The organism is Streptococcus sp. 27098_8_148, assembly GCF_041432105.1.
Taxonomy (GTDB): Bacteria; Bacillota; Bacilli; order Lactobacillales; family Streptococcaceae; genus Streptococcus; species Streptococcus parasanguinis_AE.
Map to the genome: position 1 here is coordinate 1 of NZ_JAPVYY010000013.1, position 47,225 is coordinate 47,225.

Here is a 47,225-nt window from a genome sequence, read left to right on the forward strand (position 1 = left end):
CCAAAAATAATTGAGAGGCTAGGACTTTTGTCCTAGCCTCTTTACTCTTGTTTCTTAATAAAGATCTAAATAGTTGTCTACTTCCCATTGGGATACGAAGGTCGCATAGCTTGCCCATTCGATTCGTTTGGCTTCAAGGAAGCTGGTGTAAATGTGTTCACCCAAGGCAGCTTTCACCACTTCGTCTTCTGTCAAGGCTTTCAAAGCATTGTGAAGGGTAGAAGGTAAATCTGTGATTCCAGCTGCTCTACGTTCTTCCGGTGTCATCACATAGATATTTTCTTCGATCGGAGCAGGTGCTTCGATTTTATTTTCAATTCCGTGAAGGCCGACTTCAAGCAAGACTGCCAAGGCTACATAAGGATTGGCCATTGGATCTACGGAACGCAATTCCAAACGAGTTCCCATACCACGTGATGCTGGCACACGTACCAATGGGGAACGGTTGCGTCCTGCCCAAGCGATATAAACAGGTGCTTCATATCCAGGAACCAAACGTTTATAAGAGTTGACGGTTGGGTTGGTCACGGCTGTAAAGTTGTAGGCATGCTTGATCAAACCACCCAAGAAGTGATAAGCAGTTTCTGACAATTGCATTCCACGTGGATCTTCTGGATCAAAGAAGGCATTGTTGCCATCTTGGTCAAAGAGAGACATATTACAGTGCATACCTGATCCGGCAATTCCAAATTTAGGTTTAGCCATAAAGGTTGCGTACAAACCGTGTTTACGAGCGATGGTCTTCACAACGAGTTTAAAGATTTGGATCTTATCACAAGCGCGAAGAACTTCGTCATACTTAAAGTCGATTTCATGCTGACCAACGGCTACTTCATGGTGGCTGGCTTCTACTTCAAAGCCCATCTTGGTCAAGACATTTACGATTTCACGACGAGTGTTATCTGCAAGGTCTGTTGGAGCCAAGTCAAAATAGCCACCTTTGTCGTTTACTTCAAGAGTTGGATCTCCATTTTCGTCCAACTTGAAGAGGAAGAATTCTGGTTCTGGACCAAGGTTAAAGGATTTGAATCCAAGTTCTTCCATATGACGAAGGGCCCGTTTCAAGTTGCCACGTGGGTCTCCTGCAAATGGTTCTCCTTCTGTCGTATAGACGTCACAGATCAAGCCAGCTACGCTACCATTTTCATCTCCCCAAGGGAAGACTGTCCATGTATCCAAATCTGGGTAAAGATACATATCTGACTCGTTGATACGGACAAATCCTTCGATAGAAGAACCATCAAACATGGCTTTGTTTGAAAGAACCTTGTCCAGTTGCTCATCGGTAGCTGGAATTTCGACGTTCTTCATGGTTCCCAAAATATCAGAGAACATCAAGCGAATAAAAGTAACATTTTTTTCTTTTACTTCACGGCGAATATCTGCAGCAGTAATTGACATTTTTGTCTCCTTAAAATAGATTACAAGCTTATGAAATGATCAACGAAATTGACCATATGGCGATGGGGAAGATGTGAAGCGACTTTGCTGAAGAATGTCACGATGAAGAGCCTTACGAATGGCTTCTTGGCTGACCACCTTGGTTTGCTCTTGCTCTTTTTCCGCATATCTCTTCTTGATATCCGCAATATTCAAACCATCTGAAATATAATCTTTGATCTCAAGCAGACGGTCCATATTGTCCAATGAATACATGCGGCGATTGCCTTCTGTTCGATCAGGAGAAATTAACCCTTGATCTTCATAATAACGAATCTGACGAGCTGTCAAGTCGGTCAACTTCATAACACTTCCAATCGGAAAGACTGCCAGCGAGCGTCGTAATTCCTTTTCCTTCATACCATTCCTCTTTCTATTCTATTATATCGAAAAAAAAATCTATGTCAAGATTAAATGTTATATAATCTTACATAGCTTTTTTGTGTTTCTTGAGAAAATCGCGAATGCGATCTACGTCCGAATTGACCAAAATCGCAACGAAAACGCCAATAAAGGTCTCAAATATTCGGGCAAAAACATATAAGAAGGTTTCTCCGTTAGGAATTGAGAGGGTAATGATCAGCATTGCCGAAACTCCTCCAATAATTCCTGCTTTGTTATTCATAGCGACATTTGTCATAATGGTTAACATGGTCGCTATGGGTACAAAAATAAGAGTCACCCAATACGCCCCATGAAAGAGCGTTTTTAAAAGGAAGAACAATACAGCATAAAAACCTCCGATACTGTTGCCCATGACACGCGAAGCCCCGAAGTGGACACTCTTATCAAAGTCTTCCCTCAAACTAAAAACAGCTGTCAAAGTTCCGATCTGAAGGCCTCGCCAGCCAAATATTCCAAAAATAAGTAGTACAATAAAAACGGCAATCCCTGTTTTAAAGGTTCTCATCCCCAAACGGAATTTGGACCAATCAAATTTGTGTCGTTTAAAGTAATCCATGGTCACCTATCTTTCTATTTCTATTATTCTACCATATTTTCAGAAAGGAGAGAACAGATATCAGTAGAAAGAAAAAAGAGAGTGGGACAGAAATCGGTAATTCGTTAGAATTCGATTTCGTCGTCCCACCTCCGCACAGTTGAGTAGGGATATAAAAGCTAATGAAATCAGCATAGTAGAGCCCACTCAACCACTGCGTCTTGCTAGACAATCCAAAAATAATTGAGAGGCTAGGACTTTTGTCCCAGCCTCTTTCATTTTATTTAGTTTATTTGTCTGTAAGAGCAGCCAATCCTGGAAGTTCTTTACCTTCAAGGAGTTCCATAGAAGCACCACCACCAGTAGAGATCCATGAGAATTTGTCTGCACGGCCAAGGTTGATCGCAGCAGCAGCTGAGTCACCACCACCGATGATTGATTTAACGCCTGGTTGTTTCACGATAGCGTCCATCACACCGATTGTACCAGCTTGGAAGTCAGGGTTTTCAAATACACCCATAGGTCCGTTCCATACAACTGTTTTCGCACCAGTCAATTCTTGGTCGAATTTAGCGATTGATTTAGGACCGATATCAAGACCAAGGAATCCTGGATCTACTGCTTCACCTTCAGTGTCTTTCACTTCAGTGTAGTCAGCAAATGCGTTCGCTTCTTTTGAGTCAACTGGCAAGATCAATTTGCCGTTTGATTTTTCAAGAAGAGCTTTCGCCACATCCAATTTGTCTTCTTCTACAAGTGAGTTACCGATTTCGATACCTTGTGCTTTGTAGAATGTGTAAGTCATCCCACCACCGATAAGAACTTTATCAGCTTTTTCAAGCAAGTTTTCGATAACACCGATCTTGTCTGAAACTTTTGAACCACCAAGGATGGCTACGAATGGACGTTCTGGAGCTTCAACTGCTTCTTTAATGTAAGCAATTTCGTTTTCAAGAAGGAATCCAGCAACAGCTTTTTCAACGTTTGCTGAGATACCAACGTTAGATGCGTGTGCACGGTGAGCTGTACCAAATGCATCGTTTACGAAGATACCATCTCCAAGTGATGCCCAGTATTTACCAAGTTCAGGATCGTTTTTAGATTCTTTCTTGCCGTCAACATCTTCGAAACGAGTGTTTTCAACCAAGAGAACTTGTCCATCTTCAAGAGCGTTAACAGCTGCTTCCAATTCAGCACCACGTGTAACACCTGGGATAAATTGAACTTCTTGACCCAATTTTGCAGCCAAGTCAGCAGCTACAGGAGCAAGTGATTTACCTTCTTTATCTGCTTCTTCTTTAACACGTCCAAGGTGAGAGAAGAGGATTGCACGTCCACCTTGTTCAAGGATGTACTTGATAGTTGGAAGAGCTGCAGTGATACGGTTATCATTAGTGATCACGCCATCTTTTACAGGAACGTTGAAGTCAACACGAACGAGAACTTTTTTCCCTTTCAAGTCAACGTCTTTAACAGTCAATTTTGCCATTAGATATGACTCCTTCTTTTTTTAATACATGATAATTATATCACAAAAGCTGTAAAAGAGGTAGAAAAATCCAATGCTTTTCCCCTCTAATTCACAGGATCCGAACGACACTTCTAGATACAAGATCAAACCTCTCTGGTTTTCACCAGAGAGGTTTTTTTTGAGAGTGACTTTTTAAGTGAACAAAAGAATCTTGTAAAAGAATTACTCTTCTTTCTTCTTACCAGCCAAGAGGAAGCCTCCTAAGGCTGCTAGGAGAACAGCTTCAGCTGCAAAGGAAGCTTCTAGGCTTGCCGTATTTGGTAAGTGTTCCGATTGACCTTCTTTGCTGGCATCTTTTGTTTCTTGCTGAACCGTTGGCTGTAAGTTCACTCCTTGGTGGGCACTTAACAACTGATGGATCTCTTGATCGACCATATCCTTGTGTTCTTCCTCCTGATGATCCGCTTGAGTAGAAGTCGTTGGGGCCAACTGATCCACTTGAGAAGGCTCTGTGGGCTTCAATGGATTAGCTGGATCCGGAGTCACTGGGGCAGCTGGTTGAACAGGCTGATCTGGTTTAGCCGGTTCTTCTGGTTGGATCGGTTGGTCTGGTCCTTCCGTTTTGGCTGGCTTATAGACAATCGCATAGTGGGTAAAGTGAGGAGCTGTAAAGATGACCACATCTCCGACTCTCTCAAAGGCCAAGGATTGAGGAGCTTGACCTTCTGGGAAGAAGAGAACTTGCTCCACTTCTTTATCCTTATCCACAGGGATTTTCACAAGGGATGGATGGTGCGTATCGATGTCTTGACCGCTTGCATCCACGCCTTCAATATCAAAGACGATTCCTTCTCGGCCCTTCAGCTCTTCTTTTTCTGTCTGATTGGCTTCAACTTTTGCGACTTTTAGTCCTTTGACAACGGTTGGCTCTAAGTTGGAGAATTGAACTTCGACTCCAGTCGCAGGGTCTACAAAGACCGCTGGCTTATCTTCTTTCAGGAGCGCAATCAAGGTCTCTAGACCTGTCTTAGCTGTTTCAAGCGCTTCAGGAGTGAGCTCTGAAGAAGCTAGGAGCTCTTTATTTTTCTCCAGGAGTGCCTGCAAAGCCTCTCCAGAAGGGTGATTTGGCTTGCTTGTTAATAGAGCAGTCGCTTCTGTTGTCAGAGCAGAGAGAGCTTCTTTTTCTTTTGTTAGATTGGCTTGACCATCCAAGGCTTTCAAGAGAGCGGTCAATTGGTTCAACTGCTCATTGACTTGATCTTGTGTGCTGGTATCATGCTCTTTCAAGACTTTTTCAGAAGCAGCCATTCCAGCCAGCAAAGCTTCTTTGACTTCAGGAGTCGCAAAAGTAAAGTCTACTTTGGCTTTTGCAGCTTCAGCTTCAGCCAATTTTTGCTTAAGGTATTCATCGTTGAGAGCTGGTTTTGGATTCACGAGGACATCAAAGCTTGTGCTAGCTCCTTTGTAATGGATAGTGATGGTTTGACGGCCTTCCTTGCTCGCATCAAATCCAGTTATTTCAACACCTTCATCGGTCAAGGCGTGCGTTTCGGTCGTTTCATCTTCAAAGACGACTGTAAAGCGTCCGCCTTCTTTCTCCAATGCTTCTCCGACGATATATTCCACTTTTGGTTTGTCGGTCAATTCTAGACCAGCAACTGCTTTTTCACCTGCTTCCTCTGCACTGACCACAAAAACAGTGAGAGTCTTATCCAATTTCTGACCAAGGTAAGAAACTTCTAGGTGTTGTTCTCCAAGCTTGCTACTGTCAAATCCATGAATCTCTACACCTGAGTTGGTGAGGTTGACCAGTTGATCTGCTTGGCCATCTTTATAATGAACGCGGAGAGTCGCCCCTTTCAAGGAAAGGGCATCGCCTTCCCGGTAGACCTTCTTGGTCAATCCATCTTCAAATTGAAGTCCCGCAATTTCTTTATCATTCTTTGGAACTTCGATCGCCAAAACATTACTGATATCTTTACCAGGTTCTTGCGCACGATAGTAGAGAAGAGATGGGGTTGATTCAAAAGCGAGCGGTTTAAAGATCAGATTTCCAGCTTGATCGGCTGTCATGGTCGCAATTGGACTGGTCGCTTCTTTATCGGCATAAAGAGTCAGAGTAGTATTAGCCGGAACATCTTTGAAACCGACTTGGACAAAATGATTGCCCAGGTTTTGCGCTGCAGCATGTTTCATCGGGATGTTGACCGTTTCAGTATCTAGACTTTCATACATCTTCCAGTTGTAAATCCGGATGGCTTGCCATGGGGTGCCGTTATCAGCTGTAATGACATGGAGACGCCAGTCTTGAGCCTTGATCGGATGATCAAGTGTAATGTCAGACACATGGGCTTTATTGCCACGAACTTCCTTGGCCAATTTCCACTCACCGGCTTCGTCCTTGTAGTAAAGGTCGAAGTCACGGGTATTCATCTTGCCATCATCGACAGATTCCCCACCAGCACCGGCATGGTCCATGACCCAACGAACAATGGTCCGAGGTTGTGTCAAGCGGATATCGACAGTTCCACTCAATTGAGCAGAAGACCATTTATCTGAAAGACTGGTAATGGTCCCATTTAACATACCTTCAATGCCTTCACTACCATCCGCATCTGGGAAGCTCGAACCGATCACTTTGGCTCCGATAACCACGTTTGGCGCTAGGGCTTTTGGTAGACTGGTATCTGACACGGTCATGCCCCAATCAAAGGCTACAGTTCCCGCATCTGAACGTTGACCATTCTTTCCAACTGCCACAACCTTGAGTTCCTGAGTGGTTCCTTCAGTACTTGCTGAACGGCTAACTTTTGGTAGATAGACGGTTGTCGCAGAAGACCCTGTTAAGAGACGCCAGTTGTCGCCATCTTTTTCATAGACTTCATAATAATCCGCATCTGCTACCCCTTTAAAATTGAGGACTGCTTCTGCTTCTTGCGCATTTTGTAGGCGTTTTGCTCGAACGGATACTTCTGCTGGAGTCGCTGGTTTCTCTTGGTTTGAAGTAATCGACAATTGGCCGAGATTAAATTTGTAGTCTTTAACATCCGTATCATGGTCAAAGAACATCTTCACAGCATAAATGGTCTTGCCAGCCAAACTTCCCAAATCAAAGGTTTGAGTAGACCAATCCGCACTCGGTGTCAATTCTTTCCATTCGTATTCAGAGTAGTCTTCTTTGGTGGCAACAGCTACCCAGGCAGCTGCTCCGATCCCACCTTTATGACTGACGCTCAATTTTGTCGTTTCTGTCACAGGAATCTTGGTCGAATAGAGCATGACATTTTGACTGCTATTGGCTTTTAAATCTCCTTCAAAGGCTAGAGAATTTCCTCCATTGTAGGCTTGATCAAAATCATAACGACCTTTCAATGGCGCACTATCCTCACTATGCTCTACCCACCAACGCCATGTTGGAAGGTAGCCAGAAACAGAACGGTAGTTCCACTCCCCTTCTTTAGAAATCTTGCCATCCACAAACCAGTGTTTTCCGTGTCCAGTATTGAAGGAAGTATTGAAATCTTCACTTGTAATAGGAGTTTTGTCCACTACTAGATTGGACATACCGTACCAAGATTGGTCTGCTGGTTTTCCTTTAGTCGGATCTCCTTGGAAACCTGTCCAGAATAGATCTTCATGGGTATGGTAACCTTCACCAGTCTTTCCTAGACCTGTAATCGTATCTGGCGCATAAAGACCAAGGGATAGACGCAACTTGCCATGTTCATCTAAAATGGCATTCCAGTCTACATTAGTCTTATAAGAGCCACCTTTTTGGAGCTCGAGTCCAGCTAGAACATCGTAAGGATTCCGATGAATCCATTTGGCTGTGCTGATGGAATAATCAACTTCTGATTTGCCCCAGTTAAAGTTGGCAAAGAAGGTATCAACTGGATTTTCCCCATTTTCTGGCTGCATGAAATTGTAGTTGTATTCTCCCAGCGCATTCTCATGGTAACGGCCATATTCATAGGTCATAGCATCATACCAGGAATACTTAATCGGATAGTTCAGACTCTTCGCATATTCCTTGGTATAAAGAAGAAAATCTCTCAATTTTGGACCCAATGGTTCTACAAAATTTCCGGTTGTTTCTTGGTTGATAAAGTAACCATCAAAGCCATAGTACTTGGCAAGTTCGACTAATTTACGCGCGATCGGGAAAGTTTTAGAGCCTTCACTATCTTCTTTCAAGGTTTCTGCAAAATGTTCTTGATCCTTGATACTGCTAGACCAGTTATAAAAGAGTGTTCCATAAATAGGAACCCCATTTCGGTGGGCAGCATCGATCACATCTGCTGATGGAACCAGTCCTTCCCAAAAGACCATGGAATCCAAATATTGCCAGTAATCAAAAGCATAGGCCTTAAACTCTTCCCCGCCGACAGACGCATGATCCTTGGCTTTGGAGTTCATGTTTGACAGCGCTTGGATCTTCGCTTCAGGGTTGGCTTGTTCATTAATTTGTTTCCCTTGAAAGCGGCTCGCAAGTGGAACGCTTGCTCTGTTCATATCGTCATCCACTCGTTTTCCTGGTTCCCACTTCAAGAGATCGTCCCAGGTATCGAACTTAACTTCTTTGGGTCTTAATTGTTTTTCTTCATTGGTTGGTAAATCGGCCACTTTTTCTGCAGCAGCTTTCGGTTTTTCAGTCTCTGAAACAGCTGGAGTATCTGTAGTTGTCGAGCTAGCTTCTGTACTTGTAGGACTAGCCTCCGGAGCGACCGCTTCTGCGACTGGTTTTTCCGTTTCTGCAGCAGGCAAGACCGCATCTGCAGTATAGACGCCAGCTTCTCTCACTAGATGATTGACATCTTCTGTCGCTACTGAAGATGTTTCTAAGGGTTGTTCACTAGTAGAAACTGTCTCATCTGCAGAGACAGCTCCTGTTCCTAAAAATGCTAACCCAATCAATGCGGAGCAAACTCCCACACTGAATTTTCGTATACTAAATCGTTCTTTCTTTTCAAATAGATGACCTTTCATCTTGACCTCCTTGTATGGTTTTTTTCTTTTTCTTGAGCGATTTCCATTGGCTCCTTTCTCTACGAACTGTAATCGCTTTCATTTTATTGTATTAGAAATCTCCAATCAAGAATAGGATACCCTAATCTATTTAGCACTGTCAATCTATTTTGCCAATTCCTATAATATGATGAGAAAGCCCTAAAAAAAGTACAAAAAAAGAGGAGGTTTCCCTCCTCTCATCATACGCATGAATTATTTAGCAATTTTTGCGAAGTATTCAAGAGTACGAACAAGTTGTGCAGTGTAAGACATTTCGTTGTCATACCATGAAACAACTTTAACCAATTGTTTACCGTCAACGTCAATAACTTTAGTTTGAGTTGCGTCAAACAATGATCCGTAAGACATACCTACAACGTCTGAAGAAACGATTGGATCTTCAGTGTAACCGTATGATTCGTTTGAAGCTGCTTTCATAGCTGCGTTCACTTCATCAACAGTAACGTTCTTGTCAAGAACAACTACCAATTCAGTAACTGATCCAGTTGGAACAGGAACACGTTGTGCAGCTCCGTCCAATTTACCGTTCAATTCAGGGATAACCAAACCGATTGCTTTAGCAGCACCAGTTGAGTTAGGAACGATGTTAGCAGCACCAGCGCGTGCACGACGAAGGTCACCTTTACGGTGTGGACCGTCAAGGATCATTTGGTCACCAGTGTAAGCGTGGATAGTAGTCATCAATCCTTCAACAACACCGAAGTTATCTTGAAGAGCTTTAGCCATTGGAGCCAAGCAGTTTGTAGTACATGAAGCACCTGAGATAACTGTTTCAGTACCATCAAGAATATCGTGGTTAGTGTTAAATACGACTGTTTTAACATCTGATCCACCAGGAGCAGTGATAACAACTTTCTTAGCACCACCAGCATGCAAGTGTTTTTCAGCAGCTGCTTTAGTAGCAAAGAAACCAGTTGCTTCAAGAACGATTTCTACACCGTCGTTAGCCCAGTCGATTTGTTCTGGATCACGTTCAGCGGAAACTTTAACGAATTTACCGTTAACTTCGAATCCACCTTCTTTAACTTCCACAGTACCGTCGAAACGACCTTGAGTTGTATCGTATTTCAACAAGTGTGCAAGCATAACTGGATCTGTAAGGTCGTTGATGCGTGTAACTTCAACACCTTCTACGTTTTGGATACGACGGAAAGCAAGACGTCCGATACGACCGAAACCGTTAATACCAACTTTAACTACCATTCGTGATTTCCTCCTTATGAAAATCAAAAAAATTTTTTGTGAAAAGAGTAACTTGACACAGCGCCAAACATCTTTTAACAGTCTCTATTATATACTTTATTGCATTAAAAAGCAACTATTTCCCAACGAAAAGCAAGATTTATCATAGATCACCACCTCTTTTATTAAAGTTTTTCACAAAGTCTTGATCGATAGGAAAAGCGCTATTTTACTTGTACTCACTTTTGGAACAAAGAAAAACTCTTCCCAAAGTGGGAAGAGTTTTTAAGCTTTGGTAAATTAAGCTTCACCTTTAGCTTTTTTAATGATTTCTTCTTGTACTGATTTTGGTACATCTTCGTAGTGGTCAAATACCATCATGAAGGTACCACGTCCTTGAGTTGCAGAACGAAGGACAGTAGCGTAACCGAACATTTCAGCAAGTGGCACATAAGCACGAACGATTTGGCTTGCACCGTGTGCTTCCATACCATCTACACGTCCACGACGAGCAGTTACGTGACCCATAACATCCCCAAGATTTTCTTCAGGAACTGTGATGGTTACAAGCATCATTGGTTCAAGGATAGCTGGTTGTGCAGTCTTAGCAGCTTCTTTAAGTGCAAGAGATGCAGCGATCTTGAAGGCAGTTTCAGATGAGTCGACATCGTGGTATGAACCATCGTAAAGCTTAGCTTTCACGTCAACCATTGGGTAACCAGCAAGAACACCGTTCGCCATAGATTCTTGAAGTCCTTTTTCTACTGCAGGGATGAATTCACGTGGAACCACACCACCGACGATCGCATTTTCGAACTCGAATCCTTTACCTTCTTCGTTTGGAGTAAATTCGATCCAAACATCACCAAACTGACCTTTACCACCAGATTGACGTTTGAAGAATCCACGTGCTTGTGTAGAAGCGCGGAATGTTTCACGGTAAGATACTTGAGGAGCACCAACGTTAGCTTCAACCTTGAATTCACGTTTCATACGGTCAACAAGGACATCCAAGTGCAACTCACCCATACCAGAGATAACTGTTTCACCAGTTTCAGGGTTTGTTTCAACGCGGAATGTTGGATCTTCTTCAGCCAATTTTTGAAGGGCGATACCCATCTTGTCTTGGTCAGCTTTAGATTTAGGCTCAACCATCAATTGGATAACTGGTTCTGGAACTTCGATTGATTCAAGGATGATTTTTGCTTTTTCATCTGTCAATGAGTCACCAGTTGTAGTATCTTTCAAACCAACGGCAGCAGCGATATCTCCAGAGTAAACTGTTTCGATTTCTTTACGAGTGTTGGCGTGCATTTGAAGGATACGTCCGATACGTTCACGTTTACCTTTAGAAGTGTTCAATACGTATGAACCTGAATTCAAGACACCTGAGTAAACACGGAAGAATGTCAAACGACCTACGAATGGGTCAGTCATGATCTTGAAGGCAAGAGCTGCAAATGGCTCTTCATCAGATGCTGGACGTTCTTCTTCTTCGTCTGTATCTGGGTTTACACCCTTGATTGCAGGGATATCAAGTGGGCTTGGAAGGTAGTCAAGGACTGCATCCAACATCAATTGAACCCCTTTGTTCTTGAAGGCAGAACCACAAAGTACTGGGTAGAATTCAACGTTGATTGTAGCTTTACGGATACCAGCTTTCAATTCTTCGTTAGTAATTTCTTCCCCTTCAAGGTATTTCATCATCAAGTCTTCATCAGTTTCAGCAACTGCTTCAACCAATTTTTCACGGTATTCTTGAGCTTGTTCAAGGTATTCAGCTGGAATATCTTCTTCAAGGATATCTGTACCAAGGTCGTTCGTATAGATTTCAGCTTTCATCTTGATCAAGTCAATGATTCCGCGGAAGTCATCTTCAGCACCGATTGGCAATTGAATTGGGTGAGCGTTTGCTTGAAGACGGTCATGAAGTGTGCTTACTGAGTAAAGGAAGTCAGCACCGATTTTATCCATCTTGTTAGCGAATACGATACGTGGAACTCCGTATTCAGTTGCTTGACGCCAAACTGTTTCAGTTTGAGGCTCAACACCTGATTGTGAGTCAAGAACGGTTACAGCACCGTCCAAAACGCGGAGTGAACGTTGAACTTCGATAGTGAAGTCCACGTGTCCTGGTGTGTCGATAATGTTTACACGAGTGTCTTTCCATTGAGCTGTTGTAGCGGCAGATGTGATGGTGATACCACGTTCTTGCTCTTGCTCCATCCAGTCCATTTGTGACGCACCTTCGTGAGTTTCACCGATTTTGTGAATCTTACCAGTGTAGTAAAGGATACGCTCAGTTGTAGTTGTTTTACCAGCATCGACGTGAGCCATGATACCGATATTACGAGTTTTTTCAAGTGAAAATTCGCGTGCCATGAGGTTTGTTTCTCCTATATTTTTTATTTCTATATTCTATTATAACATGATTTAATAAAAACGGATAGGCAGGACCTACCCGTTCTCAGTGTTTTCATGCTAAGTTTTGGTTCCAACTTGTAAGAAGAGTTGAATTGGGTTCAAGAGCTGACGAAGCTTAATTGAACTCGGGCTAAAAGCTCAAGTTAACTGATTTGAACCCGAGCGAGGCCCGGTGCAAAAAAGATAAACTGCTTTGTGTTCATCGAACACTGCATCAGTTTCCTATTTTTGCCTTGGGCCTTTGCCGCTCTTAGTATCATAATTGAACCCGGACTAAAAGCTCGGAAAATAGATAAGCTTTCCTAGAATCTTTGATTCTTCGTCAAGCTTCCTAATTTTCAGTCGCTTTTTTAACGCCCTTAGTATCTTATTCTTACCAGCGGAAGTGTGCGAATGCACGGTTAGCTTCAGCCATACGGTGTGTATCTTCACGTTTCTTAACAGCTGCACCAGTGTTGTTCGCTGCATCCAAGATTTCTTTTGCAAGACGATCAACCATTGTGTGTTCACCACGTTGACGAGCGATTGTTACCAACCAACGAAGTCCAAGTGTTGTACGACGTTCTGGACGAACTTCAACTGGGACTTGGTAGTTAGAACCACCGACACGGCGAGCACGTACTTCAAGTACAGGCATGATGTTTTCCATAGCTGTTTCGAATACTTCAAGAGCATCGTTTCCAGTAGCTTCTTTAATTTGTTCGAAAGCTCCGTAAACGATTGAAGCAGCTGTACCACGTTTACCATCAAGCATAACGCGGTTGATAAGACGAGTAACTAATTGTGAATTGTAAAGCGGATCTGGCAATACATCGCGTTTAGGCGCACGGTTTTTACGACTCATTTTTCTTTATCCCCTTTCCTTATGCTTTTGGTTTTTTAGTACCGTATTTAGAACGGCCTTGTTTACGATCGTTTACACCTGCAGTATCAAGTGCTCCACGGACGATATGGTAACGTACCCCTGGAAGGTCTTTTACACGTCCACCACGAAGAAGAACCACGCTGTGTTCTTGCAAGTTGTGTCCGATACCTGGGATATAAGCAGTTACTTCGATCAAGTTGCTCAAACGTACACGGGCAAATTTACGAAGGGCAGAGTTAGGTTTTTTAGGTGTCATTGTTCCAACACGAGTTGCAACACCACGTTTTTGTGGTGAAGAAACGTTTGTTTGAACTTTTTTATGACTGTTGTAACCAACGTTCAAAGCTGGTGATTTAGATTTTTCTACTTTTGATTTACGCGGTTTGCGAACCAATTGGTTAATTGTAGGCATCTACATTCTCCTGTGAAATTTTTTATTTTTGGTGATGGTACACTTGGTGACAGCTACCATCTGTGTGTACTTTTGCAACATTTGTCAGCACGTCCCTGTACACTCTTGAGAGACCAAAAGTAAAAAGTACCGTCTATTATTATAACATGACGGCACTTTGATTGCAAGATGTTTTTTTATTTTTTAAAGAAGTCGAAAAAGTTCATTATTGACCAGCTTCAGCAGGTTCTTCTGCCCCTGCATTTGCAGCCGGAGCATACTGTTGTTGCTGTTGTGGTTGAACTGTCGCATTGGCTCCAGCTACTCTGGCATTGGCATTAGCATTTGCGTTGGCATTAGCGTCTGTTTGAGTCTGCTGTGTTGCCGCTGTGTCGCTCTCATAGGTCAGTCCATAATAGTTAGCGATGTATTGGATACGGGCCTCAAGCGATTGCTTTTGAGTCGCATCTTTGACTTTCTTCACAGCAGCTTGGGCAGCGTTCACAGAATCTTGACTTGGCGTTGTTTCCATTTGAACGACTGCTTTTTCAGCAGCTTCTGTATTTTTCTTTTCTTCCTTCTTTTCTTTTTCTTCCTTTGTTTCCTTTTTCACTGGAAGGGAACCTGTTTTTTTAGCAGGTTGAATTTCTGTCGTTACCTGGGCAGCCGTATTCTTTTTAACGGTATACAAACCAGCTACCAAAATAAAGGATAGAGACAGAACTGTCACCAAGCGAATCCACAAAGGACTATTATCAAATCGATCTAAAATTCTTTTCACTTTTTGATCCTCCTTTGCTGCTCTTAATCAAAGATATTTCCAACTTCGACGCTCAATTTATTTTCTTTTACATCGATGTTGGTCACGCGCAATAAGGATTTGTGTTCAAAGAATTCCCGGTCAGTTGCAGCATTATCCGCAAAGACAGCTACTCCTGCTAATTCAGAATCGAATTCAGCCAAGAGACTGACCATTCCATTAATCGTTCCGCCACCTTTAAGGAAGTCATCGACAATCAAGACCCGGCTTCCTGCTTTTAGGCTCCGTTTTGAAAGGAACATTTTCTCAATGCGATCCCCACTTGAGCCTGAAACATAGTTGACACTAACGGTTGACCCTTCTGTGATTTTCAAATCACGACGGACAATGACGAATGGAACATTCAAGACATTAGCTACTGCATTGGCTAGTGGAACTCCCTTGGTCGCTACGGTCATGACAGCATCAATCTTCTTATCTCGGAAGGCTTTGGCAATGATGCGTCCGATCCGATTCAAAATCTTCGGATTGCTCAAAAGATCAGACAAGTAAATGTAGCCACCAGGAAGGATACGATCACTTTCAGACAGTTGCTTGCAAAGATCCTCAACGATTTCTTTGGATTCTTGATCTGAGATAGACGGTGTAAAGATCACGCCTCCACCAGCTCCTGTAATGGTCTCAATATTTCCGATTTCCATCTCTTCAAAAGCCCGCTTAATAATCACGATATCTTCTGAGATGGAAGACTTGGCAGACTCATACTTTTCCGCAAACGTATTGAGGCTAGTCAATTCATAGGGATGGTTGATCAAGTAATTAGAAATTACGACCATCCGTTCACTTCTTCTTAATTTCATTTTCTCACCATGTAGTTTTTTCTATCATTATACCATAAGAAGCGAAAAAAACGAACATTCTGATTTACAGAAGGCCGTTTTTTCCTGATTATTTTATTTTTGGCAGAATCATTCCCGTATTTATCTCTGTTTTTACTAGTCGAGATTCGGTTTATAGAAGGAACGATTTTCCATAGCGAAGATTTTATTGGTCATCTCGCCAGGACCAATTAAGCCAAGTGCTGTTGTCATCATCATCATTTCCGCATCCAAATTATCGATCATATGAATAATCTCTGCTTCCATGATTTTTGGACGAACGGGACTACCGTATTCGAGCAAGCCATGGTGACTCAAGATCACATGGCGAAGGACGATCACTTCTTCTTTTTGATCATCAATCTTCAAGTCTTGCAAGACCTTGGTGATTTCTTCATCGATCAGTGCAATGTGGCCGATGAGGTTGCCTCGAACAGTGTATTCTGTATTTTCAGGTCCCGTCAACTCGATCACTTTGGCCAAATCGTGTAACATAATCCCCGCAAAGAGCAAGCTCTTATTCAACTGAGGATAGATATCGCCGATACTATCTGCCAAGCGGACCATGGTCGCCGTATGATAAGCGAGACCTGCTTCAAAGGCATGGTGGTTGGTCTTAGCAGCTGGATAGCTATAAAACTCTTTCTCATATTTTCCATAGAGGGCACGGACAATCCGTTGCCAGACTGGATTTTCAATTTTGAAAATCATGTTTGACAAGTATTCATGTAATTCCTTAGGATCTACTGGTGGTTTTTCCTTGAAGTCCGCTGGATTGTTAGGCTCTCCTGCTTGTGGCAAACGCATGTTCAATTGATTGACTTGCGGAGTATTATTGTAAACTTCTCGACGTCCAGACATATGGACCACGCGCCCAGCCATAAAACTCTCTACATTGTGAGGTTGGGCATCCCATAATTTGCCTTCGATCGTACCGGTCTCATCCTGGAAGACAAAGGCGAGGTAGTTTTTCCCAGCCCGCGTTTGACGCACTTCTGCTGACTTGATCAAATAGAATCCTTCGAACAATTCATCTTTTTTCATTTGGTTAATTTTGACCATCATCTTCTCCATCTTCTATATATACATCTAGTCCCAGCAGGTCCTCATCGCTTTCGATTTGGCGGAGTGTCCGCTCGATGGCACTGGTCCGTCTGGTTAGCAAATCATCAATATTATTGGAAGCATTCTTTAAATGGCGCTGAGTCTTGGCCAGAATCCCTCCAAACTTATGGAATTCTGATTTGACCGATCCCAACACCTTGCTAATGTCATCTGCACTCTTTTGGATGTTGAGCGTTTTAAAGCCAACAGACAAGGAGTTCAAGAGGGCTGATAGCGTACTTGGACCAGCCACTAAAATTTGTTCGTCCCGACGCAAGCGATCGAAGAATTCTGGATTGCGAACCACTTCGGAATAGAGGCCTTCAGTTGGCAAAAAGAGAACTCCGAAATTCGTTGTCGCTGGTGGAAAGAGGTATTTTTGTTGGATATCCTTAGCAAAACGCTTGATACTAGCAAGAAGGGCCTTGCGGTAACGCTCGATCTCCTCTTTCTCTCCTGATTCATAAGCTTCTTCCAGACGATAGTAGTCTTCCAGTGGGAATTTAGAGTCAATCGGCAGATAGACTGGCTCCTCTCCTTGCCCAGGAAGCTTAATGGCATATTCCACGCGCTCACTGGATTGGGGAACGGTGACAAACTCCCGCTCATACTGGGCTGGGGTCAAGATATCTTCAATGATTTGACCCAGCTGCAATTCGCCCATAATCCCACGCGTCTTGGTATTGGAGAGAACTTTATTAAGAGTTCCGACATCCCGCGCCACTGTCTGCATTTCTCCCAACCCTTTGTTGACCGACTCCAATTGTTTTGAAACCGTCTCAAAGGAGGTCTGCAAGCGGTGCTGCAAGGTTTTCTCCAATTTTTCTTCTACCGTTTGGCGCATCTGTTCTAGCCGCACTTCATTGGACTCTTGGATCTGGCGCATACGCTCATCTGTTTTGTCCCGATTTTTAGTAAAGTGCTCGTTCATCTCAGCGCGCAGAGCCGTCGTCTGCTGGTGGATCTCCACTCGCATCTCGGTTAAGCGATCTGTCAGGGCGATCTCTAACTGCTGATTGGCAATCTGGCTGGCTTGTCTTTCTTTTTCAAAACGATAATCCAACTGGTCTGTCAAATGATCCTCATGGTCTTCCAGCATCTCTCGTAAAGCCGGTCTTGTGTCATTTGACCGTTGCAAGAAATAGATGAGGAGGCCCAGATTGAGCAGGCCAATCAGAAGCAGAATGATATTCATATTAACCTCTGTCTTTACTATAAACAATGACAAGATAGCCACGGTCGAGACTCACTTGAATCGGTTGATCTAAAAATTCATTGGAGCCATACATGGCCTTCAAAAAATAATTCTCCGGATGGAGCGGATACTTGGCCCCTGTGATCTCTACGCGACCTTGTCCTACAGGCATAAAACCAACATAGGACTTAGTAGGATCTGGCTGAATCTCGTGGCAGCCAACTGGTCTGTAAATCAGACGATTTTGACCATCGACTAATTGGATCTGCTCCATATAGGGAGCTAGGTCTGGATCGGTCGGCAAAAAGATATTGGACAAAAAGTGATCCAAGCGACCGCCAAAGGCACCATAAACGGTGACAGCAGCATCTGGATAGGCCTCAAAGGCTGCTTTCAAGGCCAATTCCAAATCCGTATCGTTCTTTTCAGGGACGGATTGAACAACTTGCTTGGCTTGGGTTTGGATCTTGCGCAAATCGGTCTCAGAGACGGAATCGAAATCCCCCACAGCTATATCTAAAGGCAGACCTTGTTCCAGTAGCTTCAAACAGCCACCATCAACGCCTACATAAGCGTCATGATCTTTTGGCAAGAGCGTGCTGTCACCTCCTGCCAGTATTGCGATCTTACCCATTTACAGCATCTCGGAGCGTTTGGACGCGCTCATTGACATCTCCATTAAAGACATAAGAGCCTGCTACAAAGACATTGGCCCCAGCTTCTTTGGCTTGGGAAATAGTTTGGCCATCAATTCCTCCATCGACTTCGATATCAAAGTCTAAGCCTTTTTCTTCACGAAGAGCGGCTAATTCGCGCACCTTGTCCATGGTTTCAGGCAAGAAGGCTTGACCACCGAATCCTGGATTAACGGTCATGACCAAGACTTGATCCACCAAGTTCAAGACATGTTTGATACTGTCTACAGGAGTCCCTGGGTTGATCACGACACTAGCCTTCACACCCGCTTGACGAATTTTTTGAAGAGCTCCGTGAATATGGGGAGTAGCTTCTACGTGGATGCTGATGATATCCGCACCTGCACGGGCAAATTCTTCGATATGGTGTTCGGGATTGGTGACCATCAAGTGGCAATCAAAGACCAACTTGCTATGTGGACGCATGCTCTCTACGACACCAGCTCCAAAGCTGATATTGGGCACAAAATGGCCATCCATGACATCGATATGGGCATAGTCAGCTCCTGCTGCTTCTAAGCGTTTCAATTCACTTTCAAAATTGGCATAATCGGCACTCAAAATTGAGGGGGCTAATTTCATTGTTTTCATCGTTGTAGTGTCTCCTATTTTGGCATTTTTTTCGAAACTTTTTTATAGGTTTCGCGACGGTTTTCAATCTCACTTAGAAATTGCAAGTAATCCTCATAACGGAAAAGCGCAATTTCCTCTCTTTCAACGGCTGGTTTCACCGCACAAGCTGGCTCATGCGTGTGGGTACAGGTACGAAATTTACAAGAGTGGCTCACATCGACGATCTCTGGGAAGGCTTGATTTAAGTCTTCACTGGTTGTCACTTCATAATCGAGGGATGAAAAACCAGGCGTATCTGCGATCTTTCCTCCATTTAAATGGTAAAAGCTGACAGCTCGGGTCGTGTGTCGACCGCGCCCCAGACTATCTGAAATCTCACCCGTTTCAAGCTCTAGATCCGGAGCGATTTTATTGAGCAAGGTCGATTTTCCTACACCGGTCTGCCCCATAAAGACCGTGGTTTGATTGGTCAAAAGGGGCAAGAGTTCCTCAATCGACAAGACAAAATCATAGCCAATAGCCTGGTAGATTCCTTGGTAGTAGTGGATGTCTTCCATATCTTCTAATAAGTCCAGTTTTGAAATATAGACAATGGGATGAATCCCCTTATGCTCCAAAAGAACCAGAAAACGGTCTAAAAGATTGGCATTGAAATCAGGTTCCTTAGCTGACATAATCACTACTGCCTGATCAATATTGACAATAGGAGGGCGCACGAGGCTATTTTTTCGAGGCGCAATGCTCAAAATGTAGCCTTCTGAATTCTCTTCAGCAGAGAACTCCACCTGATCCCCCACGTAAGGTGTCTGTCCTTTTTTTCTAAAATTTCCACGAGCCCGTGTCTGGTAAATGTGACCGTCTGACTCCACGTAGTAGAAGCCAGCCAAGGCCTTGACGATTGTTCCTTGCAAATCGCACTCCTTTGAGATTAATACTCCTATTATACCAAAAAATGAGAAATAAGGCTGGATTGCTCAATAAGAAAAATCTGGAACTAGTTTCAGTAAAATTTTTAGGGATAATAAAGATAGGGGTATTGTAACCGCTTCCTAATTTAGGTATAATAAATGTGAAAAACATTCATAAATAAGTTGCTTGTGGGAAGCTCGAAACAAGAAGGCAGAAAGGAAGTGACATCAAGAAGCGCCTTGTTTCAATGATTACTTGCTGTACAAAGAAAGCTGTTTCTTTGTTCTACGTTTTTAGATGGAGGTTCTTTATGAGTCTTTCTTTTCTTTCTAAAGAGAATCCCTTGATTGCCAATATCAAAAAGGGAAAATTTCTGACACCTTGGTTTTTGGCTCCGTTTATTCTGTATTACATCACAGAGTACATGTCCCCTGTTAGCACGGCATCGACCAGTTTCTTTCTCAATAAGCAACACTGGATCCCAGACTGGTGGAACATCCTTGACCTCTGGTCCTTCCTCTATACCATCATCGCCTTCTTCCTTTGGGTTCGCTTGATTGAAAAACGGCCTATTCGAACCATGGGATTTTCCAAAGGAAATGGGCTTTCTGAATTCGCCAAAGGTTGCCTTGTGGGAGGCATCATGATCACAACAGTCTTGATCGTCTTTTTAGTCACTGGAAATGCCACATTCCATCGCATTCAATTTAGTATGCCATTTCTTGTATCTTGGATTTTGGTCTTGATCGGCTATATTTTCCAAACTGCGGCAGAAGAAATTTATATCCGTGGTTGGTTGATTCCAACCATCTCCTACCATACCAATGCCCTTCTAGCTATCCTGATCTCAGCTACTATGTTCTCCTACTTCCATATGAATAACAACGGTGCTTCTTGGTTCTCTACTGTTCATCTCTTCTTCTTTGGAGTCTTTACAGCAGTCTACGCCCTGAAACGCGGGAATATTTGGGGACCTTGTGGCTTCCACTTTGCCTGGAATTTCCTGATGGGAAATGTCTATGGTTTTCATGTCAGTGGCTTTGACAGCGAATCATCCTTGATGTACTTCACAACTTCAAATCACACCTTGATCACTGGTGGTGAATTTGGTCCTGAAGGGGGCATCCCGGGATTAGTGGTCTGCATCTTAGCTCTTTTATGGGCCATCTTTATCCTCAAAGATACCTCCAAGGAGCAAGAGAGCCTATATCCTGCAGCATTGAAATGATCTATTGATAAAAGGAACAGGAGACATCTGTAGGCTTCCCTGTTCCTTTTTTTCCTTGGCATTTTTCCTAAAAAGTGTATAATAGAACTATGCGGAGGTGGTGGAACGGCAGACACGCATGCTTCAGGCGCATGTGCCCCTTCGGGCGTGAGGGTTCAAATCCCTTTCTCCGCATCTTGGAAAGGTGGCCCAGCTCGGTACGGCACCGGACTCGAAATCCGGCAAGTGGATTTCTATTCACGCGCGGGTTCAAATCCCGTCCTTTCCTTCTACAACAGAAAAGACATGAGCTATGAAGCTCATGTCTTTTCTGTTATTTTATTCCCGCATCTAGAAGGCCATCTGCTAGGCGAGCGAAGTCTTCTAAGCTAAGAGCTTCTCCTCGTACAGAAGGTTGCAGGCCTGCAGCTTGGATTCCTGCTTCCAGTTTGGCTTTGATTTCTTCGGTCTTGCCAAAGCGACTGGTCAAGTTGTTCCAAAGTGTTTTGCGGCGGTGGACAAAGCTGGCTTTGCTGACAGAGAAGAAGAAATCTTCGTCCTTGACGGCTACTGCTGGTTCTTCGCGACGGACCATCTTGAGGATGGCAGAGTCGACGTTTGGTGCGGGCACAAAGACGGTGCGGGGCACGATAAAGGCTACCTTAGCGGTCATATAGTATTGGACTGCAATGGATAATGAACCATAAGCCTTGGTGTTGGGCTCAGCTGAGATGCGGTCTGCCACCTCTTTTTGCATCATGACCACAAATTCTTGGAAAGGAATCTTGGATTCGATCAAGTGCATGAGGATTGGAGTTGTGATGTAGTAAGGAAGGTTAGCCACCACCTTGATCGGAAGGCCTGGATTTTTAAACTCTGCGATGTACTGGTTGAGGTCTACCTTGAGGATGTCTTGGTTGACAACCGTGACATTGTCAAAATCCCGCAAGGTATCCGCCAAAATGGGAACCAAGCGGTCATCGATCTCAAAGGCCATGACTTCTGCCGCATTTTCCGCCAAGAACTCAGTAAGTGCTCCAATTCCGGGACCGATTTCGATGACATTGACCTGCTTATCAATCTCAGCCGTATCCACAATCTTTTGAAGGATGTTGGTATCGGTCAAGAAGTTCTGACCGAAGGATTTTTTAAAGGTAAAACCGTGACGCTCCAGCACTGCCTTGGTCACGCTATAATCTGCAATTCTCATTTTTTCTCTTTTCTAATCAGTTTAGGGGTAAAGGATCCCCGCTACTTCCGTCTTAATAACTGGCCATGGCCTCTTCGACTTGTGCTAAACAAATTCCAAACAATTCCAAGCGTTTGATCAATTGCTTGCCATTGCAGTAGCCGATGCGCAAGGCTTCTCCTAGATATTCCCGCCGTTTGCGACTATCGCTTCCCATCAAAAGTCCAAGCCGCATCAAGTCAGTCTTTGTGATATCAAAGAAATTTTCATCTTCGTAAGACCCGACCAGTCCAGCTAGGGCTTTTTCTAAGTCTTCAAAGCTGGCATGCTCCACTCCAAGAGAACGCCCCTTGGTCTTGGATTTGGGCACTGCTTCGCCACGATTTAAAAAGGCATGTTTGGCCTGGGGCACCTCTTGCATAATGATCTTGCGAATGCGCTCGCCATTGTAGTCTGGATCGGTAAAGACAATGACCCCACGCAACTCCTGCAAGGTAGCAATTCGTTCCAAGTCATCTTGATCGATCGCAGAACCTCGCGTTTCATAGGTATCCACCTCATAAAAACGACGGAGATTAGCTGTGTCGTCCTTGCCCTCCACGACAATCACTTCTGGTATTTTTCTTTTCTCAGTCAAGGCCAAATACCTTTCTTGCATTGTCATAGGTTGCCTGAGCCACTTCTTCTGTTGTTAAGCCACGTAGTCCTGCAATGAAGTCTACTACATAACGAGTGTAGGCTGTTTTATTTTCCCGACCACGTTTGGGAACTGGCGCCAGATAAGGGGCATCTGTTTCAACCAAGATCTTGTCTAACGGAAGGCCAGCTGCTGCTTCTTGGACATCTGTGGCTTTCTTAAACGTCACCACTCCAGAAAAGGAGATCATCATTCCCAAATCCATGAAGCGTTTAGCTTCTTCTAAACTTCCTGAGAAAGAATGCATGATCCCACCGCGAGGCCCGACTCCTTCACTCTTGATGATGGCATAAGTATCTTCTAAAGCATCGCGTGTATGCACCACAAAGGGGAGGTCCAAGTCCTTAGACAATTGAATCTGACGACGAAAAACCTTTTCTTGGACATCTTTTGGTGCCGTCATCCAGTGGTAATCCAGACCGATTTCTCCGAGTGCGACGACTTTGGGATGTTTTAGCTGTTCAAGTAAATAGACCTCCACTTCAGGACTATAATCACCTGCCTCAGTGGGGTGCCAACCAAGCGTGAGATAGAGTTCTGGGTGCTGGTCTGCCAAGGCTATTCCTCGCTCAATCGTCGGTTTGTCAAAACCAACGATATTGTGGGCTACAACACCCATTTCCTTGGCCAAGTCGAGCTCTTCTTGTTCTTTACCTGCGAATTCTTCCACATTAAGATGGGTGTGGGTATCAAAAATCTGCATGATCTTCCTTTTCTTCCGAGTTTTTCTTCCTTCTATTATAGCAGAAAGCGCCTCTAAATTCACTTTCGGACAAAACAAAAACCAGTAGTCTCGAGTTTCTACTGGTTTTTAGGTTTTTATCTGAATTACGCAGCCAAAACTTTGCGTCCTTTACGACGACGAGCTGCCAATACGCGACGACCATTTTTAGTTGCCATACGGTGACGGAAACCATGTTTGCGCGCACGACGAAGTTTACTTGGTTGATAAGTACGTTTCACGATGAATACCTCCTCATAGATTTTGTATTCGTTTAGCCGGCTAGTTGTGATCAGTTACTAAACATACTTTACTATTCTATCGGATTCGACTCTATTTGTCAATAGCTATGGCAAAATTGTTGCAAATACAGGTCGGAGAACACCTTTCTACACCTGACGGGTTGCCAAGTAATAGGGTTCCAGAGCCACCAGCGCCTCTTGCAACTGATCCAGGATATCCTCAAGAGAACCATCCTCGACTAGAGAAACATCGTATTTGACAAGGACCTTACGAACCGCCCCTTCTGCTACTGCTTGTAGCAGATCATGGCGATTCTTTTCTGTTCCTTCTACCCTTTGACTCTCTCCATTTTTCTGGACGAAATAATAAACAGGCTGAGTGATGGGAAGGGTGAGAACCTTGTGTTGTTTTTGAAGACTCTCCTCATCTTTTTTTCGCTCGATAAAGCTCACCTCTAAGGAAACTCCAAAATCAGCTGCATCCCCATAAAGTCTCAAGGCAAACATGGGCTCTGCCATCGTCCCTTCTCCTTTTAGATAGGCCCAAAAATGAGGCCGCAAGATCTGAGCCTGGTTCATCCATTGGCTAGTCCGATCTTGCTCCAAGTAGGGGTGGCGCTTCTGAAAGGCTGAGACCAAATCGGTGAATTCCTTACGAGCCGCTTGAGCTAGTGCACGACACTGCTCCATCTCTGAGGCTAGCACGCCTGCCTTTGCTGGGGCCTGGTAGTGGATTCCTTGAAGCTTTAAAAACTCTCGAATCGCTGCAAATGCCATTTGCTTCCTTTCTAAACCTAAAAAAGGAGAGATCGGCTCAATCCCGTCTCTCCCTTATGGGAAATAATAGCTAGATTATCCTTCGATGTCTACCACCACGTAACGGTTTGGTTCTTCCCCTTCAGAGTAGCTAGTGACTCCTTCCATCTTAGAGACGATCCGGTGAATGATTTTCCGTTCACTGTTTGACATCGGATCTGTCTGTTGGGCTTGCCCATCTTCGAGGGCACGTGTTGCCAACTTCTGAGCATAGCTTTGAAGAACTTCTGCCCGGTGTTCTACATAGTCATTAACATTAATGGTAATGTAAAAATTCTTTGAGTAGCGATTATAGAGGTAATTTTGCGCCAAAAGTTGAAGAGCCTTCAAGACTTTTCCGTGGTAACCAATCACGCGCCCAGGCTCATTGGTATCAATTTGCATATTGACCGTACGGCGGTTGTGACTACTTGAGATGGTCGCATCCACATCCATTTCATCGACCACGGTTTGAACATAGGCTGTCACATCATCTACGACTTCTTCGATGTTGTAGTTTTCCTCTACCTCGATACCAAGGTTTGAGAAATCAGATTCGCTTGATTCTTTTGTCGCTGGTTCTTTAACTTTTTCAAGGATATGTTCATGTCCTTTTTCTTCAAGAACGGTGTCTGCTTCTTTGTCATGTTTCAGGATTTCGGTCTTGATTTCTTCAGAGACAACTTCTCCTTCTTCTTCGACCTTTTTGATCGCTGCAACGACGCGTCCGAGATCGACCGTTGCTTCGCTCACCGTCTTAACCGGTTCGTTTTGTGCATTGATCTCATCTGGGACACCTTTGACAGCTTTTTGATTGGCTTTTACAACAGTTGTTTCTGCAATGGGCTCAATCTCTACTTGGGCTGGTTTTTTCCCAAACAAGCCAAGAAAACCTTTCTTTTCACGCGCTACAACCGTAATATGTGCCTTCATACGAGGAATATCTAAATCGTTCAGACCTTTTTGAATCGCTTCTTCAACAGTTGCTCCAGTATATAGGACCATATGTCCACCTCTTTCTTATTTTTTCTTTTTCTGTGCTTTGTTTAGGGCACGGCGTTTTTGTTTTTCCATGTCGCGCGAAGCTTGTTCTTTTGCTTCACGCTCTGCGATAATCTTGAAGGGGTTGTTCAAAAGATAGGTTTGCCCGACTTGGTAAGCATTGGAAGTCACCCAGTATAGTGCGACCCCGCTGGCTGAGAACAAGGCAAAGAAGAAGATCATCACAGGCATCACATACATCATGGTTGTCGCACTACCATTACGCTCTGGCATGGCTTTATTGGTCAACCAACTGCTGAAAAATGTGAAGAGTGCGGCAAGAACCGGCAAGATGTAGGTCGGGTCGATCGCGCCAAGGTCCAACCAGAGGAAGTGACCGACTTTAAGGAATTCGACACGGCTCAGCGCTTGGAACAAGGCCATCAAGACCGGCATCTGGATCAAGAGAGGAAGGAAGGCTGAAGACGTTTTGACGCCTTTTTCCTTGTAAAGGGCCCGCATCTCTTCGGAAAGCTTGGTCCGACTATCAAGATCCTTCCCAGGATACTTAGCTTGCAATTCCTTGAGGAGGGGTTGAATTTCCTGCATTTTGCGGGTTGAATTCATTTGATATTGGAAGAGAGGCAAGAGGACCGTCCGAATGACAATGGTAAAGACAATAATCCCAACACCGATACTGCCACCAAACGACAAGAAGCGGATGGCTTCTGCAAAGAAGTAGACGAAGCGTTCCCAACCACCTGTCGATTCGGCTGTCACTTGAGAGGTCCCACAAGCTGTCAAGACCATTAAGGCCGCTCCTAATAATCCAATTAACTTCAGTTTCTTTTTCACATTATTCCCTTTCTTGGTAGACATGCGCTAATTTTAAGACATGTACGAGATTTTTCTCTACTTGATGGAAGTCGAGCTCCTCCACTCCTTTACGAGCAATGACGACAAAATCATCGGTCGTAAGGCAGGCTTGGTGTTTGATCAAAACATGGCGAATCAAACGTTTGATGCGATTTCTGGTCACAGCATTTCCCAGTTTCTTACTAACAGACAGGCCGACTCGAAAATGCGGTTGGTCTTTGCGCAAGCGGTAAACAACGAATTTCCGATTGGCAACATTTTGACCACTTTTAAAAATAGCATTAAAATCTTTGTCACGTTTGACGCGGTAGCTTTTTTTCAAACCTCCACTCCCTCTATTAAATTTATTCTATTATACCACATTTTCAAAAAAAACCAATCTCCCTTAGGAAATCGGTTGCTACTGGAATACGGATAAAAGCAATGGCAAGGTATAATAGAGATTGAGCAAGATATGGCCTAAAATCGGAGAAAGAAGCGACTTGCTCCGATAATAAAGAGTCCCAAAAATCAAACTCGGTAAGAGATAAATAATAAAAGCTCCTAGCGAAAAAGGATGATGGACAAAATGTAGCCCACTATAGATGAGGGCTGGAAGCCAAATCTCAGCATAGAGTTTCCAGCCTTTGAAGTAGGCATTCACCAAGGCTCCACGAAAAATCAGCTCTTCTGTCACTGGCCGGATGACGACCATTGCGATCACCAGGATAAGCACCCCTGTGGGACTAATTTCCCGTGGAAAGAGACTCAAAACGGCTGCTCGTCCTTGAACAAAACCACTGATGAAGTAGTCCAGCCAGTAAACCAAACAGGCCGCAAAAACGGCTTCTATCAGAGCTTGAAGAGGATTCTTCCCCAGCTTAAACTGCGCTTTTTTAGAAAAACGATAGACCAAAAATCCTGTAAATACTGCATAGAGGCCTTCTAGGCCAAATAAGGTCCAATAATAGCTATTGGCGCTTGCTACACTATTGGAGACATACTGGGCCAAGGGGCGAAATTGAGGCCGAACATAAAAATAAAACAAGAGCAGAAAGAGGGGATACAGCAGTGAGAGCTTTCCTTTGATGAATTTCATAGATACCTTTCCTATAAAGTCTGACAAATCGTATAGTGCATCTTACCATAATCGTGACAAGGTTTCAATGAAAAAGGATGCCTTCCTACTCTCTGAGATAGGCCACATAACCACCTAAGACAGCGACTAAAATCAAGAGACAAAGAAGAGTTTCCAGCCATACGAGAGCTGTCAAGAAAGGTAGTTGCAACAAGCCTTGGGCCATTTTCAAAGAGGTCGCTGTGATAACTGTTGGAAAGGTCAGAGCTGAAAAAGCAGGTTGAAAACCTTCTTTGATCATTCTCGGTAGACGCGTCAACACAAAGAAATAAAAACCTTGTGAGGCAACTACCATGATCAGTAAGAACCAGACAGGAAGGCTCGCTCCACCCACACGAACCAGAGCTGCTAAAAGAAGGGAAAAGGGAGCGCAATAGATGCCTTCTTGGCCCAACAGATGACTGGGCAAGGGGGACTTCTTCAAATCATGATAGATAAGGGGATAAAGAAGAAAGGTCAAACCAAAACCAATCACTAAAGCGAGATAAGCAATCTCTCTTATTCCTACAACTGGATAAGTCAAGGCTGCTACTGCAATGCCCACATAGAGAACGGTCCAACTGGGAGTGGCATTGGCTCTTGGTCGCGCTAGGACATGGGTCTTGGTAAAATAGAGAATCAAGCCCAGATCCAATAGAAAGGCAGACCACCAGACCAACTGTGATAGACCTCCAAAGGCGGGAAAGAGGCGCAAAAGATAGGTGGATAGAATCATCCCTGCCATGGGAAAGGTCGCCATCCCAGATAAAAGAGCTGGTTGTTGGAGTTCTATCTTGGTTTCTTGCCAGCGAATTGCATGATAAACCACAAAGAAAAACCAGAAGAACAAACCTGTCAGACTAAAGGCGTGAGCAAGGAAGGGTAGCGAGTCTGCAAGAAGGTTTCCAGCGCCAACCAGTCCTAACAGACAGCCTGAAAATACTAAGGGGATCTTTTTCATCGGAAGCTCCAATCATGTTGTCGCTTTCAGTATACCATAAAAGAGAAGGAAGCAGGATCAAAAAGAGTGTGGGACAGAAATCGGTAATTCGTTAGAATTCGATTTCGTCGTCCCACCTCCGCACAGTTGAGTAGGGCTGTAAAAGCTGATGAAATCAGCGTAGTAGAGCCCACTCAACCACTGCGTCTTGCTTGACAATCCAAAAATAATTGAGAGGCTAGGACTTTTGTCCCAGCCTCTTCAAATTGTAGATAGAGTCATCTTAGAAACTTTCCGCCGTGAGATAAGTGCTAGAAACATTCTTGTTTCTAGCACTCGGGAGTTTTGGAACCTTAGGTCCAAAACTAAGTCATGGAATTTCCTCGAAGTTCGCTGACGTCCGTACTCACCTAAGGAAAGTTTCAATAGATGTCTAAGTAAGCCTAATAGTTGATATCTCTTTAATTTTTTAAGTATCATTTAGGTTGCATTATGTAAGAAACAGATAGATTACATTCTAAAAGAAGTTGGAGAATACCAACTTCTTTTTATCCATTCTATTAGAAATTAGGCCTGTACGACCATCATATAAAGAAATAAGGATACGAGAAAGACAATACTAACAACAAGGGTCGCTAGCTTGAGTCCACGGTGGGACCGCCAGTAACTTGGTTTTCCTAGGTTACTGGTCGCATCTGTTGAAAGCGATTGTTGTTGGCGAGGCTGCAGGGTGATCAGAACCACAAGAGCGAGGGATAAGATCGAGATCCCGATTGCAAATACCATTTCCATCTTAGGATCCTCCTAACACTCTGAAGAGGGTAAAAATAACTCCCAGCAGAATCACCAAACCAATGATCACATTAAAAGTAACATTGATCTTTTCAGAACGTGTCGTCTTTTCTTTTTCGGCAGGACGGCGTTTGAGAGACTCCATCCGTCCTTCTACTTCTTTGTAAAATAAATCTTTCTTACGATCACTCACTGTGTCCACCTATCCCTTCTTGCAAGCGAGCTTTGAAAACAGCTGGCTCAACGCTACTTGATTGGGCAATTTGTTGTGCGACGGCTTCTCTGTAGTTATCCACAGATTGGTAGATTTCCTGGATACGGGCCACCATATCTGCTTCTTTTCCTTGATCAAAGATATTGGCTTGTGCGAGGAAGTGGCGGTCATGCAGGGTATGGCTAAAGGTAAGGATGACTTGCTGGTGTTCGAAGGCCTTGCGAACAATGCCTTGTACCTCTGCATAGTGGTTGATATCCAGATAAATACTAGAGACCTTAAGCAACTCTTTGATCCGCTCTTGACTGATATTTTGGTACAAGACCACATTTGGGTAGCGGACCATAGACAAGAGGCTCGCAGACATCTCCGTCAAAGCTGCTACACGGAAGGTCACATTTGGCAAGTTCTCTACTAGGTAGGTCAAGGCTTCGATCTGATCCGAATTGGTCAAGACAAAGGCGTCTTTACGGATATCGTCTTTCACCTTGAAATCATACAGGTAGCCAAGGGGACCAAAATAGCTATGCTGATCTTGCGAGGTCAACTGCAAAGCACGATGATAGGTCGCGTTTTGCGGAATCAAGATCTTCTTGGTCCGGATTTCTGGGCTCTTTAGAATCAACTGCATGTTGCCCGGAAGGCTGTCGTGAAGAGGCTCTTGCCACACCAGGACGTCGCGTCCTTTGATGCCTTTATTGCCCAGCTGGAGACTAATGCTAAAGGAGGTAGCCAGCGTATTGTAGACCAAACCATCTAGATCAAAACCACGATACTCTAGATAAAAGACAAAGTAATCTAAGCGATTCTTGAAAATTCGCATGGGTTGATGGTCCAAGGTCAAGATCAAATCCCCTGTTTGGTGATTTTCTGTCAAGCGCTCGGTATCCCCTTCAAAATAAGTAGTCACCAAATACTGTCCCTGATCGCCACAAGTCGTTACGGCAATCTTACGACCGTATTGGTCGTAGTGCTCAATCATGACCACTTGTCCCTTGTCATCTAACCACTCTAAGCGCTCGACGATGCGTTTGTAGGAAGCAGCGTGGTACACAATTCGAGCCTTTTCTTGACCATAGTAGGTCACTTTTCCCGAACTATTATCCCCAGAAACTTCCCAGAAATCAGGAACTGGAACTTCATTAAAGTAGCGTCCCCGCTTCTCTCCTTTTGCTTGTCCTAAGAAATAGATAAATGGAGACTCGACACCGTCTGGTAAGAAACCATTTGGCTCCAAAACAACGGTCGGGTGGTCAAAGCCAGACTCTTTCATAGAGTGGAGCAAGTCTTGGCTTTCACGAGAATAACTATCAAATACGTTCAGCATGTGTCACCTCTTCTATCAATTGTGCCCAAGCTTCTTCTACTCGGCTGGTCAAAAAGTCTTCTGCACGCGCATAAGATGCTTGACGCATGCTGGCTAGATCATCCTTTTTGTATAGCTGGATGATTTTCTCCGCAAAGGCAGAAGCAATCTGGTCGACCACTTGATCTGCTGAAGGCGGAATGAGATAGCCATTTTTACCTTCTGTGACAAAGGTTTGGTTGCCATAAGGAACATCAAAACCGATGATCGGAAGTCCAGAACCAATCGCCTCCATCAAGGTCAACCCAAAGCCTTCGCTGGTCGACGCGGACAGGTAAACTTCATAGTTCTTATAAATTTCTTCCAGATTGGCATGTCCTTTGAGATGGATATAGTCTGCCGCTCCCAATTCATCAATCAGAGAACGCAGCTTGCCTTCTTCTCCACCTTTTCCATAGATGTCAAAAGACAGTTCTGGCAATTCTTTTTTGGCGCGAACCACTGCTCGCACCAACCAGTCAATATGCTTTTCTGTCGCCAAACGTGAGGCAGTAATCATAGAAAATGGGGTGCGATTTTCGTTTTGTGGCAAGCTTGCAAGACTCCCAACCGGAATGGTATAGATGGCCGGCTGATGGTTGGTGTATTTAGCAAACTGCTCAGCCAAGATTTCTTTTTGGCGATCAGTCGCGACAATAAAGAAGTCTACCTTGTCTGCATTGGTAAATTGGTACTCGTAGTAGTTGTTCCACAGGATATACTGATCATCAACATTATTGGCACTGAAGTGCTCGGCGTGAACGACCACACCCAGACGGGCTTTTTGCGCTTCTTCAAAGATAGGCTGACCGATATTAGTTTCCCGATCCAAAATCACCAGATCTTGTTTGGTCAATTGAAGAGTTTGCATGAAGTAGCGGATCAATTCTTGGCGACCAACTAGGTAGCGATCTGGGAAACGATAAATTTCGCGGCCATCTGCCATCTGCATGCTGTAGGCAACCGTCCCGTCTTCATTGTAAAAACGGCGCTCAATCAAGTTGGCTTGATTGTTTTTGGGAATAAAGTACTCAGTACAATAGCGGGTATAGGAGAAATAATCCTTTCTCACCAAAATTCCTCTAGACACGTACTCGCAACGTTCAACATAGGGACTGTTTTCTGCGCGCAGGTAGCAGGTCAAAAAGTTGTCCTGGTCCTCATAAAAGAAGCGCTTGATCTTACCATCGACTTCTTCACGAGTCGGTTTTCCGGCAAATCCTGCTAAGACCTGATCAATGGTATAGGTCGTTGGCGCAATTTTTATATCTGTAAAATGGCTATAGAGCCAGATGATTTCATCATTTTTAAAACCGATATTTTCTGTTAAATGTTGGATATTATCGGCTAGAATCATATCCATAAAGACAAACTTGGCTGGTTGATGGATATTGCGTAACAACTGGGCACGGTAGGCCTGGGCATACTCAACACCACTGCTGGCCCAACCGATTCCAAGGTTGATATTGTATACTGTCATAATGTCCTCTTTTATGGGAAATGCAAGACAATTTCCCCTTTTTTATTGATTTCTACTCGACTCAGTAAGAGATTGCGGACCATTTGTTCTTTGGCCGCCTCTTTCATTCGTTCAAAGGATTGGTAGGCTTCTTGGAAAAATTCTACCAAAGGGTTTTTCTGACTGGTGTACTGACCAGAGAGCGCCATGCGCAATTGTTGCAGATAGTCTACCTGCTCGACCCAGTTTTCATCGATAGCTTTTAGAATGGCCATGCGCTGGAATTGGGCGATCACCTCATCGGTGCCTAGGATCTCATACTTAGCTTCTAACTCACTTTTAGCAATCTCCCATAAGAAATTTTCTTTGGTTTTCTTGCTACGGAAGGTTTGGTGGGCCTTTTCTGGATCCACTTGGTAGCTCACATTGTCTAACATATAGCGATAAAAAGCTACCGGTTCCTTGTATTCTTTTTTATGGGCTACACTTGAAAAGACGGAACGAAGCACTTTTTCAACGATATCATCCAAGCGTCCTTCTTGTTTGATCAAGCGGTCGCGCTCTTCGTAGACGATGGCACGCTGAATGTTCATGCTTTCCGCAAATTCTAACGTCATCCGACGACTGGCCTGACCAGAACTTTCACTAGCATTTTGGGCCCGTTCCACCAAGTTTCTATACTTGCGCTTGGTCAGAGCTTTGGCTGAACCAATCCGCTCATCCACATCATAGTCTTGATAGGTATCCTGGATCCAGTCTGGCCCCCAGTTTTTCATCAAATCGTCTTCCAAAGAGACGAAGAACTTGGTCAAACCGGGATCTCCTTGGCGACCTGAACGTCCCCGAATTTGAAGGTCAATCCGCTGGTTCATCATCCGCTCAGTCCCAACAACCACCAAGCCACCTAACTCAGCGACTCCTGGTCCCAACTTGATATCGGTTCCCCGACCGGCCATTGAGGTCGCAACCGTCACAGCTCCTTTTCGACCTGATTCCTTAATGATCTGGGCCTCTCGAGGAGCATTGTTGGCATTAAGAAGATTGTGTGGAATCCCTTCCCGCAAAAGAAGATTCGAGTAAAGAATCGACATCTCAACGGATCCGGCAAAGACCAGAATCGGATTGCCCTTTTCGTGGATCTTCTTCACATAATCCAAGGAAGCCACGATTTTCTCTGGCAAGGTCTGATAGATTTCATCTGGCAAATCCTTGCGGATCTTCTTGCGATTGGTTGGGATCTTGATCACTGACATGGCATAGGTATCAAGAAACTCTGCCTCAGCGACCTTCCCAGTCCCAGTCATGCCACCCAACTTCCGAAACATCTTAAAGAGGTTTTGGTAAGTAATAGAAGCCATGGCCCGTGTTTCTTGGGTGAGCTTGAGACCCTCTTTGGCTTCAATCGCCTGGTGGAGTCCTCCTTGCAAACGGGTCATTTCCATCAAGCGCCCCGTCGCCTGGTCTAGTAAGACAATCTCCGGTTGCCCTTCGACATTGGGATGGATGACATAATCCTTATCCTTAATAAAGTTTTTATTGGCCTGCAGGGCTAAGCTGATATGGCGGACCAAGTCACGGTATTGGGGATCATAGAGGTTGGGAATGGCTAGAAAGGCTTCTGCTGCATGAGCTCCTTTTCGAGTCAACCAAACTCGTTTCTTTTCTTCATCAAACTTGAAGTCTTCCCCTTCTTTGAAGGTTTGGATCAGGGTATCAATAATCCCATAAAGGTTGGACTGAACCCGAGGAGAACCAGAAATAATCAAGGGAGTCTGAGCACTATCAAGGAGCACCGAATCAATCTCATCAACAATGGCGTAATTGAAGTCTGCCAAAAATTGGCCATCTGCAGAAGCCGTCAAGTTCTCTGTTAAATAGTCAAAGCCCAGACTAGTATTAGTCGTATAAATGACATCTGACCGGTAAATCTCCCGTTTGACTTCTGGATCTAATTCTTCGTCTTCTGATTGTTTCAAGGGAACTCCAACAGTCAAGCCCAAAAAGCGGTAGACCTGTCCCATCTCTTCTGCATCCCGAGTTGCCAGATAGGTATTGGTCGTAATAACCATGACCCCTTTGCCCTCTAAGGCATTGAGATAAACCGGCATAGTTGCCGTCAAGGTCTTTCCTTCACCGGTATTCATTTCAGCGACATTGCCTTGGTGGAGGACAATCCCTCCCATGACTTGCACGTCATAAGGAAACATGCCCAAGACCCGTTTATCAGCTTCCCGCGCAACTGCAAATGCTTCCGGTAAGAGATCATCCAAGGTCTCACCCTCTGCTAGACGTTCCCGAAATTCCACAGTCTTCTCCTGTAGTTGTTGATCCGTCAAGCGGGCCATGTCATCCTTCCAGCTATTGACTTCTTTTAAGATTTTTTTGATGTTTCTTAATTTAACGTAATCCAATGTAATCCTCTTTTTTTGCAGTGATGTTCGTCTATTCGAGAACTTCTGCTCCCTCAGACGATATTGGTTGAATCGTGAAATAGTGGAAGGTAAACTCTTGCAAACCTGCACTGAGCAAGCGTACTTCATAGGCGTATGCTTGATCTGGATAGGTAAACGGCAAGCGACCTTCTGCGGTTACTCGACGGCCAACGACCTCTCCAAAGCGATCTTTGAAGACGATTTCTACCATAACGGTATGAGCCGGAGTCGCTTCCATCGTGATAACCAGTTCATAATCTTGCTCTCTTTTGAGCAGAGGCAGACTAGGAATTTGACGAGTTGCGCCAAAATTTGTCTGCGAATGCCAAGTTTTCAGCACTTGACCAGATGGCATGAGGGGGTTCTGAAACTGAACGCTTCCTTGGGCAGTCGCCTGAATGGTCGACCCCCAAAGATAATCTGCTAGAACAGTATCGCCCCAGTAGATTCGTCTGCTTTCATTTTCTTTTATTTTTATCATTGGTTTCTTCCAAAGTCTCTTTCCATGATTTCTTTGTACTGGGTCACAAACCACTCAATGATCGGACCACTCGCATCGTTGTGTCGACCAGCACGACTAGTGCTGATAATACGAACCGGCAATTCATACAAGGTCTCTAAAATATCTGGATAAGCCTGCTGGTCGTAGTCATCATCTCTCATATAGGCAAGGGCTAAAATCGTATCCTTGAAATCTGCCTGGTTAAACCGGTCCCAGAAGCGTTGATTGAGCTGACCGATCCCTTCTTGCGACACTTGACCAATGATCAACTGCATCATATCCAAGGACGTTCCAAACTCATCTGGGCGTTTAAATTTCAGGTTGGCAGCGACATCTCCCAGGTTGACAATGGGTTTTCCGACCAAGATCGCATGAGGAGAATAAAGAGCCCCATAGTAAAGGGCACCAAAGGTCCCCATGGACAAGCCAGAGAAATTCATATCTTTTGGCTCAAAGCCGAGCAAGTCCAAGTGCTGATCAATAAAAGCAGTGATTTGACTTTCCAATTCTTCTGAGCCCATATAGAAGGATCCACCTTCCAGTCTTGGGTCAGAAAAGAGAATAAAGGGACTCCCCATCGCACGCATCATCCCAAACCCTTCAAATCCTTCAGCCGGACGATACCCAGAAAAGTAAATGTTTAAAGGTGGCTTCAGATCGCCAGGATGGAAATAAGCAAAAATTTCTTGGCGTTTGTGGTCCCGTAGCGTCTTAGCTCCTACGGTCATCTCTCCTAAAGGACCATGTGACAAACGCTTATGTAAGGCTCCGATCGTAAGCGTCCCTTCTCCTTTTGCTTCCAGCGAAAAGGCTAAGTAATAAGGTTCTGCTCCGTCCAATTCTAGTGGTTGCTCCATCTCTTCTTCTGAAAAGACTGCATCTTTGACCCACTCTCCCAGAGCACCAAAGCGGTAAAATTGAATCCGCAATTGCAGCTGACAGCTTGGATCTTTTTCATATTCCAACCAAAAATTGATGGGACGACTCGCATCATACACGTAGTTGTAGACCCACTGAGCAATCGGTGTAAACTCTTCACCGTATGATCCATCTAGCTTCAGAAAATGTTGCCCCAGCACCGTTTGCTGGCCAGCAAAATCCGGTCTCACTAGCAGGTCACGAACCGTAAAGGCATCTCCATATTGATTGTCGTATAAAAAGCGCTCTAAGACATAGAGAAATTGATGCTTATTTGAGAAATCCCAGGGTCTTGCTTGCTTGAGTCTTAAGAGGTGGGCCAATTCGTCAGAAGGCGCCTCTAGTTCATGGCTTTGATCATAAAAAACAGTATAAGGCTGGAAATAAGCCAGGTCTTCTCCTAAAGCTAATAAATCTTCTGGCTTTTCCAGAATCAAGGCTTTGAATTTGGAGATTTCCTCTTCTTCCATATACTCTTTGAGCGATGGAAGAGTGGTAGCTTGAAAAAAGTGCCAGCCTAGTCCAGCAGGAAGCTCCACTTGATCCTGCCAACTGCTTGAGCCGATTTGGAGAATATGGGGTATTTGTTGTTTTTTATCCATGACGTTCTTTCATCCATCCTTCCCATTTCTCGATCAAGCGTTGACCGGTGTATTCTTGAATTTTTTCGATCGAGTAGACCAAGGCTTCGTTCCAAGGCTTCAATTCCAATAAAAAGTGAGTAATCGCCTTTTCTAATTCCTTGTCTCCCTTTGATAAGACATAACCATTTTTCAAATGATCGACATATTCTGTCTGGACGCGGTTGACCTGTGGAATCCCAGCAGAGATCCCTGCAATCTGCGTATAGAGGTTGGGTTCCTCGCTTAAATCTACGATCAAGCGTGTTTTTTCCAACTCTTGAATAATGTCATTTTCATTTGAAAAATTCTTAACTACAAAGCGATAGTCCGGTGCATCTTGTACGGACTCTTCATCGATGATCTGGTTTTCCCCAAGCCCTTCTATTTGGGCTGGTGATTGAACCAGATGCAAATCCTGCTCGCTAGCGATCAATTCCTCGAGTTGCCCTTCTAATTCCTTAACACGCTCCGGCGAGCCATTGTAAAATGCAAAAACAACTTCAAATAAAGGATGTTGCACCAACACTTCCAGAACCTTCTTGAGCTGGCTCTTACTTGGAAGCTCGGCTTCGTTGACATAAAAGTAAATCTTTGATTCCTTACGTTCCTGACTAGATCCCAAACGGAGGCGGGAATCAAAAGAGGTAATCCGGTGTGTCTTTTGAGCCAAGCTAGGAGAAAAGACTCCAATCGCTTCTTTGGTTTTTTCACTATCTGTGATCAAGAGCTGGGCATCAATCATATCAAAATAGAGGGCAAAGTTTTCGGCAGACAAGGGCTGACGATCCCCATAGAAAGACAAGACTTTCTTGACGCTACTTGCCGTATCTTGTAAAAAGGCCAAATTTGCTGGATGAGCTGCCAAAACCAACTGATCTCGTCCTGGAACCAAGGTTGCTAGCTGCTCTTTCATTTTTTCAGCGACAACGTCTCCCATATTGGCATAGCTTTCTTTTTTGAAGGCATGAAAGAAAGCTTCATTGACCATGACGGAGTGGTTCTCTTCGATCAGCATCTCTCTCAAAACCCATTGCCCATCAAAACTCAGATACTCTTGGAAATAGGGTTTTCCCTCATTGTAGTAGATTCTACTAGAGATAAAGCCACGATCATCTAAGTACTCGATGTAGCTGATCTCGTCATTCTTATAACGGGTCAAAGAGAGAAGGTTTCCATCCACTCCCATATCAAGTTTCGCTAGGTGGTGGCCCTTTCGAAATGCCATCACCAAAAAGGGAGTATAGGAAAAAGTGGTCTCACTCGGCCATTCGATGTCCTGAAGCTGAACTGGGCGCATAGCCAAATCAGACGGAACCTGTTGGATCTTATCAAAAATCGAAAGCACATCTGTCTCTAACAAATCTTGGCGGTGCAAAAAATAGCGCAGTTGTGGACTATATTGAGGCAACAATAAGATCCGATCCATTTCTGCTTCTTGAAAAATACGAACTTGATTAATGGTATCGTCAAATTCAATGGACTCTCGCATCCAGTACCAAGGGGTAGCTGTTTGCTGCCAGATGCGGTCCGTTCCATACCAGGCTGGTACAAAATAATACATGGTTACTCCTAGAATATTCTTGTATAACGTTGATTCACACGAAGGGCACGAATTTCTTCTCGGATATTGTAAATCATCCCGACAAACATGAGGAAGGTTCCTGGAATCATGGTCAAGCGCAAGAGATCCTTATCCCATAACAGGAGAGAAAAAGGAAGCGCCGTGAAGAGGATCAGATACAAGGTCCCAAAAACCGTCAAGCGTAGCACAATTTTATTGATATAGCGACGTGTATCTGCTCCAGGATAGACATGATCGATATACTCGGAAGCCTTCATCATCTTATCTGCAATTTCTTCTCCGTTTACATTGACAAAGGCAAAAGCAAAAGAGAGAAGGGCGATCATCAGAATGTAAAGAAGGATCCAAATCGGATCTCCCATCACCAAGTGTTTGGCTAAACGAGCAGCCCACTTGGCATTGGAATCCATAGACAAGATCAAGAGCATGGCATACTGAGGAATGGACACCAAGGTCATGGCGTACATAAAGGGCATCCCTCCTGCTGGGTTGAGCTTGATATCCAAAAAAGTATAACTTTTCAAGTTGTTGTGGATCCCTAATTTATTGACAGGAATCTGGTACTTGGAATATTCCACCAAGACTGCCACATAGACAAAAATCAAGATAAAAATCACGCCCAGAACATAAGCGATCTCTGGGATATTATTGACACTTGAAAGGGTCTGCATCACATCTTCTGGCAGGTACATAACCATCCCAGCCATCATGATCACAACAGAACTTCCAAGGCCCAAAGCGGCATTTAGATCGGAGAGCCAAACTAAAAAGAAGGCTCCGGCTACCATAATCATGGTATTGACCGCAATGACAAGTCCGGGGTTCAACCCTGTCTTCAAGGGGAGATACATGGCCACTGCCAAAGACTGGACGATGGCGAGCGCCAAGGTCACGTACATCTTTCGCCGCTCCACTATCTCCGTGCTGGTTTTTTCGAGGTTAAAGCGTTTTGAAACGGTAAACATCCGCCACAAAATCATGGAAGACATCCATGGGGATAGACCGATCGAAAAGATCGACATCCCGCGGAGATTTCCCCCCATCACAGCGCTTGAGAGCTGCAAGCCCGTTGTCGTTCCCTCATTGAGTCTCAAGGCCTTTGATAAGTCAACAAAAGGCAGGGAAATTTTACTTCCCAAAACATAAATAAAGACGAAAAATATCGTCCAACAAAATCTCTTTCCTACTTCAGATCGTTTTAACATTTCTTTTAAACTTTCTCTTACTCATTTTGACTCTTCCACCAGGGAAACAGCCTTTAAATATGTGCCTTTAGAGCATTTTATCTCAACTTATTTTACCATAATTTGCGACTTTTCCAAACTCATTTGTCACTAATATTTGATAATATTTCAAATTCCCCATTTGGTACCGTATTCAACAAAAAATCCTTCAGATGTTTATCTGAAGAATCTGGTTTACTTGGACATTATTCTCCTAAAGCCATGATGGTATCGACGAATAATTTCTTTGTAAAATAGCCATTGCGGATCAAATAAGAAGTATAGTGAGCCTTTTGGACCATTTGGGCATACGCTTCTTCTGTGCAGTCTTGAACCAGACGATTAGCTTCTTCAAGACTGGATGCTACAAAGCCAAGCCCTTTTTCTCGAATATAGTCTGCATTTGACAAATAGTCTGGCACGACTACCGGAAGACCTGCGGATAAGTAAGTCGATAATTTGTAGGAAATATTTTCTTTGTAGTAATCTCGCTCATCCTCGGGGTTCTCTGAATTTCCCCAGACCAGCCCAAACCCCCCCTTAGAAAGCTCCAAAAGCAACTCTTGCTTAGTTCGCCACCCTTCAATATGGACCTTGGAATAATCAACTCCTTCAACTGGTTCGGTATAAACATGAAGGGGTGTATCATATTTCCAGTCGATGATATGTGGGAAACGTGAAGGATTTCCTGAGAAGATCAGTTTTTTCTCAAATTGCGGAGTATAGAGGTCCAAACTATGGGTCAAATCCCACAACTTTTGGACCACATATTTTTTCACTGTGAGTCCTTCTGATACTAGACGATGGTACATTTGCTCTGACGGAACAACGACCAGATCACTCTGATTGTACATGTCGATATAGTTGGGCATTAGGTAATAATTGCTCTCAAACATGAGTGGTGGAACATCATGGATAAACATGACCAGCTTGGTTTGAAGGAGTTTTAACTTATCAACCAAACGGCGGTCCCACTCAATTCCATTCCAAGAAGGAGATTGAACGAAGACAATATCCCCAAAAGCAACGCCTGCTAAAATCCCATCCATTCGCGAGTTCAATTCGCTAGCTGGTTCATTGCTATGATCATAAAAGTAGATCCCTAATTCATTAACCCCAAGTTCACGAACGACATTCATAATATCGTTTTGTGCCATCAGGGCAACACTTTTCGAAGATTGCCCAAATAGATTTGTAAAATGGATTTTCATCTCTTTCCTCTGACTCTTCTTTTTTAATCCCATATTTTCTGAAGATATGAAGGCAAACAGAGCTTTTCACAAAGTAACCTTTTTCATATCCCTCAACGAAAACTTCCTCATTCATTATAACATATTTCCCAACTTCTTAGACATTCTAGATCAATAAAAGACCGGTTCATTCCGGTCTTTTAAGGTTTTATTTGCCATCTTTTTTCCGAATTCCTAAAAGGGCTAATCCAGACAGAAGAATGGAAGCTCCTGTAGCAAGAATATTAGATGAAGGATGGGCACCTGTCTCTGGAAGAGCAGGTCCTGAAGAACGTGTCGCACTTAGCGAGCTTGCATCTGATGGAGATTCTGAGTAAGAGGTGTCTAACGAAGACACGACAGACTCCGAAGAACTTGTCACAGCAGAGAAACTTGACGCATAAGACACACTGATCCATTCAGAAATTTCCTGCGATAAGGATTGACTCTCTGTTGATGATGCGCTTATAGAATCTGAAACACTCGTCAAAGGAAATTCAGATACTGGCATGGACGTTGAAGCCGATTCGCTTGCTGAAAGGAGCGAAGTTGATTGGCTATAGGAGTCTGATTTTGAAACAGATGTTGATGCTAGAGATTCTGAATGGGATGTCCATTGTGAAGCAGATAGACTCTCAGAAACGGATCGAGAGAACGATCCAGACTCTGAAACCTGCGATGCAGCTACGACATGAGAAGTTGAAGCCGATTCGCTTGTCGAAGCAGAAGCTTGAACTAATGAATCTGATTGACTTGCTGAGACTGATTCTTGTACCAGCGAGTCTGATTGGCTAGCTGAAACCGACGCTTGTACTAAGGAGTCGGATTGACTGGCCGAAACGGATGCTTGGGCCAACGAATTTGATTCACTTGCCGAAACGGATGCTTGGGCCAAGGAGTCAGATTGACTTGAAGAAACTGATTCTTGAACCAAGGATTCAGATTGACTTGCTGAAACGGATGCTTGAATCAGCGAGTATGATTGGCTAGCTGAGACCGGGGCCTGAACCAAGGATTCTGACTGACTCGCGGAAACTGACTCTTGGACCAACGACTCGGATTGACTTGCTGAAACGGATGCTTGGGTCAAAGATTCGGATCGACTAGTTGAGATCGACTCTTGGACTAGCGAATCGGATTGACTCGCTGAAACGGAGTCCTGAATCAACGAGTCGGACTGACTAGTAGAAACGGACGCTTGAACCAAAGACTCGGATTGACTAGTTGAGATCGACTCTTGGATTAGCGATTCTGATTCACTTGCTGAAACGGATGCTTGGGCCAAGGAGTCGGATTGAATTGCCGAAACGGATTCTTGAACCAAGGAATCTGACTGACTCAACGAAACGGATTCTGACAGCTTTTTGCTCATCGAAATAGATTGTGACAAGGAAATCAGTTGAGAAACCACTTCCTCCGATCCAACCGCCGATGTTGACTGCGATTGAGACACAGAAATTGATCTAGATACTAAATTAGATAAGGATACCGACTGACTCAACGAAACAGATTTCGAGGCTTTTTCAGACTCACTCTTAGATGCTGATGCTGCTTTTGATTGTGAGTCGGATTGACTCGCTGAAATCGACTCTTGAACCAGCGACTCAGATTGGCTTGAAGAAACTGATTCTTGAACCAACGAATCAGACTGGCTGGCCGAAACGGATTCCTGAAGCAAAGACTCTGACTGACTTACTGAAACCGACGATTGAACCAAGGATTCTGATTGGCTAGACGATACAGATGCCTGAACCAGCGAGTCTGATTGACTCGCAGAAACTGATTCTTTAACCAGCGAATCGGACTGGCTGGCCGATACAGATGTCTGAACCAAGGAATCTGACTGACTGGCGGATACAGATTCCTGAACCAACGAATCAGACTGGCTGGCAGATACGGATTCACGAATCAAGGAATCTGACTGACTCGCTGATACAGATTCTTTAATCAAGGAATCTGATTGACTTGCAGATACGGAGGCTTGTACCAGTGACTCTGACTGACTAGCTGAAACTGACTCTCGAACCAAGGATTCTGATTGACTGGCAGAAACTGATTCTTTAACCAGTGACTCTGATTGGCTAGCGGAGACTGAGGCTTGAATCAACGAGTCTGATTGACTGGCTGAAATCGACTCTTGAACTAGCGAATCTGATTTACTCGCTGAAATGGACTCTTGAATCAACGACTCTGACTGACTTGTGGAGATCGATTCTTGAACCAACGAGTTGGATTCACTTGTCGATACAGATTGAGACGATGAAATTGAATCTGAAACTAGAGATGCTGATGTTGAAGCTGAGAAACTTTGAGACTGCGATGCAGATTCTGACGACGTCATTTTCCGATAATAATAGTTCACGCTCGTCAGTGGATTTGAAACCACCATTTTTTGAATGGTTTGTTTAAAGTTAGAAAAGCCTTCTGCTCCTTGAGGTGTCGCATCTTTCCCAACAATCATAGTCTGATTGTTACCGAGAAAAGCTGATTTTGGAAGCTCTGTGAATGGTTTTGGAACCGTGTATTCTTTCCCTGTATTTTCATCAGTATAGGTGACAGTTTCCTTAGCCGAAAACCATCCGGTAATCTCTAACTCAAAATGACGATCATCCACCCGTTTTGGCGTAACATTCAAGAAATAATCTTTGTTCTTACTTTCAACTTTATTCGTTCCACCTAAATCAGAAAGGGCATCTGAAACATCTTGTTTAAACTCTTTTTCATAAACAAGGGTATACTTATCAAATACCGCCTCATTCCCGACATCGAGATTCGAAACGTTATAGACTTTGGAAGGATCCAGAACGTAGTAACGAAGGATGTAGTCACCGTTTTGACTGGTTGTAACAACTTCACTTCTTATAAAATGCTCACGCGCATTTCCATATAATTCCACTCGGCGTGTGCCAACCGTACTATTGTCAAAGATCCCCGTTGTTGCTTTTTGAGCCGAGTTCACTACCGGAACCTTGACATATCCTGCAATATCACGAGCATTGGAGGCCGTATAATGCTGACCTTCAATCCCGTATTGGGTATACTCTGCTAAGACTTCTTCCTTCCCAGTTGGCGTGTATTCTCCATCGACCCATTTGCCTGCTGGATCTACCACTTTGTAGAAAGTCGACTGGTGCCCCCACATAGATGGAACCTTGATTTCAGCTCTCGAAGTCAATAGTTCCCCTTGTTTCGAAGGGTTCATTACATCATATACATCACGTACAAGGAAACTTGTCTCAGGACTAGCGTAGGTACCTAGATAAACATTCCCAGGTTTCCCATCATCAGCCTTACTATAGGCAAACATATTCCCCAAAGGAGCTTTCTTAATCAACACTTCGTTAGGTAGTTGGAACTGCGTGCCCCCAATGACATTTGCAGAGAAGGTTTGAGAGAAAATCTCAGAACCATCTGATTTTTTTACAATACGGAAATATACATCATTTCCCACATGGGTATTCGGATCGGTATCGGTACGATTGACAGACAAGGTCGCATAATAGCCGAGTGATTCTCCTGTTTTATTAACAAAATCCCAAATCCCAAAGGTATAGCGAGTCGCATCCGTATCCTTCTTATAAGCAGCAATTTCTTCAGGTGTTTGGTTAACATAGCGCTTATCGATATGAGGATCTTTGGCAACATTTGTAGCTGTTAGAGGGGCATCTTCAACACTAGCACCGTTGCGATCATCCATGTTTGGTGTAATCTCTAGATCTTTGCTACTACTCTTAGCCACCTCAGCAATGGGAGCCAACTGAGCAGAGATCGCAGGTTTCCCATCTACATTTGTATTTCCCACAAAACCTGCAGCTGTCAAGGTCGTCATCATCTCATCGACAGCTTTCTCCAAGCGATCGCGCTGGTCAGCATAAGCTTGAGCGCTGGCATTGGTGTGGATCAAGTTATTGCTTGCAGTCACTTCGGCCTGCACTTTGTTAATGACCGCTTGAACCACTGCTCGGCGATCGGTGTCCGTCATTTTAGATGCGTAATTCCCTGCAATTTCTTGAAGCAATTCAGCTTCAGAGGTATTTTGCTCCAAAACAGTGGCTTCTTCTAAACTAGTCGGCTCCTCAACAACCACCTCTGACTCTAAAGCTTGAGCAGACTCGCTAACTGCCGTTGATAATGCAGTTGATCCAACTTCGCTCAAGGACAAAGAAGCGGATTCACTGATTGAAGCAGATGCACTCACAGATGTAGAAAGGCTGGTTGATCCTGAAACAGAGCTGGATTCTGAAGACTGGGTAGAGGTATTTCCTAAGACCACACTATCTACTTCTGCCAAGGTTTCCTGTTTTGTCTCGGAAACCGTTGGTGCAAGTGATGTTGCATCCTCCGCCTTAGCAGTCGTAGCAAGTACAGCACCACCAAATACAGTCCCTACCGTAATCAAACCTTTTAAGAAGGCTTGGTTATGCTTTTGACTTTCTATTTGATCTTGCTGTACGTTGTCAATGATGGTCTCCTCCACTTGCCCACGCACCACGCGAAAGAGGCCTAGAGCAGCCGTTGATGCCCGAAGCCAATTTTTTCCTGATTTAATTAATTTGAAGCGTACGACACGATCTGTTTCACGAAAGTTTCCTTTTGAACGCTTAAATTGCATGATATTCCCCTTACATTGTAGTCATTATTAATTATACAGGAATACTACGTAGATTCAAGTAATTTGCTACAAAAAACTTATATATTATCGTTTAATTTTCAAATTTTTTTGTAACACATAAAAAATAATTCATTCTACTAGTAAAAAAGTGAATCTCCTATGAGATTCACTCGAAAAAATGATTTTTCCTACTAGATCAGTTCCCCTTCTTTTTACGTCGGGTAAGTCCAGCAATTCCAGCTAACCCTGTAACTAGCCCGAGAAGAGCTGATGTTACAGATCCTGTTTCGCCAGTATTTGGAAGCACCACAGACTGGCTGTGTTTTTGTGATCCACTTGCCGATTCTGATGCAGACAATGACTCTGAATGAGAAATTGATTGGCTCATTGAGTTAGAGTATGAACCGCTAGCAGATGTTGCTCCTGATTGTGATTGACTCACTGAAACTGAAGTACTTACTGATGTTGAAGTTGATTCAGGTGCAGAGGTACTCAATGATGCTGACTCAGATGCAGATACTGATGTCGAAACTGAAAGCGAAGTAGAGACTGACTGGCTTTCTGATACTGAACTGCTCAACGATGCTGACAATGATTCGGAGGTCGAGATTGATTCAGACGTTGAGACTGATTCTGAGGTAGACGCTGACACAGACGTTGATACTGATTCCGACGCTGATACTGACTCTGACGTTGAAACTGACTCTGACGTTGATGCTGATTCTGATGTTGACGCTGAATCGGACGCAGAGGCTGATTCTGAGGTTGAGACTGATTCGGACGTCGAAACAGATCCTGAGGTTGAAACCGACACTGATTCAGACGTTGATACTGATTCAGACGCTGAGACTGACTCGGAATCTGATGCTGACTCAGAGGTTGATGCTGATTCAGAAGTTGACGCTGACTCGGACGCAGAGGCTGATTCTGACATTGAAACCGACTCTGAAGTCGAAACTGACACCGAAGCAGAGACTGACTGACTTTCAGATACTGAGGTGCTCAACGATGCTGACAATGATTCAGAGGTCGAGATTGATTCAGACGTAGATACTGACTCAGAGGTAGAAACTGATTCAGAAGTAGACACTGATTCAGACGCTGATACTGACTCAGACGCAGAAGCTGATTCGGATGTTGATACTGACTCGGATGTTGACACTGACTCGGATGTTGATACTGACTCTGACGTCGAGACTGATTCAGAAATAGACACTGACTCAGATTTCGAGATTGATTCTGACGCTGAAACCGACTCAGACGTAGATGCTGACTCAGACGATGAAACTGACTCTGATGCCGAGACTGATTCAGAGGTTGAAACTGACTCAGACGCAGATACTGATTCAGAAGTAGACACTGATTTGGATGTTGAAACCGACTCAGAAGCTGAAATTGACTCAGATGTTGAGACAGACTCGGATGTAGAAACTGACTCAGAGGTTGAAACTGATTCTGAGGTAGATGCTGACTCTGATGTCGAGACTGATTCGGATGTTGATACTGATTCAGATACAGAAACCGATTCAGACGCTGACAATGATTCAGATGTCGAGATTGATTCAGACGTAGAGACTGATCCGGATGTTGATACTGATTCAGATGTTGATACTGATTCGGATGTAGATGCAGATTCGGACGTTGAAACCCACTCGGAAGCTGACGCTGACTCGGATGCTGAAACTGATTCTGAGG

39 protein-coding genes, 2 tRNA genes and 1 pseudogene are annotated in these 47,225 nt (G+C 44.0%); 4 read left to right on the forward strand and 38 right to left on the reverse strand.

The genetic code is table 11. From position 1 onward, the window contains the following. Window positions 1-54 precede the first annotated feature (54 nt). From glnA to rsgA, 16 genes are all read right to left on the reverse strand, one after another. The gene (glnA, locus tag O3646_RS09165; protein ID WP_003008870.1) at window positions 55-1,401 is read right to left on the reverse strand and encodes a type I glutamate--ammonia ligase; all 1,347 of its coding nucleotides are present in this window, start codon (window positions 1,399-1,401) and stop codon (window positions 55-57) included. A gap of 39 nt (window positions 1,402-1,440) precedes the next feature. Further along, a complete protein-coding gene (locus O3646_RS09170) occupies window positions 1,441-1,800 on the reverse strand; it encodes a MerR family transcriptional regulator (protein WP_014713966.1) in 360 nt (119 codons plus the stop codon). 67 nt (window positions 1,801-1,867) lie between these two features. Beyond that, on the reverse strand, window positions 1,868-2,401 hold the full coding sequence (locus O3646_RS09175) for an aromatic acid exporter family protein (RefSeq protein ID WP_070676019.1): 534 nt from the start codon (window positions 2,399-2,401) through the stop codon (window positions 1,868-1,870). 268 nt (window positions 2,402-2,669) lie between these two features. After that, complete coding sequence (gene pgk, locus O3646_RS09180; RefSeq protein ID WP_031573909.1) at window positions 2,670-3,869, reverse strand: phosphoglycerate kinase; 1,200 nt, start codon at window positions 3,867-3,869, stop codon at window positions 2,670-2,672. A 204-nt stretch (window positions 3,870-4,073) separates the two neighbouring features. Continuing rightward, window positions 4,074-8,837: a bacterial Ig-like domain-containing protein gene (locus tag O3646_RS09185; RefSeq protein ID WP_371610797.1), complete on the reverse strand. Its 4,764-nt coding sequence runs from the start codon at window positions 8,835-8,837 to the stop codon at window positions 4,074-4,076. A 234-nt stretch (window positions 8,838-9,071) separates the two neighbouring features. After that, window positions 9,072-10,082, reverse strand: coding sequence for a type I glyceraldehyde-3-phosphate dehydrogenase (gap, locus tag O3646_RS09190; RefSeq protein ID WP_003003093.1), 1,011 nt, complete (start codon window positions 10,080-10,082; stop codon window positions 9,072-9,074). Window positions 10,083-10,361: 279 nt separating this feature from the next. Next, window positions 10,362-12,443, reverse strand: coding sequence for an elongation factor G (fusA, locus tag O3646_RS09195; RefSeq protein ID WP_003003071.1), 2,082 nt, complete (start codon window positions 12,441-12,443; stop codon window positions 10,362-10,364). 415 nt (window positions 12,444-12,858) lie between these two features. Next, window positions 12,859-13,329, reverse strand: a complete 471-nt coding sequence (gene rpsG / locus O3646_RS09200) for a 30S ribosomal protein S7 (RefSeq protein ID WP_003003105.1) — start codon at window positions 13,327-13,329, stop codon at window positions 12,859-12,861. A gap of 19 nt (window positions 13,330-13,348) precedes the next feature. Continuing rightward, window positions 13,349-13,762: a 30S ribosomal protein S12 gene (rpsL, locus tag O3646_RS09205; RefSeq protein WP_003003125.1), complete on the reverse strand. Its 414-nt coding sequence runs from the start codon at window positions 13,760-13,762 to the stop codon at window positions 13,349-13,351. Between the two features lie 205 nt (window positions 13,763-13,967). Further along, window positions 13,968-14,522, reverse strand: a complete 555-nt coding sequence (locus tag O3646_RS09210; RefSeq protein WP_195529320.1) for a hypothetical protein — start codon at window positions 14,520-14,522, stop codon at window positions 13,968-13,970. A gap of 23 nt (window positions 14,523-14,545) precedes the next feature. Then, on the reverse strand, window positions 14,546-15,361 hold the full coding sequence (gene purR, locus O3646_RS09215) for a pur operon repressor (RefSeq protein WP_003012466.1): 816 nt from the start codon (window positions 15,359-15,361) through the stop codon (window positions 14,546-14,548). 135 nt (window positions 15,362-15,496) lie between these two features. Then, window positions 15,497-16,441, reverse strand: a complete 945-nt coding sequence (locus O3646_RS09220; RefSeq protein ID WP_037608119.1) for a 3'-5' exoribonuclease YhaM family protein — start codon at window positions 16,439-16,441, stop codon at window positions 15,497-15,499. Further along, window positions 16,428-17,678, reverse strand: a complete 1,251-nt coding sequence (locus tag O3646_RS09225) for a DNA recombination protein RmuC (RefSeq protein ID WP_371610798.1) — start codon at window positions 17,676-17,678, stop codon at window positions 16,428-16,430. The genes O3646_RS09220 and O3646_RS09225 overlap by 14 nt, the downstream gene beginning before the upstream one ends. A 1-nt stretch (window position 17,679) precedes the next feature. Continuing rightward, a complete protein-coding gene (locus O3646_RS09230) occupies window positions 17,680-18,312 on the reverse strand; it encodes a thiamine diphosphokinase (RefSeq protein WP_371610799.1) in 633 nt (210 codons plus the stop codon). Then, window positions 18,305-18,964 carry a ribulose-phosphate 3-epimerase gene (gene rpe, locus O3646_RS09235; protein WP_061591432.1) on the reverse strand — a complete coding sequence of 220 codons (660 nt, stop codon included), beginning with the start codon at window positions 18,962-18,964 and terminating at the stop codon, window positions 18,305-18,307. Before rpe ends, O3646_RS09230 begins: the two co-directional genes overlap by 8 nt. A 14-nt stretch (window positions 18,965-18,978) precedes the next feature. Then, the gene (rsgA, locus tag O3646_RS09240; RefSeq protein ID WP_247923763.1) at window positions 18,979-19,857 is read right to left on the reverse strand and encodes a ribosome small subunit-dependent GTPase A; all 879 of its coding nucleotides are present in this window, start codon (window positions 19,855-19,857) and stop codon (window positions 18,979-18,981) included. 308 nt (window positions 19,858-20,165) lie between these two features. Here rsgA and O3646_RS09245 point away from each other — a divergent pair, with 308 nt between their 5' ends. The 3 genes from O3646_RS09245 (at window position 20,166) to O3646_RS09255 (ending at window position 21,351) form a co-directional block, all read left to right on the forward strand. Beyond that, window positions 20,166-21,083, forward strand: a complete 918-nt coding sequence (locus tag O3646_RS09245) for a CPBP family intramembrane glutamic endopeptidase (RefSeq protein WP_118095588.1) — start codon at window positions 20,166-20,168, stop codon at window positions 21,081-21,083. 91 nt (window positions 21,084-21,174) lie between these two features. Further along, window positions 21,175-21,257 (forward strand) — tRNA-Leu (locus O3646_RS09250). Window positions 21,258-21,261: 4 nt separating this feature from the next. After that, a tRNA-Ser gene (locus tag O3646_RS09255) sits at window positions 21,262-21,351 on the forward strand. A 45-nt stretch (window positions 21,352-21,396) separates the two neighbouring features. Here the strand turns inward: O3646_RS09255 and rsmA are convergent. The 22 genes from rsmA to O3646_RS09365 form a co-directional block, all read right to left on the reverse strand. Beyond that, entirely contained in the window at window positions 21,397-22,272 is an 876-nt protein-coding gene (gene rsmA / locus O3646_RS09260; RefSeq protein ID WP_247923762.1) for a 16S rRNA (adenine(1518)-N(6)/adenine(1519)-N(6))-dimethyltransferase RsmA, read from the reverse strand. Between the two features lie 52 nt (window positions 22,273-22,324). Then, window positions 22,325-22,909: a ribonuclease M5 gene (gene rnmV, locus O3646_RS09265; protein ID WP_003008897.1), complete on the reverse strand. Its 585-nt coding sequence runs from the start codon at window positions 22,907-22,909 to the stop codon at window positions 22,325-22,327. Continuing rightward, window positions 22,881-23,651 (reverse strand): TatD family hydrolase, encoded by a 771-nt coding sequence (locus tag O3646_RS09270; protein ID WP_247923761.1) that lies wholly within the window; start codon window positions 23,649-23,651, stop codon window positions 22,881-22,883. The genes rnmV and O3646_RS09270 overlap by 29 nt, the downstream gene beginning before the upstream one ends. Window positions 23,652-23,776: 125 nt before the next feature. Beyond that, window positions 23,777-23,911 (reverse strand): 50S ribosomal protein L34, encoded by a 135-nt coding sequence (gene rpmH / locus O3646_RS09275; protein WP_003003086.1) that lies wholly within the window; start codon window positions 23,909-23,911, stop codon window positions 23,777-23,779. A gap of 147 nt (window positions 23,912-24,058) precedes the next feature. Continuing rightward, window positions 24,059-24,688 carry a ribonuclease P gene (locus O3646_RS09280; RefSeq protein WP_247923760.1) on the reverse strand — a complete coding sequence of 210 codons (630 nt, stop codon included), beginning with the start codon at window positions 24,686-24,688 and terminating at the stop codon, window positions 24,059-24,061. Between the two features lie 75 nt (window positions 24,689-24,763). Then, window positions 24,764-25,711 carry an RNA-binding cell elongation regulator Jag/EloR gene (gene jag, locus O3646_RS09285; RefSeq protein ID WP_021153989.1) on the reverse strand — a complete coding sequence of 316 codons (948 nt, stop codon included), beginning with the start codon at window positions 25,709-25,711 and terminating at the stop codon, window positions 24,764-24,766. 15 nt (window positions 25,712-25,726) lie between these two features. Continuing rightward, window positions 25,727-26,542, reverse strand: coding sequence for a YidC/Oxa1 family membrane protein insertase (locus tag O3646_RS09290; protein ID WP_247923771.1), 816 nt, complete (start codon window positions 26,540-26,542; stop codon window positions 25,727-25,729). Window position 26,543: 1 nt separating this feature from the next. Beyond that, on the reverse strand, window positions 26,544-26,885 hold the full coding sequence (gene rnpA / locus O3646_RS09295) for a ribonuclease P protein component (protein WP_070449427.1): 342 nt from the start codon (window positions 26,883-26,885) through the stop codon (window positions 26,544-26,546). A gap of 78 nt (window positions 26,886-26,963) precedes the next feature. Further along, window positions 26,964-27,641: a CPBP family intramembrane glutamic endopeptidase gene (locus O3646_RS09300; protein ID WP_247923758.1), complete on the reverse strand. Its 678-nt coding sequence runs from the start codon at window positions 27,639-27,641 to the stop codon at window positions 26,964-26,966. An 85-nt stretch (window positions 27,642-27,726) separates the two neighbouring features. Continuing rightward, entirely contained in the window at window positions 27,727-28,620 is an 894-nt protein-coding gene (locus O3646_RS09305; RefSeq protein ID WP_247923757.1) for a TDT family transporter, read from the reverse strand. 546 nt (window positions 28,621-29,166) lie between these two features. Continuing rightward, complete coding sequence (locus tag O3646_RS09310; RefSeq protein WP_003003038.1) at window positions 29,167-29,391, reverse strand: preprotein translocase subunit SecG; 225 nt, start codon at window positions 29,389-29,391, stop codon at window positions 29,167-29,169. A gap of 1 nt (window position 29,392) precedes the next feature. Continuing rightward, on the reverse strand, window positions 29,393-29,584 hold the full coding sequence (asp4, locus tag O3646_RS09315; protein ID WP_003003066.1) for an accessory secretory system protein Asp4: 192 nt from the start codon (window positions 29,582-29,584) through the stop codon (window positions 29,393-29,395). Beyond that, the gene (gene gtfB, locus O3646_RS09320; RefSeq protein WP_049472635.1) at window positions 29,577-30,932 is read right to left on the reverse strand and encodes an accessory Sec system glycosylation chaperone GtfB; all 1,356 of its coding nucleotides are present in this window, start codon (window positions 30,930-30,932) and stop codon (window positions 29,577-29,579) included. Before gtfB ends, asp4 begins: the two co-directional genes overlap by 8 nt. Beyond that, window positions 30,916-32,430 carry an accessory Sec system glycosyltransferase GtfA gene (gtfA, locus tag O3646_RS09325; RefSeq protein ID WP_134974401.1) on the reverse strand — a complete coding sequence of 505 codons (1,515 nt, stop codon included), beginning with the start codon at window positions 32,428-32,430 and terminating at the stop codon, window positions 30,916-30,918. Before gtfA ends, gtfB begins: the two co-directional genes overlap by 17 nt. An 11-nt stretch (window positions 32,431-32,441) precedes the next feature. Next, window positions 32,442-34,826, reverse strand: a complete 2,385-nt coding sequence (secA2, locus tag O3646_RS09330) for an accessory Sec system translocase SecA2 (RefSeq protein WP_080674705.1) — start codon at window positions 34,824-34,826, stop codon at window positions 32,442-32,444. Between the two features lie 25 nt (window positions 34,827-34,851). Next, on the reverse strand, window positions 34,852-35,322 hold the full coding sequence (gene asp3 / locus O3646_RS09335; protein WP_023919257.1) for an accessory Sec system protein Asp3: 471 nt from the start codon (window positions 35,320-35,322) through the stop codon (window positions 34,852-34,854). Further along, window positions 35,319-36,863 carry an accessory Sec system protein Asp2 gene (gene asp2, locus O3646_RS09340; RefSeq protein WP_254732728.1) on the reverse strand — a complete coding sequence of 515 codons (1,545 nt, stop codon included), beginning with the start codon at window positions 36,861-36,863 and terminating at the stop codon, window positions 35,319-35,321. The genes asp3 and asp2 overlap by 4 nt, the downstream gene beginning before the upstream one ends. Further along, window positions 36,856-38,445, reverse strand: a complete 1,590-nt coding sequence (gene asp1, locus O3646_RS09345; protein WP_254732726.1) for an accessory Sec system protein Asp1 — start codon at window positions 38,443-38,445, stop codon at window positions 36,856-36,858. The genes asp2 and asp1 overlap by 8 nt, the downstream gene beginning before the upstream one ends. 8 nt (window positions 38,446-38,453) lie before the next feature. Then, window positions 38,454-39,671, reverse strand: a complete 1,218-nt coding sequence (gene secY2, locus O3646_RS09350; protein ID WP_070594466.1) for an accessory Sec system protein translocase subunit SecY2 — start codon at window positions 39,669-39,671, stop codon at window positions 38,454-38,456. Window positions 39,672-39,895: 224 nt separating this feature from the next. Beyond that, window positions 39,896-40,900, reverse strand: coding sequence for a sugar transferase (locus tag O3646_RS09355; protein WP_070594465.1), 1,005 nt, complete (start codon window positions 40,898-40,900; stop codon window positions 39,896-39,898). A 187-nt stretch (window positions 40,901-41,087) separates the two neighbouring features. Continuing rightward, window positions 41,088-45,530, reverse strand: a complete 4,443-nt coding sequence (locus tag O3646_RS09360; RefSeq protein WP_371610800.1) for an accessory Sec-dependent serine-rich glycoprotein adhesin — start codon at window positions 45,528-45,530, stop codon at window positions 41,088-41,090. A gap of 196 nt (window positions 45,531-45,726) precedes the next feature. Next, a complete protein-coding gene (locus O3646_RS09365) occupies window positions 45,727-46,464 on the reverse strand; it encodes an LPXTG cell wall anchor domain-containing protein (RefSeq protein WP_371610801.1) in 738 nt (245 codons plus the stop codon). Window positions 46,465-46,528: 64 nt separating this feature from the next. On the opposite strand from O3646_RS09365, the pseudogene O3646_RS09370 reads away from it, so the two are divergent. Beyond that, window positions 46,529-47,225: pseudogene (locus O3646_RS09370) on the forward strand (clumping factor A); the annotation flags it as partial.

Excerpts from the sequence above, each read along its gene's own strand:
- asp1 (WP_254732726.1), bottom strand. The coding sequence starts at position 38,445 with ATGTATTATTTTGTACCAGCCTGGTATGGAACGGACCGCATCTGGCAG.
- asp3 (WP_023919257.1), bottom strand. The coding sequence starts at position 35,322 with ATGATAAAAATAAAAGAAAATGAAAGCAGACGAATCTACTGGGGCGAT.
- gtfB (WP_049472635.1), bottom strand. The coding sequence starts at position 30,932 with ATGCTGAACGTATTTGATAGTTATTCTCGTGAAAGCCAAGACTTGCTC.
- O3646_RS09305 (WP_247923757.1), bottom strand. The coding sequence starts at position 28,620 with ATGAAAAAGATCCCCTTAGTATTTTCAGGCTGTCTGTTAGGACTGGTT.
- rpe (WP_061591432.1), bottom strand. The coding sequence starts at position 18,964 with ATGAAAACAATGAAATTAGCCCCCTCAATTTTGAGTGCCGATTATGCC.
- jag (WP_021153989.1), bottom strand. The coding sequence starts at position 25,711 with ATGGTCCTATATACTGGAGCAACTGTTGAAGAAGCGATTCAAAAAGGT.
- glnA (WP_003008870.1), bottom strand. The coding sequence starts at position 1,401 with ATGTCAATTACTGCTGCAGATATTCGCCGTGAAGTAAAAGAAAAAAAT.
- asp2 (WP_254732728.1), bottom strand. The coding sequence starts at position 36,863 with ATGGATAAAAAACAACAAATACCCCATATTCTCCAAATCGGCTCAAGC.
- rsmA (WP_247923762.1), bottom strand. The coding sequence starts at position 22,272 with ATGAGAATTGCAGATTATAGCGTGACCAAGGCAGTGCTGGAGCGTCAC.
- O3646_RS09310 (WP_003003038.1), bottom strand. The coding sequence starts at position 29,391 with ATGGAAATGGTATTTGCAATCGGGATCTCGATCTTATCCCTCGCTCTT.
- purR (WP_003012466.1), bottom strand. The coding sequence starts at position 15,361 with ATGAAATTAAGAAGAAGTGAACGGATGGTCGTAATTTCTAATTACTTG.
- O3646_RS09245 (WP_118095588.1), top strand. The coding sequence starts at position 20,166 with ATGAGTCTTTCTTTTCTTTCTAAAGAGAATCCCTTGATTGCCAATATC.
- O3646_RS09360 (WP_371610800.1), bottom strand. The coding sequence starts at position 45,530 with ATGCAATTTAAGCGTTCAAAAGGAAACTTTCGTGAAACAGATCGTGTC.
- O3646_RS09175 (WP_070676019.1), bottom strand. The coding sequence starts at position 2,401 with ATGGATTACTTTAAACGACACAAATTTGATTGGTCCAAATTCCGTTTG.
- O3646_RS09280 (WP_247923760.1), bottom strand. The coding sequence starts at position 24,688 with ATGGCATTTGCAGCGATTCGAGAGTTTTTAAAGCTTCAAGGAATCCAC.
- rpsL (WP_003003125.1), bottom strand. The coding sequence starts at position 13,762 with ATGCCTACAATTAACCAATTGGTTCGCAAACCGCGTAAATCAAAAGTA.
- O3646_RS09185 (WP_371610797.1), bottom strand. The coding sequence starts at position 8,837 with ATGAAAGGTCATCTATTTGAAAAGAAAGAACGATTTAGTATACGAAAA.
- rnmV (WP_003008897.1), bottom strand. The coding sequence starts at position 22,909 with ATGCAAGAAAGGTATTTGGCCTTGACTGAGAAAAGAAAAATACCAGAA.
- gap (WP_003003093.1), bottom strand. The coding sequence starts at position 10,082 with ATGGTAGTTAAAGTTGGTATTAACGGTTTCGGTCGTATCGGACGTCTT.
- O3646_RS09355 (WP_070594465.1), bottom strand. The coding sequence starts at position 40,900 with ATGAAAATCCATTTTACAAATCTATTTGGGCAATCTTCGAAAAGTGTT.
- gtfA (WP_134974401.1), bottom strand. The coding sequence starts at position 32,430 with ATGACAGTATACAATATCAACCTTGGAATCGGTTGGGCCAGCAGTGGT.
- secY2 (WP_070594466.1), bottom strand. The coding sequence starts at position 39,671 with ATGTTAAAACGATCTGAAGTAGGAAAGAGATTTTGTTGGACGATATTT.
- fusA (WP_003003071.1), bottom strand. The coding sequence starts at position 12,443 with ATGGCACGCGAATTTTCACTTGAAAAAACTCGTAATATCGGTATCATG.
- pgk (WP_031573909.1), bottom strand. The coding sequence starts at position 3,869 with ATGGCAAAATTGACTGTTAAAGACGTTGACTTGAAAGGGAAAAAAGTT.
- O3646_RS09220 (WP_037608119.1), bottom strand. The coding sequence starts at position 16,441 with ATGGTCAAAATTAACCAAATGAAAAAAGATGAATTGTTCGAAGGATTC.
- O3646_RS09300 (WP_247923758.1), bottom strand. The coding sequence starts at position 27,641 with ATGAAATTCATCAAAGGAAAGCTCTCACTGCTGTATCCCCTCTTTCTG.
- O3646_RS09170 (WP_014713966.1), bottom strand. The coding sequence starts at position 1,800 with ATGAAGGAAAAGGAATTACGACGCTCGCTGGCAGTCTTTCCGATTGGA.
- O3646_RS09270 (WP_247923761.1), bottom strand. The coding sequence starts at position 23,651 with ATGCAGATTTTTGATACCCACACCCATCTTAATGTGGAAGAATTCGCA.
- rpsG (WP_003003105.1), bottom strand. The coding sequence starts at position 13,329 with ATGAGTCGTAAAAACCGTGCGCCTAAACGCGATGTATTGCCAGATCCG.
- O3646_RS09365 (WP_371610801.1), bottom strand. The coding sequence starts at position 46,464 with ATGTCAGAATCAGCCTCTGCGTCCGAGTCAGCGTCAACTTCTGAATCA.
- O3646_RS09225 (WP_371610798.1), bottom strand. The coding sequence starts at position 17,678 with ATGAATATCATTCTGCTTCTGATTGGCCTGCTCAATCTGGGCCTCCTC.
- O3646_RS09230 (WP_371610799.1), bottom strand. The coding sequence starts at position 18,312 with ATGGGTAAGATCGCAATACTGGCAGGAGGTGACAGCACGCTCTTGCCA.